This is a genomic window from Citrobacter sp. JUb117, assembly GCF_024809055.1.
Lineage (GTDB): Bacteria > Pseudomonadota > Gammaproteobacteria > Enterobacterales > Enterobacteriaceae > Citrobacter > Citrobacter gillenii.
Window position 1 is genome coordinate 345,281 of record NZ_JANUFB010000001.1, and the last position, 57,671, is coordinate 402,951.

The window sequence follows — 57,671 nt, forward strand, 5'->3', positions numbered from 1 at the left end:
GCATCTTTGATGCGAAAATTGATTTGGTGGATAACGTCATTCTGTTCTCTGCGATGGCGGAAGTCAGGCCATCGGCGTTGCTGCCGTTGGCCGCCGATCTGTCATCCATTAATGCCAGTTCGCTGACGGTGAAAGCCTTTCTGGACATGCAGGATGATAATCTGCCAAAGCTGGTGGTTTGCCAGTCTTTATACGTTGTGCCGGGCGTCACGTTTGAGCAGTTCGAATGTTTTGTTCGCCAGAGCGAAGAGCAGATATCCATGGTGATCCTTGAAGCCGGGGCGCATCAACTGTTATTTAACGCTGAAGAAGATGTGCAAAACAGCGGTACTGAGACCCATTTCCTCCATTAATATTTCCTGAGCAATGATGCCAAAAGCGCAGCCGCTGCCAGAGCGGTTGCGTATTACCCTATTTTTATTCTGCATTTAACCTTTTATTAAAGAATTATTCACCTAGCTTCCACGCCTTCTGCCTTATGTCATAGATAAATCCTGCATAAAAAATTGATAAAAGACGTTTTTTTAACTGGGCTATATCCTCGAATCCTGGCTAAAGTTATTCTGGCGAGGCTTATAAACGTCATCCTTCAATGAACCCTTTATGGGCTGCATGCGACCGCAATGCATGTTGAATGATTCCGCGATTATCAGCGAGCCATAGCGGCACAGGGGAAGCCTCTTTTCTTATTTGTGCTGAATGAAAGAATATGCACGTTTCTTGCATATCATAGAGTGTGAATTTTTTGTTCGTTTGTTAACGAACTTTCAGAAGGAAAGAGATTATGACCGCCTTAAATAAAAAATGGTTATCAGGCCTGGTTGCGGGTGCTCTGATATCCCTCTCTGCCGGCACGCTCGCTGCTGAACAAAAAACGCTGCATATTTATAACTGGTCTGATTATATCGCCCCCGACACGGTGGCTAATTTTGAAAAAGAGACCGGCATTAAAGTGGTTTATGATGTGTTCGACTCCAATGAAGTACTGGAAGGTAAGCTCATGGCGGGTAGCACTGGCTTTGACCTTGTCGTTCCTTCCGCCAGCTTCCTTGAGCGTCAGCTTACTGCGGGTGTTTTCCAACCGCTGGACAAAAGTAAACTGCCAGACTGGAAAAACCTCGATCCCGAATTGCTGAAGCTGGTGGCGAAACACGATCCAGACAACAAGTTTGCGATGCCGTATATGTGGGCAACCACCGGTATTGGCTACAACGTGGATAAAGTGAAGGCGGTGCTGGGCGCGGATGCGCCGGTCGACAGTTGGGATCTGATCCTGAAGCCGGAAAATTTGGAAAAACTCAAAAGCTGCGGCGTCTCGTTCCTTGATGCCCCCGAAGAAGTGTTTGCCACCGTGCTGAATTACTTGGGTAAAGACCCCAACAGTACCAAAGCGGATGATTACACCGGACCGGCAACCGATCTGCTGTTGAAGCTGCGTCCGAATATTCGTTATTTCCACTCTTCTCAATACATTAACGATCTGGCAAACGGTGATAGCTGCGTGGCAATTGGTTGGGCAGGGGACGTATGGCAGGCCGCTAATCGCGCGAAAGAAGCGAAAAATGGCGTCAATATTTCCTTCTCAATTCCAAAAGAAGGGGCGATGGCGTTCTTCGATGTTTTCGCCATGCCTGCGGATGCTAAAAATAAAGACGAAGCGTATCAGTTCCTCAACTATCTGCTGCGTCCGGATGTGATTGCCCATATTTCCGACCACGTGTTCTACGCCAACGCGAACAAAGAGGCGACGGCGTTGGTCAGCCCTGAAGTTCGTGACAATCCGGGGATTTACCCGCCGGCCGATGTGCGAGCTAAGTTGTTCACTCTGAAAGTACAGGATCCGAAGATCGATCGTGTCCGTACTCGTGCCTGGACCAAGGTGAAAAGCGGGAAATAACCCGCGTCAGGGAGATGACCCGGCGGCGCGTAAGTCCGCCGGGACACCCGAACCCTGAACACTCATAACCCGGCAATACGCACCATGCTGGTGCGTTATTTGCACTGTTTCTTTGTTTTATGCCGGAGAGCACTCACGTGAATGATGCGACCCCCCGCCCACAGGCGAAAACCCGTAAAGCGCTAACCCCGCTGCTTGAAATTCGTAATCTGACCAAGTCTTTCGATGGCCAGCACGCCGTCGATGACGTCAACCTGACTATCTACAAAGGCGAAATATTTGCCCTGCTAGGGGCCTCCGGCTGCGGCAAATCAACCCTGCTGCGCATGCTGGCGGGCTTTGAACTGCCGACCACCGGGCAAATTATGCTCGATGGTGTCGATTTAGCACACGTCCCGCCGTATCTGCGCCCGATTAATATGATGTTTCAGTCCTACGCGCTGTTCCCACATATGACGGTGGAGCAGAACATTGCCTTTGGCCTGAAGCAGGACAAGTTGCCGAAAGCTGAAATTACCAGCCGGGTCAACGAGATGCTGGGCCTGGTGCATATGCAGGAATTTGCCAAACGCAAACCGCATCAGCTTTCCGGCGGTCAGCGACAGCGTGTGGCGCTGGCGCGCAGCCTGGCAAAACGTCCTAAACTGCTGCTGCTGGACGAACCGATGGGGGCGCTGGATAAAAAGCTACGTGACCGCATGCAACTGGAAGTGGTCGATATCCTCGAACGTGTGGGTGCGACCTGTGTGATGGTTACGCACGATCAGGAAGAAGCCATGACGATGGCGGGGCGTATTGCGATCATGAATCGCGGCAAGTTCGTGCAAATCGGCGAGCCTGAAGAGATTTACGAGCACCCGACCACCCGCTATAGCGCGGAATTTATTGGCTCGGTAAACGTGTTCGAGGGGCTACTGAAAGCGCGTCAGGAAGACGGCCTGATCATTGACTCTCCGGGGCTGGTTCATCCGCTGAAAGTCGATGCTGATGCCTCCATCGTTGATAACGTCCCGGTGTACGTCGCGCTGCGTCCGGAAAAAATTATGCTCTGTGAGACTCCACCGGCGGATGGCTATAACTTTGCGGTGGGGGAAGTGGTTCACATTGCCTATCTCGGTGATTTGTCGGTGTACCACGTACGTTTAAAAAGCGGCCAGATGTTGAGTGCTCAGCTACAAAACGAACATCGCTACCGTAAGGGGCTACCGACCTGGGGCGATGAGGTGCGTTTGTGTTGGGATGCGGACAGTTGCGTAGTGTTGACGGTTTAAGGAGTGAAAATGCGTACACTTGAACCTCCGGCGCGCGCGGACAACGCGAGCCGTTTCACGCTGTTTATGTCGCGGATGCAGATGAAGCATGGGCGCAAGGTGGTGATTGCGCTGCCGTATATCTGGCTGATTCTGCTGTTTTTGCTGCCATTTTTAATCGTTTTTAAGATCTCTTTTTCTGAGATGGCGCGGGCGATACCCCCGTATTCTGACCTCATCTCATGGGCAGACGACCAGCTCTCCATCACGCTTAATGTTGGCAACTTCCTGCAACTGACGGCTGACCCGTTGTATGTTGATGCTTACCTGCAGTCGTTGCAGGTGGCGGGGATTTCGACGATCTGCTGTTTGCTACTGGGATATCCACTGGCATGGGCTGTGGCACACAGCAAACCGTCAACGCGGAATATTCTGCTGTTGCTGGTGATCCTGCCTTCCTGGACCTCGTTTTTGATTCGCGTGTATGCCTGGATGGGGATCCTGAAAAATAACGGGATCCTGAATAATTTTCTGATGTGGCTGGGAGTTATCGATCAGCCGCTGACGATCCTGCACACCAATCTGGCGGTCTATATCGGGATTGTTTATGCATATTTGCCGTTTATGGTACTGCCGATCTACACCGCGTTGACACGTATCGACTATTCGCTGGTGGAAGCGGCGCTGGATCTTGGGGCCCGACCGCTGAAAACGTTCTTTAGCGTGATCGTGCCGTTGACCAAAGGCGGGATCATCGCAGGCTCAATGCTGGTGTTTATCCCGGCGGTCGGGGAGTTTGTGATCCCTGAACTGCTGGGCGGGCCGGACAGCATTATGATTGGCCGTGTGTTGTGGCAGGAGTTTTTCAATAACCGTGACTGGCCGGTGGCGTCGGCTGTGGCCATTATTATGCTGCTGTTATTGATTGTGCCGATCATGTGGTTCCATAAATATCAGCAAAAAAGTGTAGGGGAACACGGATGAATAATTTACCCGTCGTTCGCTCACCGTGGCGTATTTTTATCCTGGTCGTCGGGTTCACTTTCCTGTACGCGCCGATGCTGATGCTGGTTATCTATTCGTTTAACAGCTCCAAACTGGTGACGGTCTGGGCAGGGTGGTCGACGCGCTGGTACGGTGAATTGCTTCACGATACCGCAATGATAAGCGCTGTCGGGATGAGTTTGACCATCGCTGCCTGTGCGGCGACGATGGCATCGATCCTCGGCACGATTGCTGCGGTGGTGCTGGTGCGCTTTGGTCGTTTCCGGGGTTCGAATGGCTTTGCCTTTATGATAACAGCGCCGCTGGTTATGCCGGATGTCATCACCGGCCTGTCGCTGTTGTTGCTGTTTGTTGCCATGGCGCATGCTATTGGCTGGCCGGCAGATCGCGGGATGTTAACCATCTGGCTGGCGCACGTCACTTTCTGTACGGCGTATGTGGCGGTCGTTATCTCCTCGCGTTTGCGCGAACTGGATCACTCCATCGAAGAAGCGGCGATGGATCTTGGTGCCACGCCGCTGAAGGTCTTCTTTGTCATCACGCTGCCGATGATTATGCCGGCGGTGATTTCCGGCTGGCTGTTGGCTTTCACCCTGTCGCTTGACGATCTGGTGATCGCCAGCTTTGTTTCCGGTCCTGGGGCGACGACGTTGCCGATGCTGGTGTTCTCCAGCGTACGTATGGGGGTTAATCCAGAAATTAACGCGCTGGCGACGCTGATTCTTGGCGTGGTAGGAATTATCGGATTTATCGCGTGGTACCTGATGGCCCGGACAGAAAAGCAGCGGTTGCGCGATATCCAGCGTGCAAGACGCGGCTGAAAAAACTAAAATCTGCCAACCTCTACTCGGTGCAGCATGTGGCGCTGCACCGTTTTCACGGAAGACGACGCGTTGGGATTTTTTAAGAAATCATCCACATCACATGCTCGCTTAAACGTTCCTGCTTTAGTGCAGGTGGCGGCGCTCGCTATTATTATGATCCGCGGCCTCGATCTGTTGATGATTTTCAATACGTTGGGTGTGAGCGGGACAATGGCATTTATCCAGCGTAGCGTGCAGACCTGGAATTTAACGCTGGTGTTTTTAAGCAGTCTGATACTGGTGTTTATCGAAATTTACTGTGCCTTTTCATTGGTCAAAGGACGTAACTGGGCGCGCTGGATTTATCTGTTTACCCAGGTGGTGGCCTCCGGTTATTTGTGGGCGGCATCGTTAGGTTATGGTTATCCCGAGCTGTTCAGTATTGCGGGTGAATCGAAGCGTGAAATTTTTCGCACGCTGGTGATGCAGAAATTACCGGATATGCTGGTGCTGTTGTTGCTGTTTGTTCCGGCATCCAGTCGACGGTTCTTCCGTCTGCAATAATGTGTATAATCTTCGCCCCGGTTAATTTGAAGGTTTTCTTATGCAGTGCGCTCTTTATGACGCCGATCGCTGTCGTTCCTGTCAGTGGATAACACAGCCTGTTGGCGATCAACTCCGTGCAAAAATGGCCGATCTCCAGACTCTTCTTGCCGACTATTCGGTCGGGGAGTGGTGCGCGCCCGTCGTTGGCCCGGAGAGCGCTTTTCGTAATAAAGCCAAAATGGTGGTGAGCGGTAGCGTGGAAAAACCGCTGTTGGGCATGCTGCATCGTGACGGTACACCTGAAGATTTGTGCTACTGTCCGCTTTATCCTGCCTCATTTGCGCCGGTATTTGCCGCACTAAAACCCTTTATCGCCCGTGCCGGGTTGACGCCTTACAACGTAGCGCGTAAGCGGGGCGAACTGAAATATGTGCTGTTAACGGAAAGCCAGTTTGATGGCGGTATGATGCTGCGTTTTGTCTTACGCTCAGAGGCCAAGCTGAGCCAACTGCGCGCGGCGTTGCCGTGGCTGCAGGCGCAGTTACCGCAGTTAAAGGTGATAACGGTCAATATCCAGCCGGTGCATATGGCGATTATGGAAGGGGAGACAGAAATCTTCCTGACGGAGCAGCAGGCGCTGGCTGAACGTTTTAATGATGTACCGCTGTGGATCCGCCCGCAGAGTTTCTTTCAAACCAACCCGGTAGTGGCTGAGCGTTTGTATGCCACGGCTCGCGATTGGGTGCGTCAGCTTTCGGTCAACCATATGTGGGATCTGTTTTGTGGTGTTGGCGGTTTTGGCCTGCATTGCGCTACGCCGCAGATGAAACTGACGGGTATCGAGATCGCACCAGAGGCGATCGCCTGTGCGAAACAATCTGCGCAGACGTTGGGGTTACAGAATCTGCACTTTCAAGCGCTCGATTCGACCCAATTCGCGACGGCACAGGAAGACGTTCCGGATCTGGTGCTGGTGAATCCGCCGCGTCGGGGCATTGGTAAACCCCTGTGTGATTATCTTTCCAACATGGCACCGCCGTTTATCATCTACTCCAGCTGTAATGCGCAAAGCATGGCGAAGGATATTGGCGAGCTGCCAGGCTATCGCATAGAACGGGTTCAACTTTTCGATATGTTCCCGCACACCGCGCACTATGAAGTATTGACGCTGCTCAGCCGACAATAGTTTCTTTTCTTCGCAGGGAACACCTGATGACGCTTCGCTTGTCAGGTCTAAGGATGGATGCGGGTTGTTGGCCGCATTCGGTAAATGCAATAGACGAAAAAAAAGCCCGTACTTGCGTACGAGCTCTTTCTCAAATGTGGCGGTGAGAGAGGGGTTCGAACCCTCGATACGTTGCCGTATACACACTTTCCAGGCGTGCTCCTTCAGCCACTCGGACACCTCACCGTATTGTATTGCTGCCTGACCGCTTGGGGGGCAACGGGGCGCTACTATAGGGAGTTGCGCTAAAACGGTCAAGCAGAATTTACGTCTTCACTCTCGTTTGGTTACACAATAGACATATTCTGCGCCCGGACAGGCGCAGAGAACATGATTAGCGCTGAGAGTCCAGTTTTTCACCGTTGGTGACGACTTCCTGAGCCTTGCTGTAGCTTTCGATCAGCAGCTGATAGGCTGGGAAGATTTTGGTATACACTTCCGCCCATTCAGCGGCATCTTCCCGGTTCCAGGTCCGCTGTATTTCAGACGCAACGGCTGCGGTATCCATTGGCACCACGCCTGCCTGTACCACTCGCGCCAACGTGATTTCCTGCGCCATCTTGCTGTAAGTGCCGGAAGCGTCAATGACGGCAAACACTTTATACCCTTCCTCTACCGCGCTGATGGCCGGGAAAGCCATGCAAACGCTGGTAATGGTACCGGCGATAATCAGCGTTTTACGACCTGTTGCTTTGACGGCTTTAACAAAGTCTTCGTTATCCCAGGCGTTGATCTCGCCTTTGCGCGCCACGTACTGAGCATGGGGCGCATTGGCGTGGATTTCCGGAATCAACGGGCCGTTGGGTCCCTGTGGAACGGAGGCGGTGGTGATCACCGGCATCTTCGCCAGGGTGGCTATTTTTGCCAGCGCAGCGGCACGGGCACGCAGTTCGGGCATTGGCATATCACCGACGGTCTGAAAAAGACCGCTCTGGTGATCGATAAGCAGCATCACGGCATCATCTACGTCGATAACCGGGCGTGAACCATTAAAATTTGCAGGACTGGACATCGTATTCTCCTTCGCTTTAGATTTGGCCAAAACGGCCGGAGTTGAAATCGCGTACGGCTTCGGCGATCTCTTGTTTTGTGTTCATCACAAACGGACCGTAACCGACAATGGGTTCATTTAACGGTTCGCCTGACAGCAGCAGCACGCTGGCGTCGCTACTGGCCTCGATATGTAGGGTTTTACCCTGCTGGCTTAATACCACCAGCTGCGCCTCACCCGCGGAGGTGGCACCGTTGATGGTGATCGTGCCTTTCAGCACCACCAGCGCAGTGCTCCATCCTTCCGGTTGGGACAGCGTGACCGGGCGATTACTTTGCAGGCGCATGTCCCACACATTTAACGGTGAGAAGGTATGCGCGGGGCCCTTCGTGCCCTGATAGCTGCCCGCAATCACGCGCACGGTACCTGCGTCATCTGGCAGGTCGACGGTGGGAATAACGTCGCTGCTGATGCCCTGATAACCCGGCACGGTCATTTTGTCTTTGGCTGGCAGGTTGACCCACAGCTGGACCATTTCCAGCTCGCCGCCCTTACGGGTAAATTCCGGCGAATGAAATTCTTCGTGTAAAATCCCGGCCCCTGCTGTCATCCACTGCACATCGCCTGGACCGATAATGCCGCCGCGCCCGGTTGAGTCGCGATGCTCAACTTCACCGCTGTAAACAATGGTCACCGTTTCAAAACCACGGTGCGGGTGCTCACCGACGCCGCGCTTTTCATTACCCGGTGTAAAGGTATGCGGACCCGCGTAATCCAGCAGCAGGAACGGACTGAGCTGCTCAGCATGAGACTGGTAAGAGAACATCGAGCGAACTGGAAATCCATCGCCAACCCAGTGTGGGCGAGGTGCGGTATAGACGCCTGTTACGTGTTTCATATGTATCTCCTCAGTGGCGTTATCTTGATGTGAATAAGCTTATATCCATGACAGCGAGCTGAGTAGTGGCTAAAATAGTCCTCACCGTCTCATTAATAGGACAATAAGATGACGAAGCTGGATCTCAATGATTTCGCATGGTTTGTGCATGTTGTCGAAGAGGGAGGATTCGCAGCGGCAGGCCGTGCGCTTGATGAGCCCAAATCCAAACTCAGTCGGCGTATTGCGCAACTGGAGGAGAGACTGGGGGTGCGTTTGATTCAGCGAACAACCCGGCAGTTTAATGTCACGGAGGTCGGGCAGACCTTTTACGAACACTGTAAGGCGATGTTGGTGGAGGCACAGGCGGCACAGGATGCCATTGCGGCGTTGCAGGTTGAGCCACGTGGCATTGTTAAACTGACGTGCCCGGTGACGCTGTTGCATGTCCATATCGGCCCCATGCTGGCCCGGTTCATGGCGCGTTATCCGGATGTCGCAGTACAGCTTGAAGCCACGAATCGCCGCGTTGACGTCGTCGGAGAAGGTCTGGATGTGGCGATTCGCGTCCGACCTCGTCCTTTTGAAGACAGTGATTTGGTCATGCGGGTGCTTGCTGACAGGGGGCACCGGCTGTATGCCAGTCCGCGATTGGTTGAGCAGATGGGGACATTACACGCCCCAGCAGAGCTGACCCGTTGGCCCGGGCTGAGTCTGGCAGCGGGGAAACATGTTCATCGTTGGGAGTTGTTTGGCCCACAGGGGGCCCGCGCGGAAGTGCATTTTACGCCGCGTATGATCACCACAGATATGCTGGCGCTGCGCGAGGCCGCGGTTGCCGGGGTAGGCGTGGTGCAACTCCCGCAGTTAATGGTCAAGGATCAATTAGCCGCAGGGGAGCTGGTGGCATTGCTGGATGGCTGGGAACCGAGGCGGGAGATTATTCACGCGGTCTTTCCATCGCGTAGGGGGTTATTGCCCTCGGTGCGCGCATTAGTGGATTTCCTGACGGAAGAATATGCACGCATGATTGAGGACTAAAGCCTCAAATTTGGCCCACAAAAAAGGCCGGATATACCGACCTTTTATTATCTGGACGCCAGTCTGGCGTGAAAAAAATCAGCGACTACGGAAGACAATGCGGCCTTTGCTCAGGTCGTACGGGGTCAGTTCAACAGTCACTTTGTCTCCCGTCAGGATGCGGATATAGTTTTTACGCATTTTACCGGAGATGTGTGCAGTAACCACGTGACCGTTTTCTAACTCTACGCGGAACATGGTATTAGGTAACGTATCGAGAACGGTACCCTGCATTTCAATATTGTCTTCTTTGGCCATCTAATCCTCTGGGGTATCACTACCGTAATTTGAACCGGCAAGATAATGCCGAAGTTCTTTTAATAAGTAAAGATTTGCGCGATTAAAATACAGCAAATCAAGTTTGGCGCATTACTCTATCCACACACGGCAAAGCCGCACTTAAAGCGCAACGTGTAAGGGAACGATGAGATAAACGATAGGCGTTGCCTGACGCGAACTGTTCCTTAACGGCGGCGGGGTAATGGGCTAAACCAACTCTGCGACGCAATTATAACACCCCGACAAAAAATGTGCCGAAAACATTCACTCCTGAGGTAAAAATAACGTCCGGGGTACCCAAAAATGGCTGGGTAACCGCTGCTGGCGCAGTCTGCTCAAGTGTTCAAGGTACTCCCGACGCGGCGTTTCGACGGCGCCCAGCGACGCTGTATGTCCATTTAACACCTGACAGTCAATTAACTTCCCACCCTGCTGGCTAAATTCAGCGCAAAAAACAAGCAACGCGGTTTTTGAGGCATTTTCCTGACGACTGAACATTGATTCACCGCAGAAGAGCGTGCCTTGCGAAACGCCGTACATACCACCGACTAATTCATTGTGCCGCCACACTTCAATGGAATGCGCGTGCCCCAATTCATGCAGGCGGTGGTAAGCGTCAACAATATCACGCGTTATCCAGGTCCCTTCTTCGCGGTCATTGGCACAACCTTCAATCACCTGACCAAAGGCGTAATTTAACGTGACACGATAAGGTGAGTGTTTATGAAAACGCTTCATGCTACGGCTAAGATGAAATGTCTCAGGCCACAAAATGGCGCGCGGATCGGGCGACCACCAAAGGATTGGGTCGCCAGGAGAAAACCACGGAAAAATACCGCGCTGGTACGCCATAAGCAGACGGGCAGGGCTGAGATCGCCACCCAGCGCTAACAAACCGTTAGGTTCGCGTAACGCGCCTTCCGGTGACGGGAAGGCGATAGAATTGCGGGACAGTTGCACCAGGCGCATGACAGCGAAACTCCACTACGCGAGTCGATCGTTCAATAATAGCTTACAGACGTTGCTTAAACTGGTAATAACGCCCCTGCCTGGCTAACAGATCTGCGTGATTACCTTGCTCAATAATGTGTCCGTTGTCCATCACTATTATTTGATTAAAACGCGATAGCCCGCGCAGGCGATGCGTCACCATCAATACCGTTTTATCTCGCATGACATCACTAATCAATTCAAGCATTTGGCTTTCGGTGGTAGCGTCCAGTCCTTCGGTAGGTTCATCCAGCAGCATCAGCGGGGCATCGTGGAGTACCGCGCGAGCGATTGCCAGACGGCGGAGTTCGCCGCCGGAAAGCTGACGACCCCCTTCACCTAACCAGGCGTTGAGACCATCATCTTCCAGCAGTTTTTCCAGACCAACGCGGCACAGTATTTCGGATAATGCGTCATCACTGGCCTGCGGCGCGGCCAGCAGCAGGTTGTCGCGTAATGTGGCGCTAAAAAGGTGCACACGTTGCGGCACGACGCTGATGCTTTGACGCAGCGTTGACTCACTCAGAGTTGAAATCGGGCGGTCGTTAAACAAAATTTCACCGTGTTGCGGGTTCCAGGCGCGGGTCAGCAGTTGTAGCAGGGTGGACTTTCCACAGCCGGTGCGGCCGAGAATCGCAACATGCTCGCCGGGTTTTGCTTGCAGGGAGAGGGTATCCAGCGCATTTTGCGCCTGGCCCGGGTAGCTGAAACAAACGTCGCGCAGCGTGAGGGTAATCGGCTCAGAAACTGTCGATCCTGCGTCGGGGAAAGTGACTTCCGGTTTTTGTTCCGTCAGTTCTGTAATGCGCAGGGCAGAGGCGATCACCTGACCGAGGTGCTGAAATGCACCCGTTACCGGGGCCAGGGCTTCAAATGCGGCCAGTGCGCAGAACACAAACAGCGCAATCAGCGCACCTGGCTGGGTATTGCCTCCCACGCCGCCCGAGGCCATCCAGAGCATCACGATGACGGCCAGTGCGCCAATCAGCAGCATTAGGGCCTGAGACAGCGCCGTTAATTCGGACTGGCGACGCTGAGCTTCGTGCCACTGTAACTCTGTGGCTTCCATTTGTGCTCGATAGCGAACACTTGCGCCAAAAATGGTCAGCTCGGCCTGGCCCTGCAGCCAGGATGTCAGCTGTTGGCGATATTGCCCGCGCAGGTGCGTCAGGTTTTGCCCGGTGCGTTTTCCGGCCTGATAAAACAGCGGAGGCAAAATAAACAAGGTCAGCAGCATGATGCCACCGAGGGTGATGGCCAGCGTGAGATCGAGAACGCTCAGACCCAGCGTCACCACCATAATCACGACAAATGCCCCAACCAGCGGAGAGATGACGCGCAGATAAAGGTGATCAAGCGTATCGACATCCGCAACGATGCGGTTAAGCAGTTCACCCTGGCCATAACGGGCCAGACCCGCCGGAGAGAGTGGCAGCAGCTTACTAAATGTATAAATACGCAGGTGCTGCAACACGCGGAATGTCGCGTCGTGACTGACCAGTCGCTCGAAATAACGACCTGCGGTACGGGTGATCGCCGCACCGCGCACGCCGGCAGCGGGGAGCATATAGTTAAAACTGTAAATCCCGGTGACGCCAACCACCGCGGAAGCGGAGAGGAACCAACCGGAAAGTGTCAGCAAGCCGATACTGGCTAATAGCGTGATGATCGCCAGAATAATTCCCAGCGTTAACATCCATTTATGACGTTTATACAGCGTCAGATAAGGTAGCAAAGCGCGCATTTAGATGTCCTCCTGACGGTGAGCCAGCAGTGTTGCAAAAGCCCCGTTGGCTGCGCTCAGTTGAGCATAAGTGCCTTGCTCGACGATCTGTCCGTCCTGCATGACCCAAATGGCATCCCACTCGGTAAGGTCTTCAAGCTGGTGCGTGACCATCAGCGTGGTCTGGCGGCGTGATGCTGCATTCAGCGCCTGCATGACGCGCTGCTCGCTGTGCGCATCGAGGCTAGCGGCGGGTTCGTCCAGTAGCATTAGCTGACACGGATTGAGCAAGGCGCGGGCGACGGCAACGCGCTGCGCTTGCCCGACGGAAAGTCGGGCGGCCTGATCGCCGACCGGGGTATCCACGCCCTGAGGCAGCAGGGGTAAAAACTCACTTACCCAGGCGCTGTCGAGCGCGGCCTGAAGCTGTTGCTCACTGGCATCTGGACGTGCCAGCAGCACATTATCGCGCAACGTTGGGGCAGGAAGCTGTGGGTTCTGTCCTACCCACGACAGCTGTTTTCGCCAGGAGTCAGGAGCCAGGGAGCGAAGCTCAAAACCATTAATTCGCAGCGAACCCTGGTACGAGAGAAAACCAGAAAGGGCATTCAGCAGCGAGCTCTTACCGGAGCCGCTACGTCCCACCAGTACCGCGCGCTGACCGGCTGGCAGCGAGAAGTTAAGTGGACCAGCAAGCACTTTACCTTCCGGGGAGGTGATAACCAGATCTTCTGCGGTAATCGAAACCGGCTCTTTTACGGCCAGCTCAATGTCGCCACGTTCAGGATGCGCCAGCGGCGTTTCCATGAACGTTTTCAGGCTGTCTGCGGCACCGACGGCCTGGGCTTTGGCATGATAAAACGTGCCCAGATCGCGTAAGGGCTGGAAAAACTCAGGCGCAAGAATCAGTGCCAGGAATCCAGAGGCTAAGGTAACACCAACGCCATAGTGGCCGAAGTTGAGTTCGCCGAGGTACGAGAAGCCAAAGTAAACCGCCACCAGCGCGATGGACAGCGAGGTGAAAAATTCCAGTACGCCGGAGGAGAGGAACGCGAGGCGCAGAACTTCCATGGTGCGCTGGCGAAAATCTTGTGATGCCGCACGAATGCTTTCTGTTTCCGCTTCGCCGCGACCAAATATTCTTAACGTTTCCATACCACGCAAGCGGTCGAGGAAATGACCGCTGAGTCGGGCTAGCGCCTGAAAGTTACGTCGGTTAGCATCAGCAGCGCCCATACCGACCATTGCCATAAACATGGGGATTAGCGGTGCAGTGCCAAGCAGGATAAGGGCAGCTATCCAGTTAGACGGGAAAATGGCCGCGACAATCAAAATGGGGACGCAGACGGCAAGCGCCATTTGCGGCAGATAACGCGCGTAGTAATCATGCATATCGTCAATCTGCTCGAGCACCAACGTGGCCCAACTTCCGGCTGGTTTACCCTGGATCCACGCGGGGCCTGCCTGTTGCAGACGGTCCAGAACCTGACGGCGAATTTCAAAACGAATGTGCTGTCCCGCGTGAAAACCGACCCGCTCACGTAGCCAGACCACCCATGCACGCAGGATGAAAATCAGCACTAATACGATGAAAGGGAGCAGAAGGGCTTCGCGGGGAATATTATCCATGATCATGTGATCAAGAATGCGTGCCAGGAGCCAGGCCTGAGCGACAATTAACAGGCCGCTGACGAAGCCTAACAGGCGTGAAATATTCAGCCAACGCTGGGAAATGACACTTTGCTGTTTTAACCAGCGTGTTAGCTCTTTTTGACGGGTTTTATTCATTGCTCGCTTAGCAGGTGAGTTATAGGAATTTTTAGGCAGGACAATGTTACAACGGGGCAAAAATAAAGGCGACTGATAGTCGCCTTTTTTACTTTTGTTACTGATTTGTAAAACTTATTTGCAGGCGTCAGCCAGACCGTCGAGATAACGCTCTGCATCAAGGGCTGCCATACAACCCGTACCTGCAGAGGTAATCGCCTGGCGATAAATATGGTCCATCACGTCACCGGCCGCGAACACGCCTGGAATGCTGGTTTGCGTCGCATTACCGTGAATGCCGGACTGAACCTTGATGTAGCCGTTTTCCAGCTCAAGCTGGCCTTCAAAAATCGCGGTGTTCGGGCTGTGACCAATGGCGACAAACAGTCCTGCAACGTCCAGAGACTCGACGTTATCGGTGTTTTGGGTATCACGCAGACGCAGTCCAGTGACGCCCATCTGATCGCCGGTCACTTCTTCCAGCGTACGGTGCGTGTGCAGCACGATGTTGCCGTTTTCGACTTTATCCATCAGGCGCTTGATAAGGATTTTTTCTGCACGGAAGCTGTCGCGACGGTGAATCAAATGCACTTCAGAGGCGATATTCGCCAGATACAACGCTTCTTCTACAGCCGTGTTGCCACCGCCGATAACCGCTACCTTCTGGTTGCGATAGAAGAAACCGTCACAGGTCGCACAGGCAGAAACACCGCGACCTTTAAACGCTTCTTCAGACGGTAAGCCAAGGTAGCGAGCGGAAGCGCCGGTGGCGATAATCAACGCATCGCAGGTGTACTCGCCGCTGTCGCCGGTCAGACGGAACGGACGGTTCTGCAGATCAACCTTGCTGATGTGATCAAAAATGATTTCCGTCTCAAATTTTGTCGCATGCTCATGCATACGTTCCATCAGCAGTGGGCCCGTAAGATCGTGCGGGTCGCCAGGCCAGTTTTCGACTTCCGTCGTCGTGGTCAACTGACCCCCTTTTTCCATACCGGTAATCAGTACCGGTTGCAGGTTTGCGCGTGCAGCATAGACCGCAGCGGTATACCCGGCAGGGCCTGAACCCAGAATAAGAAGTTTACTGTGTTTGGTCGTGCCCATGAGATCCCCATAGTTGTTGGCAGGCAATGACTGGATTGTAGGGAATTTGCAGGCGTAAAAAAAGAGTATGGCAATTTTGTTAACAATTTGTGCAATAGCGGGAGCCGATGATCGGCCAGACAGGCGGCAAGGACGTCAACCAACGCACAGGTAACATGAAGTATGACGGGACATAACGATTTCTACTTAAAATCGGCCAGTTATAAGGCGATAAAATGACGATTTTCCATCACTCCCAATGAATAACTGGCATGTTGTACTAAAAATCGATGTTTTGCTTTGACAATCCCCTGCTGTTTTGCGAAAACATTCAAGGAAGAAAAAAACTGTGTCGTGTGTGTGCTGCATAATCATGCATCCAGATACCATGTTTACCGAGTTAGCGAAATCTACGCATGGTGTGGACAGATGCCATTCGTGATGTCGATAGCCGCCGACAGGCAACGGTCTTCTCACCATAAACCCAGACATTTCACACCGTAAATCCCTCTGGGTTTCGGGTATTGTGATGGGTAGCGACTCTGAACAGTGATGTTAGAAGGGTCAGGCAGGAGTAGGGAAGGAATACAGAGAGACAATAATAATGGTAGATAGTAAGAAGCGCCCTGGCAAAGATCTCGACCGTATCGATCGTAACATTCTTAATGAGCTGCAAAAGGATGGGCGTATTTCTAACGTCGAGCTTTCTAAACGAGTGGGACTTTCACCAACGCCCTGCCTTGAGCGTGTGCGTCGGTTAGAAAGACAGGGATTTATTCAGGGCTATACGGCGCTGTTAAACCCGCATTATCTGGATGCATCACTTCTGGTTTTTGTTGAGATTACTCTGAATCGTGGCGCACCGGATGTCTTTGAGCAGTTCAACACTGCAGTGCAAAAACTTGAAGAAATTCAAGAGTGTCATTTGGTTTCCGGTGATTTCGACTACCTGCTGAAAACACGCGTACCGGATATGTCAGCATACCGCAAGCTATTGGGGGAAACCCTGCTGCGTCTGCCTGGCGTGAATGACACACGTACTTACGTGGTAATGGAAGAAGTTAAACAGAGCAATCGTCTGGTAATTAAGACGCGCTAACACGGAACAGGTGCAAAATCGACGTAGTTTGATTACACTCCTGTTAATCCATACAGCAACAGTGCCGGGGCAACCCGGTGCTGTTGTCCGTTTTAGCATCGGGCAGGAAAAGCCCGAAACCTGGAGAGCCGTTTTTGAGCCAGGAATACACTGAAGACAAAGACGTCACATTGACGAAGTTAAGCAGCGGGCGCCGACTTCTGGAAGCGCTACTGATCCTTATTGCCCTTTTTGCCGTCTGGTTGATGGCTGCCTTACTCAGCTTTAACCCTTCGGATCCCAGCTGGTCGCAAACCGCGTGGCACGAGCCTATCCACAATCTTGGGGGAATACCCGGAGCATGGTTGGCGGACACGCTGTTCTTTATTTTTGGCATCATGGCCTACACCCTACCTGTGATCATTGTTGGGGGCTGTTGGTTTACCTGGCGACATCAGGCCAGTGACGAGTACGTTGACTATTTCGCCGTATCGCTGCGCATCATTGGCGTTCTGGCGCTCATTCTCACCTCTTGCGGACTGGCGGCAATCAATGCCGATGATATCTGGTATTTCGCGTCTGGCGGCGTGATTGGCAGTCTGCTCAGTACCACGCTACAACCTCTGCTGCATAGCAGCGGGGGAACACTCACACTATTGTGCATCTGGGCGGCAGGTCTGACGTTGTTTACCGGTTGGTCATGGGTGAGCATTGCGGAAAAACTGGGCGGCTGGTTACTCAATATCCTGACCTTTGCCAGTAACCGCACTCGTCGTGACGATACCTGGGTCGATGACGAAGAATATGAAGACGATGAAGAGTCCGTCGACATCGCCGAAGGAAAACCGCATGAATCACGCCGGGCGCGTATTCTTCGTGGGGCATTAGCACGTCGTAAGCGGCTGGCCGAGAAGTTTACCAATCCGCTTGGTCGTCATACCGATGCTGCGCTGTTCTCCGGTAAACGGATGGACGACGAAGATGAAATTGAATACAGCGCCCGTGGTGTTGCCGCCGATCCGAATGATGTTCTGTTCTCGGGTAATCGCGCGACGCTGCCTGAATATGATGAGTTCGACCCGCTGCTTAGTGGTCACTCGGTGACTGAGCCTGTGACAGCCGCCGCAGCAGCCACGGCGACCGCGCAGGTCTGGAGTGCGCCAGCCGATCCTTTAATGCAAGCGCCGCTGGTTTCCGGTGGCGTTCCTGTTCAGCCTGCACCGACTGCTGCATGGCAACCTGCGCCAGCGCCACAGGTGGCTGAGCCGGTTGTGACTCCTGCCTACGAAGGTTATCCGCAGCCTGCACAATATACTCAACCGACGGCACAGCCTTATGAGCCGTGGCAGCAGCCCGCACCGGTTGAGCCTCAGCCGCAATATGCTGTGCCGCCCGTTGTCGAACCTCAATACCAACAGCCAGTAGCTCCGCAGCCGCAAATGCAGCCGCAGTGGCAGCCGCCTGTTCCAGAACAAAGCTGGCAGCAACAGCCGGTACAGCAGCCGGTTCCTTCACCGGATCCTGTTTATCACCCGCAGCCGGCTTACCAGCAGGAATCCACATTCCAGCAGCCTGCGTCTCAGCAGCCGCCTGCTTTCGTGCAGGAGCCTGTTGTTGAGCAACCGCCGGTTGTCGAGCCTGAACCGGTTGTGGAAGAGACGAAACCGGCGCGTCCGCCACTCTATTACTTTGAAGAGGTGGAAGAAAAGCGCGCGCGTGAGCGTGAACAGCTCGCGGCCTGGTATCAGCCCATTCCTGAACCACTGCAGGAACCTGAGCGAATTAAACCGTCAATGCCATCAATGCCAACTGCCGCATCTATACCGCCGGTTGAATCCGTCGCGGCCGTCGCGCCGCTGGCTGCCGGAGTGAAAAACGCCGCAATGGGCGCTGGGGCCGCTGCTGTTGCTGCACCTGTGTTTAGTCTGGCGGGTAGCGGTGCGCCGCGTCCACAGGTGAAAGAAGGCATTGGTCCGCAGTTGCCGCGTCCAAATCGCGTCCGTGTGCCAACGCGTCGTGAGCTGGCTTCATATGGTATCAAACTACCGTCGCAACGAATGGCCGAAGAGAAAGCGCGAGAAGAGCAGCTTGATACGGATTATACCGACGATGAAATTGAAGCGATGCAACAGGATGAGCTGGCGCGTCAGTTCGCCCAGTCGCAGCAGCATCGTTATGGTGAAGAGTATCAGGACAATACGCATCAGATTGAGGACGAAGAGTCCGCAGCAGAAGCGGAGTTGGCCCGTCAGTTTGCCTCTTCCCAGCAGCAGCGCTATTCCGGCGAACAGCCTGCGGGCGCTAATCCGTTCTCGTTAGATGACTTTGCTTTCTCGCCGATGAAAGCACTGGTGGATGATGGCCCGCATGAGCCGCTGTTTACCCCAAGCGTTATGCCTGAACCGGAGCCTGTGCCGCAGCAGCATTATCAGCAGCCGCCACAGCCTGTTGCACCGCAGCAGCATTATCAGCAACCGTCACAGCCTGTTACACCGCAGCCGCAGGATAGCCTGATCCATCCATTATTGATGCGCAATGGCGACAGCCGTCCTGTTCAGCGTCCAACCACGCTGCTGCCATCGCTGGATCTGCTCACCCCGCCACCGAGTGAAGTTGAGCCGGTGGACACCTTCGCGCTGGAGCAAATGGCGCGACTGGTGGAAGCGCGCTTAGCAGATTTCCGTATTAAGGCTGATGTGGTGAACTATTCACCGGGCCCGGTGATAACCCGTTTTGAACTGAATTTGGCTCCGGGTGTTAAGGCTGCACGGATTTCTAACCTCTCCCGAGACCTGGCGCGTTCACTGTCGACCGCTGCGGTTCGTGTGGTGGAGGTTATTCCAGGTAAACCGTATGTTGGGTTGGAATTACCGAACAAAAAACGTCAGACCGTCTACCTGCGCGAAGTGCTGGATAACGCGAAATTCCGTGATAATCCTTCTCCGCTGACCGTAGTGCTCGGTAAAGATATTGCCGGCGAACCGGTTACGGCTGATTTGGCGAAGATGCCGCATCTGCTGGTGGCGGGTACCACGGGTTCCGGTAAGTCTGTTGGGGTCAATGCTATGATCCTCAGCATGCTGTATAAGGCACAGCCGGAAGATGTGCGATTCATTATGATCGACCCAAAAATGCTCGAGTTGTCGGTTTATGAGGGCATTCCGCATCTGTTGACGGAAGTGGTTACAGATATGAAGGATGCTGCCAACGCGTTGCGCTGGAGCGTCAATGAAATGGAACGCCGCTACAAACTGATGTCAGCGCTGGGCGTGCGTAATCTGGCGGGTTACAACGAGAAGATCGCAGAAGCGGATCGTATGGGGCGTCCGATCCCGGACCCGTACTGGAAACCGGGCGATAGCATGGATGTTACCCATCCGGTGCTGAAAAAAGAGCCTTATATCGTTGTCCTGGTCGATGAATTTGCTGACCTGATGATGACCGTCGGTAAAAAAGTGGAAGAACTGATCGCTCGTTTGGCGCAAAAAGCGCGTGCGGCGGGAATCCACCTGGTGCTGGCGACCCAGCGTCCGTCGGTTGATGTGATTACCGGGCTTATCAAAGCCAACATCCCGACCCGTATTGCCTTTACCGTGTCGAGTAAAATTGATTCGCGTACCATCCTTGATCAGTCAGGTGCTGAATCACTGTTAGGGATGGGGGATATGCTTTATTCCGCACCAAACTCGACAATTCCGGTGCGTGTACACGGTGCCTTTGTGCGTGATGAAGAAGTTCATGCCGTTGTTCAAGACTGGAAAGCGCGCGGCCGTCCGCAATACGTTGAGGGCATCACTTCTGATAGCGAAAGCGAAGGCGGCGGCGGTGGTTTTGACAATGGGGAAGAACTGGATCCGCTGTTTGATCAGGCGGTGAATTTTGTTACCCAAAAACGCAAAGCCTCCATCTCCGGCGTCCAGCGTCAGTTCCGCATCGGTTACAACCGCGCGGCACGTATCATCGAGCAGATGGAAGCGCAGGGGATTGTCAGTGAGCAAGGGCATAATGGTAATCGTGAAGTGCTGGCCCCGCCGCCCTTCGATTGATTGCAAAGTTAAGTAATTCAGTATTTTCTACTTTCCTCATGCTGATTTTTGGCCTGGAATGGATAGCAGAGGGATCTCCCCGTCGGGAGTGACGAATTTTGAGGAATAACGATGAAAAAGATCGCAATCACCTGTGCATTACTGTCGAGCTTTGTGGTGAGCAGCGTCTGGGCTGACGCCGCCAGTGACCTGAAAAGCCGTCTGGATAAAGTCAGTAGCTTCCATGCCAGCTTTACTCAGAAGGTGACTGATGGTAGCGGCGCAGCGGTACAGGAAGGTCAGGGTGACCTGTGGGTTAAACGTCCGAACCTGTTTAACTGGCATATGACACAGCCTGATGAAAGCATTCTGGTCTCCGACGGTAAAACGCTGTGGTTCTTTAATCCGTTTGTCGAACAGGCCACGGCAACCTGGCTGAAAGATGCCACGGGTAATACGCCGTTTATGCTGATTGCGCGCAACCAGTCCAGCGACTGGCAGCAGTACAACATCAAGCAAAACGGTGATGACTTCGTGTTGACTCCGAAAACCAGCAGCGGCAATCTGAAGCAGTTCACCATCAATGTGGGACGCGACGGCACTATCCATCAGTTTAGCGCCGTCGAGCAGGACGATCAGCGCAGTAGCTATCAGCTGAAATCTCAGCAGAATGGCGCAATCGAACCATCCAAATTCACCTTTACCCCTCCGCAGGGTGTCACGGTAGACGATCAACGTAAGTAGAGGCGTGTGAGTGGGTAATCTGTCGCTCGATTTTTCTGATAATACCTTTCAGCCGCTGGCCGCGCGTATGCGGCCAGAAAATTTAGCGCAGTATATCGGCCAGCAGCATTTGCTGGCTGCAGGTAAGCCCTTGCCACGCGCCATCGAGGCCGGGCACCTGCACTCCATGATCTTATGGGGCCCTCCAGGCACGGGTAAAACGACTCTTGCTGAAGTGATCGCCCGCTACGCGAACGCAGACGTTGAACGCATTTCGGCCGTCACCTCGGGTGTGAAAGAAATTCGTGAAGCGATTGAACGTGCGCGTCAGAATCGTAACGCCGGTCGGCGCACTATATTGTTTGTGGATGAAGTCCACCGCTTTAATAAAAGTCAGCAGGACGCCTTTCTCCCGCATATTGAAGATGGCACCATTACGTTTATAGGCGCCACGACTGAAAACCCCTCGTTTGAACTGAACTCGGCATTACTGTCGCGTGCGCGCGTCTATCTGCTTAAATCGCTCACTACCGACGATATCGAGCAGGTACTGGATCAGGCGATGGCGGACAAAGCGCGAGGCTACGGCGGCCAGGATATTGTTCTGCCGAATGAAACCCGTCGGGCCATTGCCGAGCTGGTGAATGGCGATGCGCGTCGGGCACTAAATACGCTGGAAATGATGGCCGATATGGCGGAAGTCGACGCCAGCGGAAAACGCGTTTTACAACCCACATTGCTGACAGAGATTGCCGGAGAGCGTAGCGCACGCTTTGATAATAAAGGCGATCGTTTTTACGATCTTATCTCGGCATTACATAAATCAGTACGCGGAAGCGCGCCGGATGCGGCCCTCTACTGGTACGCACGCATCATTACTGCAGGGGGCGATCCGCTGTATGTTGCACGCCGCTGTCTGGCGATCGCTTCTGAAGACGTGGGTAATGCCGATCCCCGAGCCATGCAGGTGGCGATTTCGGCATGGGATTGTTTCACTCGCGTTGGACCTGCGGAAGGTGAGCGGGCGATTGCCCAGGCGATTGTTTATTTGGCCTGCGCGCCGAAGAGTAACGCGGTGTATACCGCCTATAAAGCGGCGTTGGCAGATGCACGCGATCGTCCGGATTACGACGTACCCGTGCATCTGCGTAATGCGCCGACGAAGTTAATGAAAGAAATGGGCTACGGCCAGGAATATCGCTACGCGCACGACGAGCCGAATGCGTATGCTGCCGGCGAAGAGTACTTCCCGCAGGAACTGGCACAAACACGCTATTATCGCCCGACAAACAGAGGTCTTGAGGGTAAGATTGGCGAAAAGCTCGCCTGGCTTGCCGGACAGGATCAAAATAGCCCTATAAAACGCTACCGTTAGCGCGATCGTTGCGGTAATGTTGGCAATGTATCCCTGTGACTGCAGGCTGTGGTCACTTTCTCCCATTTTAATTCGATAAGCACAGGATAAGCATGCTCGATCCCAATCTGCTGCGTAATGAGCCAGACGCAGTCGCTGAAAAACTGGCAAGCCGGGGCTTTAAGCTGGACGTAGATAAGCTGCGCGCTCTTGAAGAGCGTCGTAAAGTTCTGCAGGTACAAACTGAAAATCTGCAGGCAGAGCGTAACTCTCGATCGAAATCCATTGGCCAGGCAAAAGCGCGCGGGGAAGATATCGAGTCTTTACGTCTGGAAGTGAACAAACTGGGCGAAGAGCTGGATGCCGCGAAAGCTGAACTTGATACCTTGCAGGCTGAGATTCGCGATATTGCGCTGACCATTCCTAACCTGCCAGCGGACGAAGTCCCGGTCGGTAAAGATGAAAATGACAACATCGAAGTCAGCCGCTGGGGCACGCCGCGTGAGTTTGATTTTGACGTTCGCGATCACGTTACGCTGGGCGAAATGCACGCGGGGCTCGATTTTGCCGCCGCTGTTAAGCTGACCGGCTCGCGTTTCGTGGTCATGAAAGGGCAGATTGCGCGTATGCACCGTGCGCTGTCCCAGTTCATGCTGGATCTGCATACTGAACAGCATGGCTACAGTGAAAACTACGTTCCGTATCTGGTTAACCATGACACGCTGTACGGTACGGGTCAGTTGCCGAAATTTGCCGGCGATCTGTTCCATACCCGTCCGCTGGACGAAGAAGCCGACAGCAGCAACTATGCGCTGATCCCAACGGCAGAAGTTCCGCTGACCAACCTGGTGCGCGATGAGATCATTGACGAAGATGCGCTGCCAATCAAAATGACTGCGCATACCCCATGCTTCCGTTCAGAAGCGGGCTCTTATGGTCGTGACACCCGTGGTCTGATCCGTATGCACCAGTTCGATAAAGTTGAGATGGTGCAGATCGTTCGTCCTGAAGATTCGATGGACGCGCTGGAAGAAATGACCGGTCATGCCGAGAAAGTCCTTCAGTTGCTGGGTCTGCCGTACCGTAAGATCATTCTGTGTACTGGTGACATGGGCTTCGGCGCATGCAAGACCTACGATCTGGAAGTGTGGATCCCGGCGCAAAATACCTACCGTGAAATCTCTTCCTGCTCCAACGTGTGGGATTTCCAGGCGCGTCGCATGCAGGCACGTTGCCGCAGCAAGTCCGACAAGAAGACCCGTTTGGTGCATACGCTGAACGGCTCTGGTCTGGCGGTTGGTCGTACGCTGGTTGCCGTAATGGAAAATTACCAGCAGGCCGATGGCCGCATTCAGGTTCCGGAAGTACTCCGTCCGTATATGAATGGCCTGGAATACATCGGATAAGTTAGCTTTCCCTGCTAAAAAAGCGCCTGCGGGCGCTTTTTTTATGCCTGCTTGACGTCGAACAATAACCCTTACCCCATTAGTGGTAATACTACCTTCGAATGAAAGTCAGTATTTATCTCTGTCTTTACGCAAATTCACTATTTATCAGTCTGTATAACGATAATATCGATATATAAGTATCTATACAGCGTTTGTTTGTTTATTTATTGTGAGCAGCAGAGTGAGCCACTATGAAAACTAAGATCCCCGATGCCGTGCTGGCAGCTGAGGTGAGTCGTCGCGGTTTGGTCAAAACGACGGCGATAGGCGGGCTGGCGATGGCCAGCAGCGCGTTTACCCTGCCATTTACCCGTATTGCCAATGCTGCAGAAGCCATTAATCCGGCGCAGATCAATGAGAAAGTGATCTGGAGCGCCTGTACGGTGAACTGCGGTAGCCGCTGTCCGCTGCGTATGCACGTGGTGGACGGTGAAATCAAATATGTTGAAACCGACAACACCGGCGATGACAATTATGATGGCCTGCACCAGGTTAGAGCCTGCCTGCGCGGCCGCTCTATGCGCCGTCGTGTCTATAATCCGGATCGGCTGAAATACCCAATGAAGCGCGTGGGTAAGCGCGGTGAAGGTAAGTTTGAGCGCATCAGTTGGGATGAGGCCTATGACATCATCGCCACCAACATGCAGCGCCTGATCAAAGACTACGGCAACGAGTCTATCTACCTGAACTACGGCACCGGTACGCTGGGCGGAACCATGACACGCTCATGGCCACCGGGTAAAACGCTGGTCGCTCGTCTGATGAACTGCTGTGGTGGTTATCTGAACCACTACGGGGATTACTCTTCTGCACAAATCGCGGCTGGTTTGAACTATACCTACGGCGGCTGGGCGGACGGTAACAGTCCGTCTGATATCGAAAACAGTAAACTGGTTGTTCTGTTTGGTAATAACCCTGGTGAAACCCGCATGAGCGGTGGCGGGGTGACGTATTACCTTGAACAGGCACGGCAGAAATCCAATGCGCGAATGATTATTATCGATCCGCGCTACACGGACACCGGTGCGGGTCGTGAAGATGAATGGATCCCGATTCGTCCGGGCACCGATGCGGCACTGGTCAATGGCCTGGCGTACGTGTTGATTACCGAAAATATGGTTGATCAACCGTTCCTCGATAAATACTGCGTGGGGTATGACGAGAAAACTCTCCCGGCGAGCGCACCAAAGAATGGCCACTATAAGGCTTACATTTTAGGTCAGGGTAAAGACGGTATCGCGAAGACCCCGGAATGGGCCGCGCAGATAACCGGTATTCCTGCGGAACGCATCGTTAAGCTGGCACGTGAAATTGGCAGCGCCAAACCTGCCTACATCAGTCAGGGTTGGGGACCACAGCGTCACGCCAACGGTGAAATTGCCACCCGTGCTATTTCTATGCTGGCTATCCTGACCGGTAACGTCGGTATTAATGGTGGCAACAGCGGTGCGCGTGAAGGCTCTTACGATCTGCCGTTTGAACGTATGCCGACGCTGGAAAACCCGGTTGAAACCAGTATCTCAATGTTTATGTGGACGGACGCCATTGAGCGCGGCCCGGAAATGACGGCACTGCGTGACGGTGTTCGCGGTAAAGATAAGCTTGATGTGCCCATTAAGATGATCTGGAACTATGCTGGTAACTGTCTGATTAACCAGCACTCTGATATCAACCGCACGCATGAAATCCTGCAGGATGATAAGAAGTGCGAGATGATTGTCGTCATTGATTGCCACATGACGTCCTCGGCGAAATACGCGGATATTTTGCTGCCGGACTGCACAGCGTCTGAACAAATGGACTTCGCGCTGGATGCCTCCTGCGGGAATATGTCGTATGTGATTTTCACCGATCAGGCCATCAAACCGCGCTTTGAATGCAAGACCATCTATCAAATGACCAGCGAACTGGCGAAGCGCCTTGGCGTTGAGCAGCAGTTTACGGAAGGCCGTACTCAGGAAGAGTGGATGCGTCATTTGTATGAACAGTCGCGCAAAGCGATACCTGAACTGCCTACGTTTGAAGAGTTCCGCAAGCAGGGAATCTTTAAACAGCGCGATCCAGAAGGACATCATGTGGCGTACAAAGCGTTCCGTGAGGATCCTCAAGCCAACCCGCTCACAACGCCATCGGGCAAAATTGAAATTTATTCTCAGGCGCTGGCAGACATTGCGGCCACCTGGGAATTGCCTGAAGACGATGTGATCGATCCATTGCCAGTTTACGCCCCGGGCTTTGAAAGTTTAAGCGATCCGCTGGCGGATAAATTCCCGCTGCAGTTGACAGGCTTCCACTACAAATCTCGCGTTCACTCGACCTATGGCAACGTGGATGTACTGAAAGCGTCCTGCCGCCAGGAAATGTGGATCAACCCGTTGGACGCGCAACGACGCGGTATTAGCAACGGCGACAAGGTACGCATCTTTAACGAGCGTGGCGAGGTGCATATCGAGGCGAAAGTGACGCCGCGTATGATGCCGGGCGTTGTAGCGCTTGGTGAGGGAGCCTGGTATGACCCGGATATGAAACGTGTGGATCAGGGCGGCTGCATCAACGTGCTGACGACCCAGCGTCCTTCTCCGCTCGCGAAGGGGAACCCGTCACATACGAACCTTGTTCAGGTTGAAAAGGTGTAAGGAGTAACCGATGACAACCCAGTATGGATTTTTTATTGATTCCAGCCGTTGCACCGGTTGCAAAACCTGCGAACTGGCCTGCAAAGACTACAAAGATTTAACCCCGGATGTCAGCTTCCGCCGTATTTACGAATATGCCGGTGGCGACTGGCAAGAAGACAACGGCGTTTGGCACCAGAACGTCTTTGCCTATTACCTGTCTATTGCGTGTAACCATTGTGAAGACCCGGCGTGTACCAAGGTATGTCCGAGTGGCGCGATGCACAAGCGTGAAGACGGTTTTGTGGTCGTCGATGAGGATGTGTGCATTGGCTGTCGTTATTGCCATATGGCCTGTCCTTACGGCGCGCCACAGTACAATGCGGCCAAAGGGCATATGACCAAGTGTGATGGCTGCCACGACCGTGTGGCCGAGGGCAAAAAGCCGATTTGCGTCGAATCTTGTCCATTGCGCGCGCTGGATTTTGGTCCGATTGATGAACTGCGCAAAAAACACGGTGAGCTGGCGGCGGTTGCGCCACTACCGGGCGCACATTTCACCAAACCTAGCATTGTAATCAAACCTAATGCCAATAGCCGCCCGACCGGGGATACCACGGGTTATCTGGCTAATCCGAAGGAGGTGTAAGATGGGAAGTGGATGGCATGAGTGGCCGCTGATGATCTTCACGGTCTTCGGGCAGTGCGTGGTTGGCGGTTTTATTGTTCTGGCGCTGGCATTGATGAAAGGGGGCTTACGTCCCGACGCACAGCAGCGCGTCGTTGCCTGTATGTTGGGCCTGTGGGTGTTAATGGGCATCGGCTTTATTGCCTCCACGCTGCACCTGGGATCGCCGATGCGTGCTTTTAACTCCCTTAACCGCATTGGTGCCTCTGCACTGAGTAACGAAATTGCCAGCGGTTCGCTGTTCTTCGCGGTGGGCGGTATCGGCTGGCTGATGGCGACGTTGAAAAAAATGCCGTCTGCGTTACGTACTCTGTGGCTAATCGTCACTATGGTACTGGGCGTGGTTTTCGTCTGGATGATGGTGCGCGTGTATAACACCATTGATACGATCCCAACCTGGTACAGCTTCTGGACGCCGCTGGGCTTCTTCCTGACGCTGTTTTTGGGTGGGCCGCTGTTAGGTTATCTGCTGCTGCGCGTGGCTGGAGTAGACGGCTGGGCAATGCGCCTGCTGCCGGCGATTTCCATATTTGCGCTGGTGGTGAGTGCTATCATGGCGGTAATGCAGGGTACTGAACTGGCGACTACTCACAGTTCTGTTCAGCAGGCATCTGCATTGGTACCGGACTACGGCTCGCTGATGGCGTGGCGTATTGCGGCACTGGCTTTGGCGCTGTGCTGCTGGGTTGTGCCGCAGGTTAAAGGCTACCAACCGGCCGTACCGTTACTGTCAGTGGCGTTTATTTTGCTGCTTGTCGGTGAGCTGATCGGGCGCGGTGTGTTCTACGGTCTGCATATGACCGTGGGCATGGCGGTTGCCAGCTGACCTAAAGAATGCCGAATGGCGCAACTAACGGCGCCATTCGGCAAATAAAAAATGCGATACATCCATGAAATATTTCGACTGAACGAAACGCGATAATTTTGTTTTAGATCAATTAAAACAAACAGATGTGTTTTCCTCTTTTTTATCCATTCATATTAAGAATCAGTAATACGAATCGATCGTCATGAAAGCGCCTCAGACCCCTGATTGCGCCGATTGACAATGTTTTTGGCAGTGGCATGATGCGCATGAAATTTGAACTTCCTCACGGTTTTTATTCATGTCTACCTATACCCGACCCGTTATGCTATTGCTGTGCGGGCTACTGCTGCTGACCCTGGCGATCGCCGTGTTAAACACGCTCGTCCCGCTTTGGCTCGCCCATGAAAATCTCCCGACCTGGCAGGTGGGTGTGGTCAGTTCGTCTTATTTCACCGGTAATCTGGTGGGGACGTTGCTGACCGGGTATTTAATCAGACATCTTGGCTTCAACCGCAGCTATTACATTGCCTCGTTTATCTTCGCCGTGGGGTGTATTGGGCTGGGTGTGATGGTGGGATTCTGGAGCTGGATGACCTGGCGTTTTATCGCCGGTGTCGGCTGTGCCATGATTTGGGTGGTGGTGGAAAGCGCGCTGATGTGCAGCGGGACCTCTCGTAACCGCGGACGCTTACTGGCTGCCTATATGATGGTCTATTACGTGGGAACGTTTTTAGGGCAGCTGTTAGTCAGTAAAGTCTCGACAGATCTCATGAGCGTTTTGCCGTGGGTTACTGGCACGATTCTGGCAGGCGTATTACCACTGCTCTTTACCCGCATTATGAATCAGCAAAGCGAGGAACAACATTCGACGCCGATAGCATCGATGTTGAGACTTCGTCAGGCGCGACTGGGCGTGAATGGCTGCATTATCTCCGGTATTGTGCTGGGCTCGTTGTATGGCTTGATGCCGCTGTACCTTAATCATCAGGGGGCCAGTAACGCCAGCATTGGTTTCTGGATGGCGGTGATGGTCAGCGCTGGTATTCTGGGACAATGGCCGATTGGTCGTCTGGCGGATAAATTAGGTCGCCTGCTGGTTTTACGCGTTCAGGTCTTTGTGGTGATCCTCGGTAGCATTGCGATGCTGAATCAGGCGGCAATGGCCCCTGCGTTGTTCATGTTAGGTGCGGCCGGTTTTACGCTCTATCCAGTGGCAATGGCCTGGGCCTGCGAAAAAGTGGAACATCATCAACTGGTTGCCATGAACCAGGCATTGTTATTAAGCTATACCGTGGGGAGCCTGCTGGGGCCGTCATTTACCGCGATGCTGATGCAGAACTTCTCAGATAGCCTGTTGTTTATCATGATCGCCAGCGTGTCGTTTATTTATTTACTGATGCTGCTGCGTAAAACAGGACACAAGCCCAATTCCGTGGCACATATCTGAAGCTATTTAACGATTACGGTGGGTTTCCATTCATACAAATTATGTATGTTTGGTGAGAATCCACCGTATTTAATTCCCCCTCATCTTTGCTGAAAAATAAACTGTGCAGAAGGTTATAGTTTTACATTCTGCCATTTCCGCCCGTTCATTTTACCGCGCATAATCCATCGCCTCATTTATTGATATTTAAAATAACCCCACGAAGGATCGCGTATGGCCGGTGCACAGGAAAAACAGTTGCGATGGTACAACATCGCCTTGATGTCGTTTATTACCGTTTGGGGGTTTGGCAACGTTGTAAACAACTATGCTAATCAGGGATTAGTCGTTGTCTCCTCCTGGATTTTTATTTTTGCGCTCTATTTTATCCCTTACGCACTGATCGTCGGGCAGCTTGGCTCCACGTTTAAAGAGGGGAAAGGTGGTGTCAGTACCTGGATTAAACACACCATGGGTCCGGGGCTGGCTTACCTTGCCGCATGGACTTACTGGGTCGTGCATATTCCTTACCTGGCGCAGAAACCGCAAGCTATCCTGATTGCCCTGGGCTGGGCGCTGAAGGGGGATGGGTCACTCATTAAAGAATACACCGTCGTGGCGTTACAGGGGCTGACGCTGGCACTGTTTGTCTTCTTCATGTGGGTTGCATCCCGTGGGATGAAGTCACTGAAAATTGTGGGTTCCGTGGCGGGAATTGCGATGTTTGTGATGTCGATTCTGTATGTCGTGATGGCGGTAACCGCACCGGCAATTACGGATGTTGAGATCGCTACCACCAACATCACCTGGGAATCGTTCATTCCGCATATTGATTTTACCTATATCACGACGATTTCGATGCTGGTCTTCGCGGTGGGTGGCGCGGAAAAAATTTCACCTTACGTTAACCAGACTCGCAATCCAGGCAAAGAATTCCCGAAAGGGATGTTGATTCTGGCGATTATGGTGGCGGTATGTGCAATTCTCGGCTCGCTGGCAATGGGGATGATGTTTGACTCCCGGCATATTCCCGATGATTTAATGACCAATGGTCAATATTATGCTTTCCAGAAACTGGGCGAGTATTACGGGATGGGTAACACGCTGATGGTCATTTATGCGGTTGCCAACACGCTGGGGCAGATTGCTGCGTTGGTGTTTTCTATCGATGCGCCGCTTAAAGTCCTGCTGGGTGATGCGGACAGTCGATATATTCCTGCGCGTTTGTGCCGTACGAATGCGTCCGGTACACCGGTGAACGGTTATATATTGACGTTAGTATTAGTCGCGATTCTGATTATGTTGCCGACGCTGGGTATTGGCGACATGAATAATTTGTATAAATGGTTGCTGAATCTCAACTCAGTTGTTATGCCATTGCGTTATTTATGGGTGTTCGTGGCATTTATTGCCGTTATACGGCTGGCGCAGAAATATAAGTCAGAATATGTCTTTATTCGCAACAAAACGCTGGCATTAACCGTCGGAGGATGGTGTTTTGCCTTCACTGCATTTGCTTGCGTCACCGGGATTTTTCCAAAAATGGAAGCCTTTACCCCGGAGTGGACTTTCCAGCTGACGCTGAACATTGTGACACCGTTTGTACTGGTCGGATTGGGCTTAATTTTCCCGCTGCTGGCGAGAAGAAAGAGTTAAACGAGCGATAATAAGAAGGAGATAGCCAGGCTATCTCCTTCTGGCGGCTCAGGACAGCGGGGCAAGTTCGTCGGGAATGGTATATTGGTGACCGTCATAGCGCAGTAACCAGTTGGCTTTACCCGGTTTATCTTTCGCTGCGCATTGCTCATTGGCATCAACATAGCTCGTGGATGCCACGCTTTTCTCGGTTACTCGAATATCAACATACCCATTCTGCGAACCGGTATCCAGCGCCAGGCTGCGTTTACTGTCGCTGAAGGTTCCCTCGCAGTTGCCATCCCATTCTCCGCTGCTATTTTCCAGCACGATACCGTTTAGTATTGGCCGGAGCTGACTATTGTCGATGACATACAGCGAAAGTGCCGTTTCACTAAATGGATTGACCCGAGAACTGCCGGTGCGGGAGATACGCAAGCCGAATGCGGTCTGTTCAGGCGTAACCTTCCAGCGAGCGGTATCAAGTGCCAGGCCGGTGATGCGAATGGCATCGTCGCTCATTCTCTCTGGCAGGCGTAATCGTTGTTTTACGTCGAGTGTGGTGGAATCGAGCACCAGAAGCTCCATATCGCCGACGTTATCGTAATCGCTATACTGCTGTGTCATTAATGGTACAGCGGCCAGCGTCAGCTCAGGGTGCGCTGGCCAGATGCGGCAAATCGCGCTTTTGGGTGAATCACTGTGGGTGGTAATGACCAGGTTATCTTGAGTGATGGTGCCTTGCGACGTTGTCCTGGCATCCGGCCAGGCGTGCTGGATGATGGCATTAATATCGCAGTTGCTGGCGGCATTCGCGGCCTGGGCAGACAACAGTAACACTCCTGAGATGAATAACCGCATGACGTCCTTTCCTGTGTTGTGACCCGTTTGCCGAAGAGGTAAGTGCAGATAACAAAACGGCCACCATGTTAGGCAGCCGTTTTACAAGGATGTAAACTCAATACATCACTTTATGACCATACTGTTCCAGGATACCTTTCACGCGATCCATGGTTTCTTTCTTCGGTGGCTTAACGCCATCCAGCTTATATTCTTCGCCCATCGCCACCCATTTGTGTTTACCCAACTCATGGTAAGGCAGTAATTCGATTTTTTCGACGTTGCCCATATCACGGGTAAACTCGCCCAGACGGTGTGCTGAGTCGTCATCGTCAGACCAGCCTGGTACGACGACGTAGCGGATCCACACCTTGATGTCTTTGTTAGACAGATAGCGTGCGAACTCCAGTGTACGATGGTTAGACACACCGACCAGGTTCTGGTGAATTTCGTCGTTCATCTGTTTGAGGTCGAGCATCACCAGATCGGTGACTTCCAGCAGTTCATCAATCACCGGATCGTAGCGGCGGACAAAACCGTTGGTGTCGAGACAGGTATGAATACCTTCTTTTCTACAGGCGCGGAACCAGTCACGAACGAATTCGGCCTGCAGAATAGCCTCACCACCGGATGCCGTTACGCCGCCACCGGAGGCGTTCATAAAGTGGCGATAGGTCACCACTTCTTTCATCAATTCTTCGACGGTGACTTCTTTACCACCGTGCGTGTCCCACGTATCACGGTTATGGCAATACAGGCAGCGCATCAGGCAGCCCTGGAAGAAGGTAATAAAGCGGATGCCCGGGCCGTCTACGGTGCCACAGGATTCAAAGGAGTGAATGCGACCAATAACTGACATTGCGGTGTATCTCCAGATGTGGCCCATCCGGGGCCAGAGTGAGTGCACAGTTATTAACTGTGTCGAGTCTGTTTTGGCAGTCATCCATAAGTATAGATAGCTGACGAAAGAGACTTAGTTGCTAAAAAGGCCCCACTTACGTGGAGCCTTTATTGTACGACATTTAACGCGTGATTTCAGTCAAAACCAATTACATGGTCTGAGTGAAAGTACGGGTAATAACATCCTGCTGCTGTTCTTTAGTCAGGGAGTTAAAACGTACTGCATAACCTGATACACGGATGGTCAGCTGAGGATATTTCTCAGGATGTTCCATCGCGTCCAGCAGCATTTCACGGTTCATGACGTTCACGTTCAGGTGCTGACCACCTTCGATGGACGCTTCGTGATGGAAGTAACCGTCCATCAGGCCTGCCAGGTTGGTCTTACGAACTTCGTCGTCTTTACCCAGAGCGTTCGGAACGATAGAGAAGGTGTAAGAGATACCATCTTTAGCGTAAGCAAACGGCAGTTTAGCAACGGAGGTCAGAGAGGCAACAGCACCTTTCTGGTCACGGCCGTGCATTGGGTTAGCACCCGGTCCGAACGGTGCGCCAGCACGACGACCATCTGGGGTGTTACCCGTTTTCTTACCATACACAACGTTAGAGGTGATGGTCAGAACAGACTGAGTCGGGATAGCGTTACGGTAAGTAGTCAGTTTCTGAATTTTCTTCATGAAACGTTCTACCAGGTCAACCGCCATGTCATCAACGCGAGAGTCGTTGTTACCAAACTGCGGGTATTCGCCTTCGATTTCGAAGTCGATAGCCAGACCGTCTTCGTCACGAATCGGTTTAACTTTTGCATATTTGATTGCAGACAGGGAGTCAGCAGCAACGGACAGACCTGCGATACCACATGCCATAGTGCGAACAACGTCACGGTCGTGCAGCGCCATCAGAGAGGCTTCGTAGCTGTACTTGTCGTGCATGTAGTGGATGACGTTCAGTGCGGTGACGTACTGCTTAGCCAGCCAATCCATAAAGTGATCCATACGTTCCATCACTTCGTCGAAGTTCAGCAGATCGCCTTTGATTGGTTCAGATTTCGGACCAACCTGGATTTTCAGTTTTTCATCAACGCCGCCGTTGATTGCGTACAGCATGGTTTTCGCCAGGTTTGCACGCGCACCGAAGAACTGCATTTGTTTACCAACAACCATCGGGCTTACGCAACAAGCGATAGCGTAATCGTCGTTGTTGAAGTCCGGACGCATCAGGTCATCGTTCTCATACTGCAGAGAAGAGGTATCGATAGACACTTTAGCGGCGAATTTCTTGAAGTTCAGAGGCAGTTTTTCAGACCACAGAACGGTGATGTTCGGCTCCGGAGAAGGACCCATGGTGTACAGGGTGTTCAGGAAGCGGAAGCTGTTTTTGGTTACCAGAGTACGGCCGTCAACGCCCATACCGCCGATTGATTCAGTTGCCCAAATCGGGTCACCGGAGAACAGTTCATCATATTCAGGGGTACGCAGGAAACGAACCATACGCAGTTTCATGACCAGGTGGTCAATCATTTCCTGAGCGTCTTGCTCGGTGATTTTGCCTGCTTTGATATCACGTTCGATGTATGCATCCAGGAAGGTGGATACACGACCGAAGGACATTGCTGCACCGTTCTGAGACTTAACAGCGGCCAGGTAGCCGAAGTAGGTCCACTGGATGGCTTCCTGAGCGTTGGTAGCCGGACCAGAGATATCGCAGCCATATTTAGCCGCCATTTCTTTGATCTGACCCAGTGCGCGGTGCTGTTCAGCAATTTCTTCACGCAGACGGATAGTTGCTTCCAGGTTTACGCCATTTTCCAGATCGGACTGCAGAGAGACGAACTGAGCGTACTTGTCTTTCATCAGGTAGTCGATACCGTACAGCGCAACGCGACGGTAGTCACCGATGATACGGCCACGGCCATACGCATCTGGCAGACCAGTCAGAACACCGGATTTACGGCAGTTCAGAATGTCTTTGGTATAAACATCGAATACACCCTGGTTGTGGGTTTTGCGGTATTCGGTGAAGATTTTTTTCAGCATCGGGTCCAGTTCGCGATTGTACGCTTTGCAGGAACCTTCAACCATTTTGATGCCGCCAAACGGAATGATCGCACGTTTCAGTGGAGCTTCAGTCTGCAGACCAACGATTTTCTCAAGCTGCTTGTTGATGTAGCCAGCATCGTGAGAAGTGATGGTAGAAGCAACGGAGGTGTCAAAGTCAACAGGCGCGTGAGTACGGTTTTCCTGTTTAACGCCTTCCATCACGCTGTCCCACAGCTTGGTGGTCGCGTCAGTTGCGCCAGCCAGGAAGGACTCGTCACCCTCATACGGAGTGTAGTTTTTCTGAATGAAGTCACGGACGTTTACTTCATTCTGCCAATCACCTTTGGTAAAACCTTCCCAGGCTGTGGCTAACTTTTCATTAAGCTCGGACATGTAACACCTACCTTCTTAAGTGGATTTTTTATTTACTACGTGTAATGGGCATCAACAAATTAGTGATGATCGTTACCACGTAGGTAAATGACCCAGTATGTCAACCCGACTAACAAACCGCCGCCGATAATGTTACCGATCGTAACCGGAATCAGGTTATCGGTGATGAAATTCATCACGGTCAGGTGTGAAAAATTCTCCGGAGAAGAACCGACAGCGGTCCAGAATTCCGGTGTGGCGAAATCGCGTATTACGATACCCATAGGGATCATAAACATGTTTGCGATACTGTGCTCAAAACCGCTGGCAACAAACATTGCGACCGGTAATACCATGATAAACGCTTTGTCCATCAGGCTACGGCCTGAGTAGCTCATCCATACGGCCAGGCACACCATCAGGTTTGCCAGAATACCGAGGCTGACGGCTTCAACAAAGGTGTGATGCACTTTGTGATCGGCGGTTTGCAGGACATTTAGCCCCCATGCGCCGTTAGCGGTCATATATTCGCCGGAAAGCCACATCAGTAGCACAAAGAGCAAGCAACCCACCAGGTTGCCAACATAAACGTTGAGCCAGTTTTTTGCCAGTTGGCCCCAGGTAATACGTCCACTGGCCTTAGCGACGACAATCAGTACGGTTGAAGTAAAGAGGTCAGCGCCGCAGACAACACAAAGAATCAGTCCCAGGGAAAAGCAGATACCACCGATCAACTTGGCCATACCGAAAGGCATTGTTCCAGTACCGGTCGTGGCGGTGATATAGAAAACAAAGGCAATTGAAATGAACACACCGGCAGTAATTGCCAGATAGAACGTCTTAAGCGGATGTTTCGTTGCTTTATAGACGCCTGCTTCTTCGGCAACTTTGGCCATAGCAGCAGGAAGTATAAGATCAAAAGGGTTGTCAGCTTTCACACTAACTCTCTCTTTATTAAGTCGGCGACGAGATACTAACAAAGCATTATAGATGAGAATTTGATATAGATCATATCTCGCCTGGCTTATAGGCCCGCAAGACGCATGGTTTTTATGCGATTACGGAGTAACTTTTTGATTATTATAGTAAAAATAAATTTTAAAAATTATAAAGTGAGTTGAATTTTTTCCTTTCGCCTCCCGTTGAGCGGTTAATTAAAATGGAGTAATTGAGATAAAACGCAACACTATCAAGCTATTTTTTTTAATATCAACTACTAATTTTTAACCTTGTTTTTACATTTATTTTTGATTAAGCAAAAATAAAAAAAACGGGGCACAAAATGCGCCCCGTAATATAGCGTAGTCAATTGTTGAAGCCTACTCAGAGCAGGCTAATTGCCATTATTTTGACCAGTATGCTGCTTTTGCGCGCTGCAGTTTTTCATAGGCTTTCAGCAGAGACTGATGCGCCGGGAAAGCCTGCAGATCGCTGTCGACGGACTGGAGGCCATAAAAAGGCGCTTCTCCGCTTAATGCCGCACTCGCCGCTTCAACCGCATCGGCACCGTACATACGGACAAAAGCGTTCAGATACTGCAGCGGCTGGCGATCGTCTTCCTGCGACAACAGCAGCAGCGTTTGCAGGCAACGGTAGTAGTTGGCGCGTTCGGCGCTAAAGACCGATGCGTTAAACTCCATTGTCCATTCGGTCCAAATCAGTGCCTGCTCCAGGTCACCGCCGGCCAGTGCCAGCATCACTTTCAGCTCACCAATACGCAGCGTAGACCAGCCGTTGTCTGAACCTGTTGCCAGACCCAGCAGCTCACGTACGCGGGTAAAGTCGTCAAAACCTTCTTCATCCAGTTGTTCGAGCAGGCTGAGATAGTCTTCTTTATCCCACTCGCTGCCCGGCAGAGAAAGAATGGTTTCACGCAGATGTGTGCCCATACCGTTGTTCGCTAACCACAGATCTTCAGCCGGATAGATATCAGACATCCCCGGAACGATGATGCGGCAGGCGTACACGCCCAGATGCTCGTAATCAGCGATATACACTTCTTTATCTTCGGTTTTGAAGATAGCCATCAGGGTGGCGAACTCTTCTTCCGTGGTGCCGGAGAAATTCCAGTCAACGAACGGATAATCGGCATCTTGTTTGAACAAATCCCAGGAGATCAGGCCGCTGGAATCGATGAAGTGGGTTTCGAGGTTGGTATGCTCAGCCACTTCTTCATCATCAAAGGTCGGGGGCATAAAGACATCAAGATCTTTCAGACCGCGGCCCTGCAACAGTTCAGTGACGGTACGCTCCAGTGCCACGCCGAAGTCCGGGTGGGCGCCAAATGACGCAAAGCAGGTCCCGTTAGCCGGGTTAAACAGTACTACGCAGATAACCGGGTATTTGCCGCCCAGCGAGCCGTCATAGGCGAAAATTGGGAACCCTTCGGCTTCCAGTTTGGCGATGGACTCGACCACTGCCGGGTAACGCGCCAGCACGTCGGTTGGGATTTCCGGCAGACTGATGCTTTCTGCGATGATGCGGTTCTTCACATAACGTTCAAAGACTTCAGACAGCCCCTGAACACGTGCTTCATTTGGGGTGTTACCGGCAGACATTCCGTTGGAAACGTACAGGTTGCCAATGATATTCATCGGAATGTACACGGTTTGGTTATCAGACTGGCGGGTAAACGGCAGACCGCAAACGCCGCGTTCTTCATTGCCTGACTGCAGGTCGATCAGCATGCTGCCGGTCAGTTCATTTTCCGGATCGTAGAACGCGCGCAGACGGGCATCCAACAGACCTTCTGGAACGTCATCCTCTTCGGTTAACGGGAACCATTTTTCGTTCGGATAATGCACGAATGGACCGTTAGCGACAGTTTCACCCAGCCAGAAATCGGCAAAAAAGTAGTTGGTGGACAGACGCTCAAAATATTCGCCCAGCGCGGAAGCCAGCGCCGCTTTTTTCGTCGCGCCTTTACCGTTGGTGAAACACAGTGCGCACTCTTTATCGCGAATATGCACAGACCAAACGTTAGGAACGGGGTTTAACCATGAGGCTTCTTCAATCTGGAAACCAAGGTCGAGTAATTTTTGCTGGAAGCGGGCGATGGAATCTTCCAGCGCGGCATCTTTGCCGGGAATAAATGTTTGCGTCATGAAAATCACTTTTGTCGTACGGAAAGCGCGCAATGATACGGGTTTTATATGAATGGCGCTATCGCCGCCACTGCGGTGACGCAAATAAAAGCGTTGACTATGCTTTCACACGATAACCCACGTTAAGAGTACAAAATGAAAGCATTCGATTTACACCGTATGGCGCTGGATAAAGTGCCCATGGAGTTTCTGGGTGAGGTGGCGCTGCGCAGCTTGTATACCTTTATATTAGTTTTTCTGTTTTTAAAGCTCACGGGGCGGCGTGGTGTACGCCAGATGTCGCTTTTTGAAGTGTTGATTATCCTGACGCTGGGGTCGGCAGCGGGGGATGTGGCGTTTTATGACGATGTTCCGCTGCTACCGGTGCTGGTGGTATTCATTACCCTGGCGCTGCTGTATCGCTTAGTGATGTGGCTGATGGCACACAGTGAAAAGCTGGAGGATCTGCTGGAGGGTAAACCGCTGGTGATCATCGAAGACGGCGAACTGTCATGGTCGAAGCTCAATAACGCCAATATGACGGAATTCGAGTTTTTTATGGAATTGCGGTTGAACGGTGTGGAGCAATTAGGGCAGGTGAAGCTCGCTATTCTGGAGACAAACGGGCAAATCAGCGTCTATTTCTTTGCCGATGAAGACGTCAAACCCGGTCTCAGCATTCTGCCTAAACACTGTACGCAACGCTTTAAGGTGGTACCGGCGGCAGGGGATTATGCCTGCGTACGCTGTAGTGAAGTTATTCACATGCGCGCTGGGGATCATCAATTATGTCCGCGCTGTGCAAATCCAGAATGGACGAAGGCCAGTCGGGCAAAACGGGTCACCTGACAGCGAAAATATCGGTTTTGAGCCGTCAATCCGATAGATTCTTTTGTGTGACGAATGACACATTTTTCCCCTGACCCGTATTACCCATTGCGGCGCGTGTCGCTGAATGATAAAACCGATATCCACAGGAAAAACATATACCCAATGTCTGTCACAGGAATTATTGCCAACGACAGGATGTTGACCGGATAACAACACAACGTGGTGAGGGGAAATGACTCAGGTCTTCAATTTTAGTTCAGGTCCGGCAATGCTACCGGCGGACGTACTTAAACTGGCTCAACAGGATCTCCGCGACTGGAATGGTCTTGGCACGTCGGTGATGGAAATTAGCCACCGTGGTAAAGAGTTTATCCAGGTCGCAGAGGAAGCAGAGCAGGATTTTCGCGATCTCCTCAGCATTCCCTCCAACTACAAAGTGTTGTTCTGCCATGGCGGTGGTCGCGGTCAGTTCGCCGGGATCCCGCTCAATATTTTAGGCGATAAGACCACGGCAGATTACGTCGATGCCGGTTATTGGGCAGCCAGCGCCATTAAAGAAGCGAAGAAATACTGCACACCAAACGTGATTGATGCCAAAGTTACCGTTGACGGCCTGCGGGCGGTCACGCCAATGAGTGAATGGCAGCTTTCTGACAATGCGGCTTATCTGCACTATTGCCCGAACGAAACCATTGATGGTATTGCAATCGATGAGACGCCGAATTTTGCCAGTAACGTTGTGGTGACCGCTGACCTGTCTTCCACCATCTTGTCTGGGCCGCTTGATGTTAGCCGCTATGGCGTAATCTACGCCGGCGCGCAGAAAAACATCGGCCCAGCGGGTCTGACGATCGTCATCGTACGTGAAGATTTACTCGGCAAAGCGCACGTGTCCTGCCCGTCGATCCTCGATTACACCGTCCTGAACGACAATGACTCGATGTTTAACACGCCGCCGACATTTGCCTGGTACCTCTCTGGTCTGGTCTTTAAGTGGCTGAAAGCGCAAGGCGGCGTCAGCGCAATGGACAAAATTAACCAGCAAAAAGCGGAACTGTTGTACGGCGTCATTGATAACAGTGACTTCTATCGTAACGACGTTGCGAAGTCTAACCGCTCGCGCATGAACGTTCCTTTCCAGTTGGCTGACAGCTCACTGGATAAACTGTTCCTGGAAGAGTCTTTTGCTGCTGGTCTGCATGCGCTGAAAGGGCATCGTGTGGTCGGTGGGATGCGCGCGTCTATCTACAATGCAATGCCGCTTGAAGGCGTGAAAGCGTTGACCGATTTCATGATCGATTTCGAGCGTCGCCGCGGCTAATCTGCTGTTATTTTTCATCCCCACAGCCAGCCTGTGGGGTTTTTATATCTGTTTTTGAGAGTTAAGTTTCATGGAATCCCTGACGTTACAACCCATTGCGCGGGTAGATGGCACCATCAATCTGCCTGGTTCTAAAAGTGTTTCTAACCGCGCTTTGCTGCTGGCTGCATTAGCAAATGGCACCACTGTCCTGACCAACCTGCTGGACAGTGATGATGTCCGCCATATGCTTAACGCGCTGAATGCGTTAGGGATTAGCTATACCCTTTCCGCCGATCGTACCCGCTGCGAAATTATCGGTAACGGCGGCGCGTTACAGGCCGAAGGTGCAGTCGAACTGTTTCTTGGCAACGCCGGCACCGCGATGCGTCCGCTGGCGGCTGCGCTGTGTCTGGGGCACAACAATATTGTGCTGACGGGTGAACCGCGTATGAAAGAGCGACCGATTGGCCATCTGGTCGATGCGCTACGCCAGGGGGGCGCAAACATAGATTACCTGGAGCAGGAAAACTATCCGCCTTTACGACTACGCGGTGGTTTTATCGGTGGCCAGGTTGACGTGGACGGCAGCGTGTCCAGCCAGTTCCTCACCGCGTTGCTGATGACCGCGCCGCTGGCGCCGCAGGATACGACGATCGCAATTAAAGGCGAGCTGGTATCAAAACCTTACATCGATATTACGCTAAACCTGATGAAAACCTTTGGCGTTGAGATTGAGAACCAGGACTACCAACATTTTGTTGTCAAAGGTGGACAGCAGTACCAGTCCCCTGGCGCATACCTGGTGGAAGGGGATGCGTCATCGGCCTCGTATTTCCTTGCCGCCGGAGCGATTAAAGGCGGTACGGTGAAAGTCACCGGGATTGGCCGCAACAGCATGCAGGGCGATATTCGCTTTGCCGATGTGCTGGAAAAAATGGGCGCGACCGTGACGTGGGGAGATGATTTCATTGCCTGTACGCACGGGGAATTACACGCCATTGATATGGATATGAACCACATTCCGGATGCGGCGATGACGATTGCTACCGCGGCGCTGTTTGCGAAAGGCACCACGACTCTTCGCAACATCTACAACTGGCGAGTCAAGGAGACAGACCGTTTATTTGCGATGGCAACGGAGCTGCGTAAAGTGGGCGCTGAAGTGGAAGAGGGGCATGATTTTATCCGTATCACGCCACCTGCTACGTTAACATTTGCTGATATTGCGACCTATAACGATCACCGCATGGCGATGTGTTTCTCGCTGGTGGCGCTGTCTGACACGCCAGTCACTATTCTTGACCCTAAATGCACGGCCAAAACCTTCCCGGATTATTTCGAACAGTTGGCACGTATTAGTACACCTGCCTGATTTGATGGCCGCACTACCACGTGCGGCACATTCTGACATCCTCTATTGCCCATTTATTCTACACTCAGCTTCAATGATTCTGTATTTTTCACACAAAGATAACGATCGTTGACGTTGGCGCGTATAATGCGCGGCATTTACGTTAACGTATGCCTGTTTAAGGAGAAAAAGATGACGGCAATTGCCCCGGTTATTACCATTGATGGCCCAAGCGGTGCAGGTAAAGGCACCTTGTGCAAAGCAATGGCGGAAGCATTGCAGTGGCATCTGTTAGATTCTGGCGCGATTTATCGTGTACTGGCGCTTGCGGCGTTACATCACCATGTTGATGTCGCCTCTGAAGATGCGCTGGTCCCGCTGGCGTCACATCTGGATGTGCGTTTTATCTCAACAGACGGCAATCTGGAAGTTATCCTTGAAGGTGAAGATGTTAGCGGTGAAATCCGCACTCAGGAAGTGGCAAACGCCGCCTCTCAGGTTGCCGCGTTTCCCCGTGTGCGTGAAGCGCTGTTGCGTCGTCAACGCGCCTTCCGTGAAGCGCCGGGATTAATCGCTGACGGACGAGACATGGGGACCGTGGTATTCCCTGACGCGCCGGTGAAAATTTTTCTGGACGCTTCCTCGCAAGAACGTGCGCATCGACGTATGCTACAGTTGCAGGAGAAGGGCTTTAGTGTTAACTTTGAACGCCTTTTGGCCGAGATCGAAGAACGCGACGACCGCGATCGAAACCGTGCGGTAGCGCCGTTAGTTCCTGCTGCTGATGCCTTAGTTTTGGATTCAACCCGATTAAGCATTGAGCAAGTGATTGAAAAAGCGTTACAATACGCGCGCCAAAAACTGGCACTCGCTTAAGAGCGACCGAATTTGCAGTACCCCCGTTGCAATGGAATGACAGCGGGTATGTTAAACAACCCCATCCGGCATGGAGCCAGGTGGACGTTAAATATGAAACCTGAAGATTAAACATGACTGAATCTTTTGCTCAACTGTTTGAAGAATCCTTAAAAGAAATCGAAACCCGTCCGGGTTCCATCGTTCGTGGTGTTGTTGTTGCTATCGACAAAGATATCGTACTGGTTGACGCCGGTCTGAAATCTGAGTCTGCCATTCCGGCAGAGCAGTTCAAAAACGCCCAGGGCGAGCTGGAAATCCAGGTTGGTGACGAAGTTGACGTTGCTCTGGATGCAGTAGAAGACGGCTTCGGTGAAACTCTGCTGTCCCGTGAAAAAGCTAAACGTCACGAAGCTTGGATCACGCTGGAAAAAGCTTACGAAGAAGCTGCGACCGTTACTGGTGTTATCAATGGCAAAGTCAAGGGTGGCTTCACTGTTGAGCTGAATGGTATTCGCGCGTTCCTGCCGGGTTCCCTGGTAGACGTTCGTCCGGTCCGCGACACGCTGCACCTGGAAGGCAAAGAGCTTGAATTCAAAGTAATCAAGCTGGATCAGAAACGTAACAACGTCGTTGTTTCCCGTCGTGCCGTTATCGAATCCGAAAACAGCGCAGAACGCGATCAGCTGCTGGAAAACCTGCAGGAAGGCATGGAAGTTAAAGGTATCGTTAAGAACCTCACTGACTACGGTGCATTCGTTGATCTGGGTGGCGTTGACGGCCTGCTGCACATCACCGACATGGCATGGAAACGCGTTAAGCATCCGAGCGAAATCGTAAACGTTGGCGACGAAATCACTGTTAAAGTGCTGAAGTTCGACCGCGAGCGTACTCGTGTATCTCTGGGCCTGAAACAGCTGGGCGAAGATCCATGGGTAGCTATCGCTAAGCGTTATCCGGAAGGTACCAAACTGACTGGTCGCGTGACCAACCTGACCGACTACGGCTGCTTCGTTGAAATCGAAGAAGGCGTTGAAGGCCTGGTTCACGTTTCCGAAATGGATTGGACCAACAAAAACATCCACCCGTCCAAAGTTGTTAACGTTGGCGACGTAGTGGAAGTTATGGTTCTGGATATCGACGAAGAACGTCGTCGTATCTCCCTGGGTCTGAAGCAGTGCAAAAACAACCCATGGCAGCAGTTCGCGGAAACCCACAACAAGGGTGACCGTGTTGAAGGTAAAATCAAGTCTATCACTGACTTCGGTATCTTCATCGGCCTGGACGGCGGCATCGACGGCCTGGTTCACCTGTCTGACATCTCCTGGAACGTTGCAGGCGAAGAAGCAGTTCGTGAATACAAAAAAGGCGACGAAATCGCAGCAGTTGTTCTGCAGGTTGACGCAGAACGTGAGCGTATCTCTCTGGGCGTTAAACAGCTCGCAGAAGATCCGTTCAACAACTGGGTTGCACTGAACAAGAAAGGCGCAATCGTAAACGGTAAAGTGACTGCAGTTGACGCTAAAGGCGCAACCGTAGAACTGGCTGACGGCGTTGAAGGTTACCTGCGCGCTTCTGAAGCTTCACGTGACCGCGTTGAAGATGCAACTCTGGTTCTGAGCGTAGGCGACGACGTTGAAGCTAAATTCACCGGCGTTGATCGTAAGAACCGTGCAATCAGCCTGTCTGTTCGTGCTAAAGACGAAGCTGATGAGAAAGATGCAATCGCAACTGTTAACAAACAGGAAGATGCAAACTTCTCTAACAACGCAATGGCTGAAGCTTTCAAAGCAGCTAAAGGCGAGTAATATCGAGTGCTTCAAATCCTTTGTGCTATTAACAGCACAAAGGGTGACGAGTAGCTTGACAGATTACAGGATTCGTCCTGTAATCAATGACAAAGGGCGGCTACGGCCGCCCTTAATCAATGCAGCAGCTAATTTTGCCTTTAAGGAACCGGAGGAATCATGACCAAGTCAGAATTGATCGAAAGACTTGCAACCCAGCAGCCTCACATTCCCGCGAAAGCGGTTGAAGACGCGGTAAAAGAGATGCTGGAACATATGGCCTCGACTCTGGCGCAGGGCGAGCGTATTGAAATCCGCGGTTTCGGTAGTTTTTCTCTGCATTACCGCGCACCACGTACCGGACGTAATCCGAAGACTGGCGATAAAGTGGATCTGGAAGGAAAATATGTTCCGCACTTTAAACCGGGTAAAGAGCTGCGCGATCGCGCCAATATTTACGGCTAAGTTTTTCACAAAACTTAACGTCGAGAAAAGCACCTGTAGGGGTGCTTTTTTCATTTCTGCTTGCCCATATTGGAACCCGCCTCTCAGTTAAATTGCACATTACATCCTTCGCGTAATAACAGCAGAACACACGCCGGAAAACGAAAAATTGCTGCCAGACAACCGCTGCGTTGTCCTGCACACTTCCTGTAACAGGGAGGTGTTTTGTGAAAATAACAACGGTCAGCTCGTGTGCATTGTGCGGTATTCTCCCGCTTACGGTATTACCCTCACTGCCCGAAATGCTGTACGTCAGCGGCCTGTTTTGCCTGGCGTGTGTGCTCTGTCTTATTCCGCACAAGTATCTGCATTATGCCGGGTTAACGCTGTTGTTCTTTCTCTGGGGAATACTGGCGGCGAAAGACGCTACCTGGGCGGGCAATACGCTCCCTGCTAACACTCAACAGGCCATAGTACAAATAACCGGCACTGACCATATGACCACGCACTATGGACAGATTACCCACCTGCAGGGGAGACGAATATTTCCGGCGCAGGGGATCGTACTGTATGGACAATACTTGCCTGGTGAGGTTTGTGCGGGTCAGAAATGGGCAATGACGCTTAAGGTTCGCGCGGTACACGGCCAATTAAATGAAGGGGGATTTGATAGCCAGCGCTATGCGTTAGCACAGCATCAACCGCTGACGGGACGCTTCCTGCAGGCAAGTGTCATTTCGCCACAGTGTAGCCTGCGTGCCCGTTATCTCTCTTCGTTGAATACAACGTTATCCGCTTATCCCTGGCAGCAGGTGATACTGGGCCTGGGAATGGGGGAGCGACTCTCTGTTTCGCAAGAGGTGAAAACCATTATGCGCGACACCGGAACGGCGCATTTGATGGCTATTTCCGGGCTACATATTGCCTTTGCCGCGCTTTTAGCCGCCGGGCTAATTCGCGGTGGGCAATTTTTTATGCCAACCCGCTGGATCGCCTGGCAGGTTCCGCTGGTGGGCGGAATCGCCTGTGCGACGTTTTATGCATGGTTAACAGGGCTACAGCCTCCCGCATTACGCACCGTGGTTGCACTGATTGTCTGGGGTGCGCTTAAACTGAGCGGGCGGCAGTGGAGTGGGTGGGCTGTCTGGACATGCTGTCTGGCTGCAATTGTGATGGTTGATCCCGTAGCTGTTCTCTCACAAAGCCTGTGGTTGTCCGCGTTTGCCGTTGCGGCACTGATATTCTGGTATCAATGGTTTCCACTGCCCGAATGGTCACTCTCCCGTGTGGGACGCGTATTTCTCGAGCTGGCGCATCTCCAGTTAGGTATCACGCTCCTGCTTCTGCCAGTGCAAATCGCCCTGTTTCACGGTATCAGCCTGACCTCATTTCTGGCCAATTTGTTTGCCGTACCGTTGGTCACGTTTGTTTCTGTCCCGCTGATTCTCGCGGGTATGATTGTGCACTTAACCGGGCCGCTGGTTGTCGAGACCGGGTGCTGGTATCTGGCCGATCGATCGCTGGCACTCTTATTCTGGGCGCTCAATAGTCTGCCAGAAGGTTGGATCAACATTGACCAACGCTGGCAATGGCTTTCGTTATCGCCCTGGGCGATGCTCGTTGCATGGCGACTGAATGTATGGCGTACCTTACCGGTGGTCTGCATTTCGGCAGTGCTTTTGTTGAGCTTGCCATTCTGGCGACCTGCGCGAACGCAAGTGTGGCAGGTGTATATGCTGGATGTTGGGCAAGGACTGGCAATGGTCATCGCCCGTAATGGTAAAGCGATTCTCTACGATACCGGGCTGGCATGGCCTGGGGGTGATAGCGCACAGCAGTTGATCATCCCCTGGTTACGCTGGCACAACCTGACACCTGAAGGGATCGTGTTGAGCCATGAACATCTGGACCATCGGGGGGGAATGGACTCGTTACTGAAAACCTGGCCAGCAATGTGGGTGAGAAGCCCGCTAGGATGGAAAGGCCATTTACCCTGTTTTCGCGGCGAGAGCTGGCAATGGCAGGGATTAACGTTCAGCGCTCACTGGCCGCTCCGTGGGACTAACGATCGGGGGAATAACCATTCCTGTGTGGTGAGAGTTGACGACGGCGAGCGCAGTTTTCTGCTGACCGGTGATATTGAATCTCCTGCAGAACAAAATATGCTAAGTCATTACTGGCAGCATCTGCAGTCCACTTTTATTCAGGTACCGCATCATGGCAGCAATACTTCATCGTCATTAGCGTTTGTTCAGCGGGTTGGTGGGCAGGTGGCATTAGCCTCAGCTTCACGCTATAACGCCTGGCGTCTGCCTTCCTGGAAAGTGAAGCAACGCTATCAGCAGCAGAGTTACCAATGGTTGGACACGCCTCATCAGGGGCAGGTTACGCTGGACTTTTTCCCGGAAAATTGGCGGATACGCAGTTTGCGGGATCAGATTTTACCTCGTTGGTATCATCAGTGGTTTGGCGTGCCGGAGGATAACGGGTAGAATATACGGCTATTCTAACAAATGCTGGTTTTTTGAATGCATAACGATAAAGATCTCTCTACGTGGCAGACGTTTCGCCGACTATGGCCGACCATAGCGCCTTTTAAATCGGGTCTGATCGTGGCGGGTATAGCGTTAGTCCTGAACGCGGCCAGCGATACCTTCATGCTATCGCTCCTTAAACCATTACTGGATGATGGTTTTGGTAAAGCCGATCGCTCGGTGCTGATGTGGATGCCACTGGTGGTCATTGGACTGATGGTAGTACGTGGCTTAACCAGCTACGTCTCCAGCTACTGTATTTCCTGGGTGTCAGGCAAAGTGGTAATGACCATACGCCGCCGCCTGTTTGGTCATATGATGGGCATGCCCGTCGCTTTTTTTGATAAACAATCAACCGGTACGTTACTGTCTCGTATTACCTATGATTCAGAGCAAGTTGCGTCATCGTCTTCTGGCGCACTGATCACCGTAGTGCGTGAAGGGGCCTCGATTATTGGCCTGTTTATCATGATGTTTTATTACAGCTGGCAGCTGTCATTAATTCTGATTGTGCTGGCACCCATTGTGTCGATTGCGATCCGCGTGGTTTCCAAGCGTTTCCGTAGCATCAGTAAGAATATGCAAAACACTATGGGGCAAGTGACGACCAGTGCGGAGCAGATGCTGAAAGGCCACAAAGAAGTCTTGATTTTTGGTGGTCAGGAAGTCGAAACCAAACGTTTTGATAAAGTCAGTAACAAGATGCGTTTACAGGGCATGAAGATGGTTTCCGCGTCTTCTATCTCCGATCCAATCATTCAGTTGATTGCGTCGTTGGCGCTGGCTTTCGTATTGTATGCAGCCAGTTTCCCCAGCGTCATGGAAAACCTGACGGCAGGGACCATCACGGTGGTCTTCTCCTCAATGATCGCTCTGATGCGTCCACTGAAGTCTCTGACTAACGTCAACGCCCAGTTCCAACGTGGTATGGCGGCGTGCCAGACCTTGTTCACTATTCTGGATAGCGAACAGGAAAAAGACGAAGGTAAACGCGTTATCGAACGTGCGACCGGCGATTTAGAGTTCCGTAACGTCACCTTTACCTATCCGGGTCGTGAAGTGCCTGCACTGCGTAACATCAACCTGCATATTCCGGCAGGAAAAACCGTTGCGCTGGTTGGGCGTTCAGGTTCAGGTAAATCCACCATCGCCAGTCTGATTACGCGCTTCTATGACATTGATGAAGGGCAAATTCTGATGGACGGACACGATCTGCGTGAATATACCCTGGCGTCCTTGCGCGATCAGGTTGCGCTGGTCTCGCAGAACGTGCACCTGTTTAACGACACGGTTGCCAATAACATCGCTTACGCACGTACGGATATCTACAGCCGCGAACAGATTGAAGAAGCGGCGCGTATGGCCTACGCCATGGACTTCATCAACAAGATGGATGATGGTCTGGATACGGTCATCGGCGAGAACGGCGTGCTGCTTTCCGGCGGTCAGCGCCAGCGTATTGCTATCGCCCGTGCCTTGCTACGCGACAGCCCGATCCTGATCCTGGATGAAGCGACGTCGGCGCTGGATACCGAATCCGAACGCGCTATCCAGGCGGCTCTTGATGAACTGCAGAAAAACCGCACCTCGCTGGTCATTGCGCACCGTCTTTCGACCATCGAACAGGCGGATGAGATTGTCGTTGTGGAAGACGGGCTGATTGTTGAACGCGGCACCCATAGCGAACTGCTTGAACAGCGCGGTGTGTATGCGCAATTACACAAAATGCAATTTGGTCAATGATCGCGCGTATCTGGTCCGGTGAATCGCCGCTGTGGCGGTTGTTACTTCCGCTCTCCTGGCTATATGGTCTGGTGAGCGGGGTGATCCGCTTATGCTATACGCTTGGGCTTAAACGTGCATGGCGCGCACCGGTGCCGGTTGTAGTAGTTGGAAACCTTACAGCTGGCGGCAATGGTAAAACGCCAGTCGTTATTTGGTTGGTTGAACACCTGCAGCAACGCGGCATTCGTGTGGGCGTAGTTTCTCGCGGCTATGGCGGAAAAGCGCAGGCGTACCCGCTGTTGCTGACGGCGGACACCACGACGGCAGAAGCGGGCGATGAACCGGTACTGATCTTTCAGCGTACCGGCGTGCCGGTTGCTGTTTCTCCGGTAAGAGCCGATGCGGTAAAAGCCATTCTTGCTCATCATGACGTGCAGATTATCGTCACGGACGATGGTCTGCAGCATTATGCCCTGGCGCGCGATGTTGAAATCGTGGTGATTGACGGCGAACGTCGGTTTGGCAACGGCTGGTGGCTTCCCGCGGGGCCTATGCGGGAGCGAGCGGATCGGCTTAAATCTGTGGATGCGGCTATCGTCAACGGCGGTATCCCGCAGGCGGGAGAAATTCCGATGCACCTTGAGCCGGGGCTGGCCGTTAATTTACGCACCGGCGAACGCTGCGACGTTGCGCTGTTACCCAATATTGTTGCTATGGCAGGGATTGGCCATCCCCCGCGTTTCTTTGCCACCCTGGCGGCATGCGGGGCTAACCCACAGAAATGTGTCCCATTGGCAGACCATCAGTCTCTGACCTACAGTGACGTCAGTGCATTATTAGTTGCCGGACAAACGCTGGTGATGACGGAAAAAGACGCGGTGAAATGTCGCGCCTTTGCCGAGGATAACTGGTGGTACCTCCCTGTTGATGCGCATCTGTCGGGTGACCAGCCTGACGTATTACTTGATAGATTAACCTCGCTGGCTCGTTAACGATTTCACGCTGCGGCAGCGACTGATTGATGAGGTTATCCATGTCGTTGCCGCACCTTTCTCTGACGGATGCCCGTCATCTTCACCTGGCAGCACAGGGCCTGCTGAAAAAAACACGTCGTCAGGCGACCCCGGCAGATATTCTCGCGACCATTACGCGCATGTCTTTACTGCAAATAGACACCATTAATATTGTCGCGCGTAGCCCTTATCTGGTGCTGTTCAGTCGCCTGGGCGACTATTCCCCGCAGTGGCTGGATGACTCGCTACTACGTGGCGAGTTGATGGAATATTGGGCGCATGAGGCGTGCTTCTTACCGCGCAGCGACTTTATGCTGATTCGCCATCGTATGCTTGCCCCAGAGAATATGGGCTGGAAGTACAAAGCCGCCTGGATGCAAGAGCATGTCCATGAGATTGAACAATTGCTTCATCACATTCAGCAAAATGGACCGGTGCGTTCAGCCGATTTTGAGCATCCGCGCAAGGGAACCAGCGGGTGGTGGGAATGGAAGCCGCAGAAACGTCATCTTGAAGGACTGTTCACCGCCGGTAGGGTGATGGTGGTGGAGCGGCGTAATTTCCAGCGGGTCTATGATGTAACGCATCGGGTTATGCCGCACTGGGATGATGAACGAGACTTGCTTTCGCAGACGCAAGCGGAAACGGCCATGCTGGACAACAGTGCGCGCAGCCTCGGTATTTTCCGCGAACCGTGGCTGGCGGACTACTATCGATTGAAGCGTCCAGAACTCAAAAACTGGCGTGATGTGCGCGCAGAGCAACGGAAAATCATCCCTGTCGATGTCGAAAGGTTGGGGCCTATGTGGCTCCATAGCGATCTTCTACCATTGCTTGAACAGGCAAAGGCGGGCAAATTAACCGCCACCCACAGTGCTGTGTTATCTCCCTTTGACCCGGTGGTCTGGGATCGTAAACGCGCGGAGCAGTTGTTTGATTTTAACTATCGGCTGGAGTGCTATACGCCAGCGCCGAAACGGCAGTACGGCTATTTTGTTTTGCCTTTGCTGCATCGTGGGCAACTGGTGGGGCGTATGGATGCTAAAATGCACCGTAAAACGGGCGTGCTGGAGATTATCTCACTATGGTTGCAGGATGGCGTCAAACCGGGAATTACCCTGCAAAGGGGCGTGTTCCAGGCCATCGATGATTTTGCGCGCTGGCAACAGGCGACACGCGTTACGCTGGGACGCTATCCTGACAGTTTATTTGTCGACTGCCGTGATGGCTGGGAAATAGCCCCAGCCCGCTAAACGAATATGTTAATATTTACGGATTCACAATCCGGTCCATCTGGAGGAACTATGGATCATCGTCTGCTTGAAATTATTGCCTGCCCGGTATGCAATGGAAAACTCTGGTACAACCAGGAAAAACAGGAACTTATTTGTAAGCCGGATAACCTGGCGTTCCCACTGCGAGACGGTATTCCCGTGTTGCTGGAAACGGAAGCTCGCGCCCTGACGGCGGATGAGAGTAAATCATGAGTTTTGTGGTCATTATTCCCGCGCGCTATGCGTCTACGCGCCTGCCCGGTAAGCCACTGCTGGATATCAACGGCAAACCGATGATCGTGCATGTTCTGGAGCGTGCGCGCGAGTCCGGTGCCGATCGCATTATTGTTGCTACCGATCATGAAGATGTTGCTCGCGCAGTCGAAGCGGTGGGTGGAGAAGTGTGCATGACGCGCGCCGATCACCAGTCCGGAACGGAGCGCCTGGCGGAAGTCGTCGAGAAATGTGGTTTTAGCGACGATACCGTTATTGTGAACGTGCAGGGTGATGAGCCGATGATCCCGGCGGTCATTATTCGGCAGGTAGCAGAGAACCTGGCGCAGCGGCAGGTCGGTATGGCAACGCTTGCCGCGCCGATCCACACCACGGAAGAAGCCTTTAATCCTAATGCGGTAAAAGTGGTACTGGATTCGGAAGGTTATGCGCTCTATTTCTCACGGGCAACTATTCCCTGGGATCGCGATCGTTTTGCCAAAAGTCTTGAAACCGTCGGTGATACTTTCCTGCGTCACCTGGGGATTTATGGCTATCGCGCCGGTTTTATCCGTCGCTATGTTAATTGGCAGCCGAGTCCGCTTGAGCATATTGAAATGCTGGAGCAGCTCCGCGTACTGTGGTACGGCGAAAAAATTCACGTTGCTGTGGCAAAAGAAGTACCCGGCACAGGTGTTGATACCGCCGAAGATCTCGAGCGCGTTCGCGCCGAAATGCGTTAGTTTTTCTAATCACACTCCCCTCACTACAGATTGATATCTGACGAGTATTAGTGGGAGGAGTGTCGTATCTTGATTCTTTTCTTCCACTTTTCTGTTCATCAATTGATCTCATCCGGGTGACATCCGTCTGCACGACGCTCATTATGAAAGCAGTCGCATTTATGAGGGCCATCTGAAATGGAACAGTTGCGTGCCGAACTCAGTCATTTACTGGGTGAAAAACTCAGTCGTATAGAATGCGTGAATGAAAAAGCGGATACAGCGCTGTGGGCATTGTATGACAGCCAGGGAAACCCGATGCCGCTGATGGCGAGAAGTTTCACTACGCCGGGTATGGCACAGCAGCTGGCATGGAAAACGTCCATGCTGGCGCGCAGTGGTACGGTACGTATGCCGGTCATTTATGGTGTCCTGACGCACGAGGAACATCCTGGCCCGGACGTGCTGCTACTTGAGCGCTTACGCGGCGTGCCGGTGGAAGCACCTGCCAGAACGCCCGAGCGTTGGGAACATTTAAAAGATCAGATTGTAGAAGGTATGCTGTCATGGCATCGCCAGGACAGTCGCGGATGTGTTGGTGAGGTGGATAATACCCAGGAAAATTTCTGGCCATCCTGGTATCGTCAACGTGTGGAGGTGTTGTGGAGCACCCTCAACCAGTTCAGCAATACCGGGTTAACGATGCAGGACAAACGGATTTTGTTTCGTACCCGAGAGTGCCTGCCCAGCCTGTTCGAAGGTTTTAACGATAACTGCGTTCTGATCCACGGCAATTTCAGTTTGCGCAGTATGCTCAAAGATGCTCGTAGCGATCAGCTCCTGGCAATGGTCGGGCCGGGATTAATGCTCTGGGCGCCAAGAGAGTTTGAGCTGTTCCGGCTGATGGATAATGCGCTGGCGGAAAGCCTGTTGTGGCAATATCTGCAACGCGCGCCCGTGGCGGAGTCGTTCATCTGGCGACGCTGGCTGTATGTGTTGTGGGATGAAGTCGCCCAGTTGGTCAATACCGGGCGTTTCAGTCGGTCTAACTTTGATCTGGCAACCAAATCACTGTTGCCCTGGCTCGCCTGATGAGCCCTTCAACCACTGCCAGATCCTTCCCAGCGTTTCGTAGCCGACGCGATCGCTGTGCATCAGCCAGACGGGGGACGGAATGGCGCGCTCCCACGGGTTCAGCGGAGAGTCTATCGCCAGTTGATTAGCGGGTGCTGGTAGCGGATGCAGTCCGGCCTGCTGGAAGAAGATCATCGCGCGCGGTAAATGTGATGCGGAGGTCACCAGCAGGAATGGCGCGTCACCGATTGTTTTTTTCACTGCGGCGGCTTCTTCTTCGGTATCTTTAGGTTCATCCAGGGTAATTATCTCACTGCGGGGAACCCCCAGTGATTGCGCCACTCGGGCACCAACTTCAGCAGTGCTGACGGGATTGGTCTTAGCTGCAGCACCAGTAAAGATAAGTTTCGATCCCGGATTGGCTCGCCACAGGCGCAGACCTTCATTGAGGCGCGGAAGGCTATTATTGATAAGATTTGAACTCGGCGCCCATTGCGGGTTCCAGGTATAACCTCCGCCCAGTACCACAACAAACTCGACTTTCTGCGTATCCTCCCAGGTGGGATAGGTATCCTCAATCGGTTTTAGCAGACTATCGGCGACGGGCTGCAAGCTGAGCAACAAAAGTGCCAGCCAGCTAAGGCTAATACACACTTTCCCTGTTTTCTGAAAGCGACTAAACCACACTAGCGCCAGCCCTATCCCCATCACCAGCAGCATCAACGGAAGCGGCAGCATCATACCGCCAATCACTTTCTTCAGCGTAAAAAGCATCCTTTTTGGTTCCTTTTTTAACCATACAGCAGAAGATCAGCAGGGATATTACACCAGAAAGGTTCATTCTCGGCGTGGGTGTGACAAAATAGCGGTTTTACTTAGTCACCCTTAAGCCAGCATGTGGAGTGCGCGATGCGGGATCGCAATTTTGATGATATTGCCGAGAAGTTTTCCCGTAACATTTACGGTACCACCAAAGGTCAGCTTCGTCAGACGATCCTCTGGCAGGATCTGGACACGCTGCTTGCCGACTACGCGGGCCAAACGTTGCGTGTGCTTGATGCGGGTGGCGGAGAAGGGCAGACAGCCATTCTGATGGCGCAGCGGGGCCATCACGTCACCTTGTGCGATCTTTCTGCTGAAATGGTGGCGCGAGCGCAACGAGCGGCAGAAGAGCAAGGTGTGAGCGACAACATGCATTTTATACATTGTGCCGCTCAGGACATTCCGCAGCATTTGGATTCTCAGGTTGATCTGATATTGTTTCATGCTGTGCTGGAATGGGTGGCTGACCCGCAAGCGGTCTTAAAAACACTGTGGTCGATGTTACGCCCGGGCGGTGCTTTATCGCTGATGTTCTACAATGCAAACGGTCTGTTGATGCGTAATGTGTTGGTCGGTAATTTCGGCTATGTACAGCAGGGAATGTATAAAAAGAAACGGCGCACGTTGTCTCCCGATTTCCCGCGCGACCCTCAGCAAGTCTATGGCTGGCTGGAGGAGATCGGCTGGGAGATAACCGGTAAAACGGGCGTGAGGGTGTTTCATGATTATCTGCGTGATAAACAAAAACAGCATGACTGTTTTGACGCTTTAACAGAAATAGAAACGCGCTATTGTCGCCAGGAGCCGTTTATCAGCCTTGGGCGTTATATTCATGTCACCGCGCGCAAACCGCAGATGCAAGGATAACCTATGAGTGAATTTTCCCAGACAGTCCCCGAACTGGTTGCCTGGGCCAGAAAAAATGACTTTTCCATCTCTCTGCCGGTAGACAGACTTTCTTTTCTGCTGGCTGTGGCTACGCTGAACGGTGAGCGGCTTGACGGTGAGATGAGTGAAGGCGAACTGGTGGATGCATTCCGCCATGTCAGTGATGCGTTTGAGCAAACCAGCGAAACCATCGGCGTGCGCGCCAACAACGCGATCAACGATATGGTGCGTCAACGTCTGCTGAACCGCTTTACCAGCGAGCAGGCGGAAGGAAACGCCATTTATCGTCTGACGCCATTGGGGATTGGCATCACCGATTATTACATCCGCCAGCGTGAGTTCTCGACGCTGCGCCTTTCCATGCAGCTCTCAATTGTGGCTGGGGAACTGAAGCGCGCGGCAGATGCGGCCGAAGAAGGCGGCGATGAGTTCCACTGGCACCGCAATGTGTACGCACCGCTGAAATATTCGGTGGCGGAAATCTTCGACAGCATCGACCTGACGCAGCGCATTATGGATGAGCAGCAGCAGCAGGTGAAAGACGACATTGCCCAATTGCTGAATAAAGACTGGCGGGCGGCGATTTCCAGCTGCGAAATGCTGCTGTCTGAAACCTCCGGCACGCTGCGTGAACTGCAGGACACGCTGGAAGCAGCGGGGGATAAGCTACAGGCTAACCTGCTGCGTATTCAGGACTCCACCATGACCCATGACGATCTGCATTTCGTTGACCGTCTGGTGTTCGACTTACAGAGCAAGCTTGACCGTATTATAAGCTGGGGTCAGCAATCCATCGATCTGTGGATCGGCTACGATCGCCACGTGCATAAATTCATCCGTACCGCGATTGATATGGATAAAAACCGCGTCTTTGCTCAGCGTTTGCGCCAGTCTGTCCAGACTTACTTTGACGATCCGTGGGCGTTGACCTATGCCAATGCCGATCGTCTGCTGGACATGCGTGACGAAGAGATGGTGTTGCGTGATGAAGAGGTCACTGGGGAACTGCCGCCGGACCTTGAGTATGAAGAATTTAACGAGATCCGTGAACAGCTGGCAGCGATCATCGAAGAACAGTTGGCTATCTATAAATCCAGACAAACGCCACTGGATCTCGGTTTGGTAGTGCGCGAGTATCTGGCGCAATATCCGCGCGCGCGTCACTTCGACGTTGCGCGTATTGTTATCGATCAGGCGGTACGCCTTGGCGTAGCGCAAGCAGATTTCACCGGACTGCCAGCCAAATGGCAGCCGATTAATGATTACGGAGCCAAGGTACAGGCGCATGTCATTGACAAATATTGAAAAAGTGATGCCGGTTAAGCTGGCGCAGGCGCTGGCGAATCCGTTATTTCCGGCGCTGGACAGCGCATTACGTTCGGGTCGACATATCGGGCTGGATGAGCTGGACAATCATGCCTTCCTGATGGACTTTCAGGAATATTTTGAAGAATTTTACAGCCGCTATAACGTGGAGCTCATTCGCGCCCCGGAGGGTTTTTTCTACCTTCGTCCGCGCTCGACCACGCTTATTCCGCGCTCAGTATTGTCTGAACTGGACATGATGGTTGGTAAAATTCTTTGCTATCTCTATCTCAGCCCGGAACGTCTGGCCAATGAAGGGATTTTTACCCAGCAAGAACTGTACGACGAACTGCTGACGTTGGCGGACGAAGCTAAATTGCTCAGGCTGGTGAATAACCGCTCCACCGGCTCGGACGTTGACCGTCAGAAGCTGCAGGAAAAAGTACGTTCTTCATTAAACCGCCTGCGCCGCTTAGGCATGGTGTGGTTTATGGGCCATGACAGTAGCAAATTCCGCATTACGGAATCGGTGTTCCGCTTTGGCGCGGATGTGCGCAGCGGTGACGATCCGCGCGAAGCGCAGCGTCGTTTAATTCGTGATGGTGAGGCGATGTCGGTCGAGAATAATCTGCAACTCAACGATGAGCCAGAAGAGAATCAGCCGGACAGTGGAGAGGAAGAATAATGATTGAACGCGGTAAATTTCGCTCACTAACGCTGATCAACTGGAATGGTTTTTTTGCCCGCACGTTTGACCTGGATGAACTGGTTACCACGTTGTCCGGCGGAAACGGTGCCGGTAAATCCACCACTATGGCGGCATTTGTTACGGCACTGATTCCGGACTTAACCTTACTGCATTTCCGTAATACCACCGAAGCCGGTGCGACTAGCGGATCGCGTGATAAAGGCCTGCACGGTAAGCTCAAAGCGGGTGTCTGTTACTCGATGCTCGACGTCCTGAATTCGCGTCATCAACG

Annotated in this window: 48 protein-coding genes, 1 tRNA gene and 1 pseudogene (2 of these 50 running past the window's edge); 35 read left to right on the forward strand and 15 right to left on the reverse strand. The window is 52.5% G+C overall.

Features of this window, described 5'->3' with window-relative positions; all coding sequences use genetic code 11:
* From M2374_RS01645 to rlmC, 7 genes are all read left to right on the forward strand, one after another.
* A protein-coding gene (locus tag M2374_RS01645; RefSeq protein ID WP_096757709.1) for a YbjN domain-containing protein crosses the window boundary here: on the forward strand, nucleotides 1-353 show its 3' portion. 124 nt of this gene lie to the left of the window's left edge; the window shows 353 of its 477 coding nt (coding positions 125-477); its start codon lies off the left edge, out of view; the stop codon is at nucleotides 351-353.
* Between the two features lie 431 nt (nucleotides 354-784).
* Nucleotides 785-1,897, forward strand: a complete 1,113-nt coding sequence (gene potF / locus M2374_RS01650) for a spermidine/putrescine ABC transporter substrate-binding protein PotF (RefSeq protein ID WP_096757708.1) — start codon at nucleotides 785-787, stop codon at nucleotides 1,895-1,897.
* 137 nt (nucleotides 1,898-2,034) lie between these two features.
* Nucleotides 2,035-3,168, forward strand: coding sequence for a putrescine ABC transporter ATP-binding subunit PotG (gene potG, locus M2374_RS01655; protein ID WP_135912335.1), 1,134 nt, complete (start codon nucleotides 2,035-2,037; stop codon nucleotides 3,166-3,168).
* A gap of 9 nt (nucleotides 3,169-3,177) precedes the next feature.
* Complete coding sequence (potH, locus tag M2374_RS01660; RefSeq protein ID WP_181688331.1) at nucleotides 3,178-4,131, forward strand: putrescine ABC transporter permease PotH; 954 nt, start codon at nucleotides 3,178-3,180, stop codon at nucleotides 4,129-4,131.
* Nucleotides 4,128-4,973 (forward strand): putrescine ABC transporter permease PotI, encoded by an 846-nt coding sequence (gene potI, locus M2374_RS01665; protein ID WP_137362362.1) that lies wholly within the window; start codon nucleotides 4,128-4,130, stop codon nucleotides 4,971-4,973. The genes potH and potI overlap by 4 nt, the downstream gene beginning before the upstream one ends.
* A gap of 36 nt (nucleotides 4,974-5,009) precedes the next feature.
* Nucleotides 5,010-5,519, forward strand: coding sequence for a YbjO family protein (locus tag M2374_RS01670; protein WP_096757704.1), 510 nt, complete (start codon nucleotides 5,010-5,012; stop codon nucleotides 5,517-5,519).
* A gap of 40 nt (nucleotides 5,520-5,559) precedes the next feature.
* Nucleotides 5,560-6,687 carry a 23S rRNA (uracil(747)-C(5))-methyltransferase RlmC gene (rlmC, locus tag M2374_RS01675; protein WP_181688330.1) on the forward strand — a complete coding sequence of 376 codons (1,128 nt, stop codon included), beginning with the start codon at nucleotides 5,560-5,562 and terminating at the stop codon, nucleotides 6,685-6,687.
* Between the two features lie 137 nt (nucleotides 6,688-6,824).
* Here the strand turns inward: rlmC and M2374_RS01680 are convergent.
* The 3 genes from M2374_RS01680 to M2374_RS01690 all read right to left on the reverse strand — a co-directional run bounded on the left by M2374_RS01680 (nucleotide 6,825) and on the right by M2374_RS01690 (nucleotide 8,615).
* Nucleotides 6,825-6,912, reverse strand: a tRNA-Ser gene (locus M2374_RS01680).
* Between the two features lie 148 nt (nucleotides 6,913-7,060).
* Nucleotides 7,061-7,738, reverse strand: a complete 678-nt coding sequence (locus tag M2374_RS01685) for an isochorismatase family protein (RefSeq protein WP_181688329.1) — start codon at nucleotides 7,736-7,738, stop codon at nucleotides 7,061-7,063.
* Between the two features lie 16 nt (nucleotides 7,739-7,754).
* Nucleotides 7,755-8,615: a pirin family protein gene (locus M2374_RS01690; RefSeq protein ID WP_181688328.1), complete on the reverse strand. Its 861-nt coding sequence runs from the start codon at nucleotides 8,613-8,615 to the stop codon at nucleotides 7,755-7,757.
* 108 nt (nucleotides 8,616-8,723) lie between these two features.
* Here M2374_RS01690 and M2374_RS01695 point away from each other — a divergent pair, with 108 nt between their 5' ends.
* Entirely contained in the window at nucleotides 8,724-9,635 is a 912-nt protein-coding gene (locus tag M2374_RS01695; protein WP_181688327.1) for a LysR family transcriptional regulator, read from the forward strand.
* A 78-nt stretch (nucleotides 9,636-9,713) separates the two neighbouring features.
* Here the strand turns inward: M2374_RS01695 and infA are convergent, their stop codons facing one another.
* The 6 genes and pseudogenes from infA to trxB form a co-directional block, all read right to left on the reverse strand.
* Nucleotides 9,714-9,932, reverse strand: a complete 219-nt coding sequence (gene infA, locus M2374_RS01700) for a translation initiation factor IF-1 (RefSeq protein WP_002211347.1) — start codon at nucleotides 9,930-9,932, stop codon at nucleotides 9,714-9,716.
* Nucleotides 9,860-10,217: pseudogene (locus tag M2374_RS01705) on the reverse strand (hypothetical protein). The gene infA and the pseudogene M2374_RS01705 overlap by 73 nt, the downstream one beginning before the upstream one ends.
* Nucleotides 10,218-10,922 (reverse strand): leucyl/phenylalanyl-tRNA--protein transferase, encoded by a 705-nt coding sequence (aat, locus tag M2374_RS01710; protein WP_096757699.1) that lies wholly within the window; start codon nucleotides 10,920-10,922, stop codon nucleotides 10,218-10,220.
* Between the two features lie 43 nt (nucleotides 10,923-10,965).
* Nucleotides 10,966-12,687 (reverse strand): heme ABC transporter ATP-binding protein/permease CydC, encoded by a 1,722-nt coding sequence (locus tag M2374_RS01715; RefSeq protein ID WP_096757698.1) that lies wholly within the window; start codon nucleotides 12,685-12,687, stop codon nucleotides 10,966-10,968.
* On the reverse strand, nucleotides 12,688-14,454 hold the full coding sequence (locus M2374_RS01720) for a heme ABC transporter permease/ATP-binding protein CydD (protein WP_137362367.1): 1,767 nt from the start codon (nucleotides 14,452-14,454) through the stop codon (nucleotides 12,688-12,690).
* 114 nt (nucleotides 14,455-14,568) lie between these two features.
* Entirely contained in the window at nucleotides 14,569-15,537 is a 969-nt protein-coding gene (gene trxB / locus M2374_RS01725) for a thioredoxin-disulfide reductase (RefSeq protein WP_096757696.1), read from the reverse strand.
* 583 nt (nucleotides 15,538-16,120) lie between these two features.
* Here trxB and lrp point away from each other — a divergent pair.
* The 10 genes from lrp to M2374_RS01775 all read left to right on the forward strand — a co-directional run bounded on the left by lrp (nucleotide 16,121) and on the right by M2374_RS01775 (nucleotide 31,337).
* Nucleotides 16,121-16,615: a leucine-responsive transcriptional regulator Lrp gene (gene lrp, locus M2374_RS01730; RefSeq protein ID WP_000228473.1), complete on the forward strand. Its 495-nt coding sequence runs from the start codon at nucleotides 16,121-16,123 to the stop codon at nucleotides 16,613-16,615.
* 134 nt (nucleotides 16,616-16,749) lie between these two features.
* Nucleotides 16,750-20,640: a DNA translocase FtsK gene (locus M2374_RS01735; RefSeq protein WP_181688326.1), complete on the forward strand. Its 3,891-nt coding sequence runs from the start codon at nucleotides 16,750-16,752 to the stop codon at nucleotides 20,638-20,640.
* A gap of 111 nt (nucleotides 20,641-20,751) precedes the next feature.
* Nucleotides 20,752-21,363, forward strand: a complete 612-nt coding sequence (gene lolA, locus M2374_RS01740) for an outer membrane lipoprotein chaperone LolA (RefSeq protein WP_096757694.1) — start codon at nucleotides 20,752-20,754, stop codon at nucleotides 21,361-21,363.
* Between the two features lie 10 nt (nucleotides 21,364-21,373).
* Nucleotides 21,374-22,717, forward strand: coding sequence for a replication-associated recombination protein RarA (gene rarA, locus M2374_RS01745; protein ID WP_096757693.1), 1,344 nt, complete (start codon nucleotides 21,374-21,376; stop codon nucleotides 22,715-22,717).
* 92 nt (nucleotides 22,718-22,809) lie between these two features.
* The gene (serS, locus tag M2374_RS01750; protein ID WP_096757692.1) at nucleotides 22,810-24,102 is read left to right on the forward strand and encodes a serine--tRNA ligase; all 1,293 of its coding nucleotides are present in this window, start codon (nucleotides 22,810-22,812) and stop codon (nucleotides 24,100-24,102) included.
* Between the two features lie 233 nt (nucleotides 24,103-24,335).
* Nucleotides 24,336-26,780, forward strand: coding sequence for a dimethylsulfoxide reductase subunit A (dmsA, locus tag M2374_RS01755; protein ID WP_117341707.1), 2,445 nt, complete (start codon nucleotides 24,336-24,338; stop codon nucleotides 26,778-26,780).
* A 10-nt stretch (nucleotides 26,781-26,790) separates the two neighbouring features.
* Entirely contained in the window at nucleotides 26,791-27,408 is a 618-nt protein-coding gene (gene dmsB / locus M2374_RS01760; protein WP_096757690.1) for a dimethylsulfoxide reductase iron-sulfur subunit DmsB, read from the forward strand.
* Between the two features lies 1 nt (nucleotide 27,409).
* Nucleotides 27,410-28,273, forward strand: a complete 864-nt coding sequence (locus tag M2374_RS01765; protein WP_181688325.1) for a dimethyl sulfoxide reductase anchor subunit family protein — start codon at nucleotides 27,410-27,412, stop codon at nucleotides 28,271-28,273.
* Between the two features lie 280 nt (nucleotides 28,274-28,553).
* On the forward strand, nucleotides 28,554-29,702 hold the full coding sequence (locus tag M2374_RS01770; protein ID WP_096757688.1) for an MFS transporter: 1,149 nt from the start codon (nucleotides 28,554-28,556) through the stop codon (nucleotides 29,700-29,702).
* 213 nt (nucleotides 29,703-29,915) lie between these two features.
* On the forward strand, nucleotides 29,916-31,337 hold the full coding sequence (locus tag M2374_RS01775) for an APC family permease (RefSeq protein ID WP_096757687.1): 1,422 nt from the start codon (nucleotides 29,916-29,918) through the stop codon (nucleotides 31,335-31,337).
* A gap of 48 nt (nucleotides 31,338-31,385) precedes the next feature.
* Here M2374_RS01775 and M2374_RS01780 read toward each other — a convergent pair whose 3' ends face one another.
* From M2374_RS01780 to ycaO, 5 genes are all read right to left on the reverse strand, one after another.
* Nucleotides 31,386-32,177 (reverse strand): hypothetical protein, encoded by a 792-nt coding sequence (locus M2374_RS01780; RefSeq protein ID WP_181688324.1) that lies wholly within the window; start codon nucleotides 32,175-32,177, stop codon nucleotides 31,386-31,388.
* A 97-nt stretch (nucleotides 32,178-32,274) separates the two neighbouring features.
* Complete coding sequence (gene pflA, locus M2374_RS01785) at nucleotides 32,275-33,015, reverse strand: pyruvate formate lyase 1-activating protein (protein WP_096757686.1); 741 nt, start codon at nucleotides 33,013-33,015, stop codon at nucleotides 32,275-32,277.
* 190 nt (nucleotides 33,016-33,205) lie between these two features.
* The gene (gene pflB / locus M2374_RS01790; RefSeq protein ID WP_181490392.1) at nucleotides 33,206-35,488 is read right to left on the reverse strand and encodes a formate C-acetyltransferase; all 2,283 of its coding nucleotides are present in this window, start codon (nucleotides 35,486-35,488) and stop codon (nucleotides 33,206-33,208) included.
* Between the two features lie 59 nt (nucleotides 35,489-35,547).
* Entirely contained in the window at nucleotides 35,548-36,405 is an 858-nt protein-coding gene (focA, locus tag M2374_RS01795; RefSeq protein WP_135322512.1) for a formate transporter FocA, read from the reverse strand.
* A gap of 405 nt (nucleotides 36,406-36,810) precedes the next feature.
* A complete protein-coding gene (gene ycaO / locus M2374_RS01800) occupies nucleotides 36,811-38,571 on the reverse strand; it encodes a 30S ribosomal protein S12 methylthiotransferase accessory factor YcaO (RefSeq protein ID WP_181688323.1) in 1,761 nt (586 codons plus the stop codon).
* A 135-nt stretch (nucleotides 38,572-38,706) separates the two neighbouring features.
* Here ycaO and M2374_RS01805 point away from each other — a divergent pair, with 135 nt between their 5' ends.
* The 13 genes from M2374_RS01805 to M2374_RS01865 all read left to right on the forward strand — a co-directional run bounded on the left by M2374_RS01805 (nucleotide 38,707) and on the right by M2374_RS01865 (nucleotide 53,694).
* Nucleotides 38,707-39,399: a DUF421 domain-containing protein gene (locus tag M2374_RS01805; RefSeq protein ID WP_117341710.1), complete on the forward strand. Its 693-nt coding sequence runs from the start codon at nucleotides 38,707-38,709 to the stop codon at nucleotides 39,397-39,399.
* A gap of 214 nt (nucleotides 39,400-39,613) precedes the next feature.
* On the forward strand, nucleotides 39,614-40,702 hold the full coding sequence (gene serC, locus M2374_RS01810) for a 3-phosphoserine/phosphohydroxythreonine transaminase (RefSeq protein ID WP_096757681.1): 1,089 nt from the start codon (nucleotides 39,614-39,616) through the stop codon (nucleotides 40,700-40,702).
* A gap of 70 nt (nucleotides 40,703-40,772) precedes the next feature.
* On the forward strand, nucleotides 40,773-42,056 hold the full coding sequence (gene aroA / locus M2374_RS01815; RefSeq protein ID WP_181688322.1) for a 3-phosphoshikimate 1-carboxyvinyltransferase: 1,284 nt from the start codon (nucleotides 40,773-40,775) through the stop codon (nucleotides 42,054-42,056).
* A 171-nt stretch (nucleotides 42,057-42,227) separates the two neighbouring features.
* Nucleotides 42,228-42,911, forward strand: coding sequence for a (d)CMP kinase (cmk, locus tag M2374_RS01820; protein ID WP_045441261.1), 684 nt, complete (start codon nucleotides 42,228-42,230; stop codon nucleotides 42,909-42,911).
* Between the two features lie 113 nt (nucleotides 42,912-43,024).
* Entirely contained in the window at nucleotides 43,025-44,698 is a 1,674-nt protein-coding gene (rpsA, locus tag M2374_RS01825) for a 30S ribosomal protein S1 (RefSeq protein ID WP_045441262.1), read from the forward strand.
* 159 nt (nucleotides 44,699-44,857) lie between these two features.
* Nucleotides 44,858-45,142, forward strand: coding sequence for an integration host factor subunit beta (gene ihfB / locus M2374_RS01830; RefSeq protein WP_003035780.1), 285 nt, complete (start codon nucleotides 44,858-44,860; stop codon nucleotides 45,140-45,142).
* A 206-nt stretch (nucleotides 45,143-45,348) separates the two neighbouring features.
* On the forward strand, nucleotides 45,349-47,613 hold the full coding sequence (locus M2374_RS01835) for a ComEC family protein (protein WP_181688321.1): 2,265 nt from the start codon (nucleotides 45,349-45,351) through the stop codon (nucleotides 47,611-47,613).
* 36 nt (nucleotides 47,614-47,649) lie between these two features.
* Nucleotides 47,650-49,398 carry a lipid A ABC transporter ATP-binding protein/permease MsbA gene (gene msbA, locus M2374_RS01840; RefSeq protein ID WP_115258941.1) on the forward strand — a complete coding sequence of 583 codons (1,749 nt, stop codon included), beginning with the start codon at nucleotides 47,650-47,652 and terminating at the stop codon, nucleotides 49,396-49,398.
* Entirely contained in the window at nucleotides 49,395-50,372 is a 978-nt protein-coding gene (gene lpxK / locus M2374_RS01845; protein WP_181688320.1) for a tetraacyldisaccharide 4'-kinase, read from the forward strand. Before msbA ends, lpxK begins: the two co-directional genes overlap by 4 nt.
* A gap of 41 nt (nucleotides 50,373-50,413) precedes the next feature.
* On the forward strand, nucleotides 50,414-51,646 hold the full coding sequence (locus M2374_RS01850) for a winged helix-turn-helix domain-containing protein (RefSeq protein WP_181688319.1): 1,233 nt from the start codon (nucleotides 50,414-50,416) through the stop codon (nucleotides 51,644-51,646).
* 51 nt (nucleotides 51,647-51,697) lie between these two features.
* The gene (ycaR, locus tag M2374_RS01855; RefSeq protein WP_096757674.1) at nucleotides 51,698-51,880 is read left to right on the forward strand and encodes a protein YcaR; all 183 of its coding nucleotides are present in this window, start codon (nucleotides 51,698-51,700) and stop codon (nucleotides 51,878-51,880) included.
* Nucleotides 51,877-52,623: a 3-deoxy-manno-octulosonate cytidylyltransferase gene (gene kdsB / locus M2374_RS01860; protein WP_117341716.1), complete on the forward strand. Its 747-nt coding sequence runs from the start codon at nucleotides 51,877-51,879 to the stop codon at nucleotides 52,621-52,623. Before ycaR ends, kdsB begins: the two co-directional genes overlap by 4 nt.
* Nucleotides 52,624-52,800: 177 nt before the next feature.
* Nucleotides 52,801-53,694, forward strand: a complete 894-nt coding sequence (locus tag M2374_RS01865; protein ID WP_096757672.1) for a YcbJ family phosphotransferase — start codon at nucleotides 52,801-52,803, stop codon at nucleotides 53,692-53,694.
* Here M2374_RS01865 and elyC read toward each other — a convergent pair.
* On the reverse strand, nucleotides 53,671-54,450 hold the full coding sequence (gene elyC, locus M2374_RS01870; RefSeq protein ID WP_153880174.1) for an envelope biogenesis factor ElyC: 780 nt from the start codon (nucleotides 54,448-54,450) through the stop codon (nucleotides 53,671-53,673). The two genes, M2374_RS01865 and elyC, sit on opposite strands and share 24 nt — an antisense overlap.
* Before the next feature lie 135 nt (nucleotides 54,451-54,585).
* Between elyC and cmoM the strand changes: the two genes are divergently transcribed.
* The 4 genes in view from cmoM to mukB are tightly spaced (at most 3 nt apart) and all read left to right on the forward strand, a layout consistent with a single transcriptional unit that may run on beyond the window.
* On the forward strand, nucleotides 54,586-55,365 hold the full coding sequence (gene cmoM / locus M2374_RS01875) for a tRNA uridine 5-oxyacetic acid(34) methyltransferase CmoM (protein ID WP_096757669.1): 780 nt from the start codon (nucleotides 54,586-54,588) through the stop codon (nucleotides 55,363-55,365).
* Nucleotides 55,366-55,368: 3 nt separating this feature from the next.
* Entirely contained in the window at nucleotides 55,369-56,691 is a 1,323-nt protein-coding gene (gene mukF / locus M2374_RS01880; RefSeq protein ID WP_096757668.1) for a chromosome partition protein MukF, read from the forward strand.
* Nucleotides 56,672-57,376, forward strand: a complete 705-nt coding sequence (mukE, locus tag M2374_RS01885; protein WP_096757667.1) for a chromosome partition protein MukE — start codon at nucleotides 56,672-56,674, stop codon at nucleotides 57,374-57,376. Before mukF ends, mukE begins: the two co-directional genes overlap by 20 nt.
* Nucleotides 57,376-57,671, forward strand: the beginning of a protein-coding gene (gene mukB / locus M2374_RS01890) for a chromosome partition protein MukB (protein WP_181688318.1). 4,165 nt of this gene lie beyond the right edge of the window; 296 of the gene's 4,461 nt are visible here — the first part of the coding sequence; it begins with the start codon at nucleotides 57,376-57,378; its stop codon lies off the right edge, out of view. The genes mukE and mukB overlap by 1 nt, the downstream gene beginning before the upstream one ends.

What these genes read in the sequence shown, in the direction of transcription:
- potF (WP_096757708.1), top strand. Translation starts at nt 785, where the DNA reads ATGACCGCCTTAAATAAAAAATGGTTATCAGGCCTGGTTGCGGGTGCT.
- potH (WP_181688331.1), top strand. Translation starts at nt 3,178, where the DNA reads ATGCGTACACTTGAACCTCCGGCGCGCGCGGACAACGCGAGCCGTTTC.
- potI (WP_137362362.1), top strand. Translation starts at nt 4,128, where the DNA reads ATGAATAATTTACCCGTCGTTCGCTCACCGTGGCGTATTTTTATCCTG.
- M2374_RS01670 (WP_096757704.1), top strand. Translation starts at nt 5,010, where the DNA reads ATGTGGCGCTGCACCGTTTTCACGGAAGACGACGCGTTGGGATTTTTT.
- rlmC (WP_181688330.1), top strand. Translation starts at nt 5,560, where the DNA reads ATGCAGTGCGCTCTTTATGACGCCGATCGCTGTCGTTCCTGTCAGTGG.
- M2374_RS01685 (WP_181688329.1), bottom strand. Translation starts at nt 7,738, where the DNA reads ATGTCCAGTCCTGCAAATTTTAATGGTTCACGCCCGGTTATCGACGTA.
- M2374_RS01690 (WP_181688328.1), bottom strand. Translation starts at nt 8,615, where the DNA reads ATGAAACACGTAACAGGCGTCTATACCGCACCTCGCCCACACTGGGTT.
- M2374_RS01695 (WP_181688327.1), top strand. Translation starts at nt 8,724, where the DNA reads ATGACGAAGCTGGATCTCAATGATTTCGCATGGTTTGTGCATGTTGTC.
- infA (WP_002211347.1), bottom strand. Translation starts at nt 9,932, where the DNA reads ATGGCCAAAGAAGACAATATTGAAATGCAGGGTACCGTTCTCGATACG.
- aat (WP_096757699.1), bottom strand. Translation starts at nt 10,922, where the DNA reads ATGCGCCTGGTGCAACTGTCCCGCAATTCTATCGCCTTCCCGTCACCG.
- M2374_RS01715 (WP_096757698.1), bottom strand. Translation starts at nt 12,687, where the DNA reads ATGCGCGCTTTGCTACCTTATCTGACGCTGTATAAACGTCATAAATGG.
- M2374_RS01720 (WP_137362367.1), bottom strand. Translation starts at nt 14,454, where the DNA reads ATGAATAAAACCCGTCAAAAAGAGCTAACACGCTGGTTAAAACAGCAA.
- trxB (WP_096757696.1), bottom strand. Translation starts at nt 15,537, where the DNA reads ATGGGCACGACCAAACACAGTAAACTTCTTATTCTGGGTTCAGGCCCT.
- lrp (WP_000228473.1), top strand. Translation starts at nt 16,121, where the DNA reads ATGGTAGATAGTAAGAAGCGCCCTGGCAAAGATCTCGACCGTATCGAT.
- lolA (WP_096757694.1), top strand. Translation starts at nt 20,752, where the DNA reads ATGAAAAAGATCGCAATCACCTGTGCATTACTGTCGAGCTTTGTGGTG.
- serS (WP_096757692.1), top strand. Translation starts at nt 22,810, where the DNA reads ATGCTCGATCCCAATCTGCTGCGTAATGAGCCAGACGCAGTCGCTGAA.
- dmsA (WP_117341707.1), top strand. Translation starts at nt 24,336, where the DNA reads ATGAAAACTAAGATCCCCGATGCCGTGCTGGCAGCTGAGGTGAGTCGT.
- dmsB (WP_096757690.1), top strand. Translation starts at nt 26,791, where the DNA reads ATGACAACCCAGTATGGATTTTTTATTGATTCCAGCCGTTGCACCGGT.
- M2374_RS01765 (WP_181688325.1), top strand. Translation starts at nt 27,410, where the DNA reads ATGGGAAGTGGATGGCATGAGTGGCCGCTGATGATCTTCACGGTCTTC.
- M2374_RS01770 (WP_096757688.1), top strand. Translation starts at nt 28,554, where the DNA reads ATGTCTACCTATACCCGACCCGTTATGCTATTGCTGTGCGGGCTACTG.
- M2374_RS01775 (WP_096757687.1), top strand. Translation starts at nt 29,916, where the DNA reads ATGGCCGGTGCACAGGAAAAACAGTTGCGATGGTACAACATCGCCTTG.
- M2374_RS01780 (WP_181688324.1), bottom strand. Translation starts at nt 32,177, where the DNA reads ATGCGGTTATTCATCTCAGGAGTGTTACTGTTGTCTGCCCAGGCCGCG.
- pflA (WP_096757686.1), bottom strand. Translation starts at nt 33,015, where the DNA reads ATGTCAGTTATTGGTCGCATTCACTCCTTTGAATCCTGTGGCACCGTA.
- pflB (WP_181490392.1), bottom strand. Translation starts at nt 35,488, where the DNA reads ATGTCCGAGCTTAATGAAAAGTTAGCCACAGCCTGGGAAGGTTTTACC.
- ycaO (WP_181688323.1), bottom strand. Translation starts at nt 38,571, where the DNA reads ATGACGCAAACATTTATTCCCGGCAAAGATGCCGCGCTGGAAGATTCC.
- M2374_RS01805 (WP_117341710.1), top strand. Translation starts at nt 38,707, where the DNA reads ATGAAAGCATTCGATTTACACCGTATGGCGCTGGATAAAGTGCCCATG.
- serC (WP_096757681.1), top strand. Translation starts at nt 39,614, where the DNA reads ATGACTCAGGTCTTCAATTTTAGTTCAGGTCCGGCAATGCTACCGGCG.
- aroA (WP_181688322.1), top strand. Translation starts at nt 40,773, where the DNA reads ATGGAATCCCTGACGTTACAACCCATTGCGCGGGTAGATGGCACCATC.
- cmk (WP_045441261.1), top strand. Translation starts at nt 42,228, where the DNA reads ATGACGGCAATTGCCCCGGTTATTACCATTGATGGCCCAAGCGGTGCA.
- rpsA (WP_045441262.1), top strand. Translation starts at nt 43,025, where the DNA reads ATGACTGAATCTTTTGCTCAACTGTTTGAAGAATCCTTAAAAGAAATC.
- ihfB (WP_003035780.1), top strand. Translation starts at nt 44,858, where the DNA reads ATGACCAAGTCAGAATTGATCGAAAGACTTGCAACCCAGCAGCCTCAC.
- msbA (WP_115258941.1), top strand. Translation starts at nt 47,650, where the DNA reads ATGCATAACGATAAAGATCTCTCTACGTGGCAGACGTTTCGCCGACTA.
- lpxK (WP_181688320.1), top strand. Translation starts at nt 49,395, where the DNA reads ATGATCGCGCGTATCTGGTCCGGTGAATCGCCGCTGTGGCGGTTGTTA.
- M2374_RS01850 (WP_181688319.1), top strand. Translation starts at nt 50,414, where the DNA reads ATGTCGTTGCCGCACCTTTCTCTGACGGATGCCCGTCATCTTCACCTG.
- ycaR (WP_096757674.1), top strand. Translation starts at nt 51,698, where the DNA reads ATGGATCATCGTCTGCTTGAAATTATTGCCTGCCCGGTATGCAATGGA.
- kdsB (WP_117341716.1), top strand. Translation starts at nt 51,877, where the DNA reads ATGAGTTTTGTGGTCATTATTCCCGCGCGCTATGCGTCTACGCGCCTG.
- M2374_RS01865 (WP_096757672.1), top strand. Translation starts at nt 52,801, where the DNA reads ATGGAACAGTTGCGTGCCGAACTCAGTCATTTACTGGGTGAAAAACTC.
- elyC (WP_153880174.1), bottom strand. Translation starts at nt 54,450, where the DNA reads ATGCTTTTTACGCTGAAGAAAGTGATTGGCGGTATGATGCTGCCGCTT.
- cmoM (WP_096757669.1), top strand. Translation starts at nt 54,586, where the DNA reads ATGCGGGATCGCAATTTTGATGATATTGCCGAGAAGTTTTCCCGTAAC.
- mukF (WP_096757668.1), top strand. Translation starts at nt 55,369, where the DNA reads ATGAGTGAATTTTCCCAGACAGTCCCCGAACTGGTTGCCTGGGCCAGA.
- mukE (WP_096757667.1), top strand. Translation starts at nt 56,672, where the DNA reads ATGTCATTGACAAATATTGAAAAAGTGATGCCGGTTAAGCTGGCGCAG.